Annotated in this window: 54 protein-coding genes and 5 tRNA genes (1 of these 59 only partly in view); 27 read left to right on the top strand and 32 right to left on the bottom strand. The window is 54.3% G+C overall.

Going from position 1 to position 55,923, the window contains the following annotated elements:
- Positions 1 to 199 carry the 5' portion of a YceK/YidQ family lipoprotein gene (locus tag ACETPC_RS11860; RefSeq protein WP_380181588.1) on the bottom strand. 41 nt of this gene lie to the left of the window's left edge, so 199 of the gene's 240 nt are visible here — the first part of the coding sequence; its start codon is at positions 197 to 199; its stop codon lies off the left edge, out of view.
- Positions 200 to 428: 229 nt separating this feature from the next.
- Between ACETPC_RS11860 and ACETPC_RS11855 the strand changes: the two genes are divergently transcribed.
- The 3 genes from ACETPC_RS11855 (at position 429) to ACETPC_RS11845 (ending at position 2,972) form a co-directional block, all read left to right on the top strand.
- On the top strand, positions 429 to 1,622 hold the full coding sequence (locus ACETPC_RS11855) for a zinc-dependent alcohol dehydrogenase (protein ID WP_380181586.1): 1,194 nt from the start codon (positions 429 to 431) through the stop codon (positions 1,620 to 1,622).
- Positions 1,623 to 1,955: 333 nt separating this feature from the next.
- A complete protein-coding gene (locus ACETPC_RS11850) occupies positions 1,956 to 2,429 on the top strand; it encodes a ferritin-like domain-containing protein (protein ID WP_380181584.1) in 474 nt (157 codons plus the stop codon).
- Positions 2,430 to 2,465: 36 nt separating this feature from the next.
- On the top strand, positions 2,466 to 2,972 hold the full coding sequence (locus ACETPC_RS11845; RefSeq protein ID WP_380181582.1) for a ferritin-like domain-containing protein: 507 nt from the start codon (positions 2,466 to 2,468) through the stop codon (positions 2,970 to 2,972).
- Between the two features lie 271 nt (positions 2,973 to 3,243).
- On the opposite strand, the gene mdoH is transcribed toward ACETPC_RS11845, so the two are convergent.
- Together mdoH and ACETPC_RS11835 are read right to left on the bottom strand one after the other, a co-directional pair.
- Entirely contained in the window at positions 3,244 to 5,793 is a 2,550-nt protein-coding gene (gene mdoH / locus ACETPC_RS11840) for a glucans biosynthesis glucosyltransferase MdoH (protein ID WP_380181580.1), read from the bottom strand.
- Complete coding sequence (locus ACETPC_RS11835; RefSeq protein ID WP_380181759.1) at positions 5,786 to 7,342, bottom strand: glucan biosynthesis protein G; 1,557 nt, start codon at positions 7,340 to 7,342, stop codon at positions 5,786 to 5,788. Before ACETPC_RS11835 ends, mdoH begins: the two co-directional genes overlap by 8 nt.
- A 252-nt stretch (positions 7,343 to 7,594) precedes the next feature.
- Here ACETPC_RS11835 and mdoC point away from each other — a divergent pair, with 252 nt between their 5' ends.
- On the top strand, positions 7,595 to 8,719 hold the full coding sequence (gene mdoC / locus ACETPC_RS11830; protein WP_380181579.1) for a glucans biosynthesis protein MdoC: 1,125 nt from the start codon (positions 7,595 to 7,597) through the stop codon (positions 8,717 to 8,719).
- 31 nt (positions 8,720 to 8,750) lie between these two features.
- Here the strand turns inward: mdoC and ACETPC_RS11825 are convergent, their stop codons facing one another.
- The 9 genes from ACETPC_RS11825 to ACETPC_RS11785 form a co-directional block, all read right to left on the bottom strand.
- The gene (locus ACETPC_RS11825) at positions 8,751 to 10,169 is read right to left on the bottom strand and encodes a phospholipase D family protein (protein ID WP_380181757.1); all 1,419 of its coding nucleotides are present in this window, start codon (positions 10,167 to 10,169) and stop codon (positions 8,751 to 8,753) included.
- Between the two features lie 340 nt (positions 10,170 to 10,509).
- The gene (locus ACETPC_RS11820; RefSeq protein WP_380181577.1) at positions 10,510 to 10,701 is read right to left on the bottom strand and encodes a hypothetical protein; all 192 of its coding nucleotides are present in this window, start codon (positions 10,699 to 10,701) and stop codon (positions 10,510 to 10,512) included.
- Positions 10,702 to 10,737: 36 nt separating this feature from the next.
- On the bottom strand, positions 10,738 to 10,956 hold the full coding sequence (locus tag ACETPC_RS11815) for a hypothetical protein (RefSeq protein WP_380181769.1): 219 nt from the start codon (positions 10,954 to 10,956) through the stop codon (positions 10,738 to 10,740).
- Between the two features lie 382 nt (positions 10,957 to 11,338).
- Entirely contained in the window at positions 11,339 to 12,094 is a 756-nt protein-coding gene (locus ACETPC_RS11810) for a YoaK family protein (RefSeq protein WP_380181575.1), read from the bottom strand.
- Positions 12,095 to 12,412: 318 nt separating this feature from the next.
- Positions 12,413 to 14,635, bottom strand: a complete 2,223-nt coding sequence (locus ACETPC_RS11805; protein WP_380181573.1) for a TonB-dependent receptor — start codon at positions 14,633 to 14,635, stop codon at positions 12,413 to 12,415.
- Between the two features lie 292 nt (positions 14,636 to 14,927).
- The gene (locus ACETPC_RS11800; RefSeq protein ID WP_380181755.1) at positions 14,928 to 16,310 is read right to left on the bottom strand and encodes an efflux transporter outer membrane subunit; all 1,383 of its coding nucleotides are present in this window, start codon (positions 16,308 to 16,310) and stop codon (positions 14,928 to 14,930) included.
- Positions 16,310 to 17,398 (bottom strand): HlyD family secretion protein, encoded by a 1,089-nt coding sequence (locus tag ACETPC_RS11795; RefSeq protein WP_380181571.1) that lies wholly within the window; start codon positions 17,396 to 17,398, stop codon positions 16,310 to 16,312. The genes ACETPC_RS11800 and ACETPC_RS11795 overlap by 1 nt, the downstream gene beginning before the upstream one ends.
- Positions 17,395 to 19,029: an MFS transporter gene (locus ACETPC_RS11790; RefSeq protein WP_380181753.1), complete on the bottom strand. Its 1,635-nt coding sequence runs from the start codon at positions 19,027 to 19,029 to the stop codon at positions 17,395 to 17,397. Before ACETPC_RS11790 ends, ACETPC_RS11795 begins: the two co-directional genes overlap by 4 nt.
- A gap of 61 nt (positions 19,030 to 19,090) precedes the next feature.
- Positions 19,091 to 19,522, bottom strand: coding sequence for a MarR family winged helix-turn-helix transcriptional regulator (locus tag ACETPC_RS11785; protein WP_380181569.1), 432 nt, complete (start codon positions 19,520 to 19,522; stop codon positions 19,091 to 19,093).
- A gap of 256 nt (positions 19,523 to 19,778) precedes the next feature.
- Here ACETPC_RS11785 and ACETPC_RS11780 point away from each other — a divergent pair, with 256 nt between their 5' ends.
- Complete coding sequence (locus ACETPC_RS11780) at positions 19,779 to 21,284, top strand: SulP family inorganic anion transporter (RefSeq protein ID WP_380181567.1); 1,506 nt, start codon at positions 19,779 to 19,781, stop codon at positions 21,282 to 21,284.
- 159 nt (positions 21,285 to 21,443) lie between these two features.
- Here the strand turns inward: ACETPC_RS11780 and ACETPC_RS11775 are convergent, their stop codons facing one another.
- The 7 genes from ACETPC_RS11775 to uvrY all read right to left on the bottom strand — a co-directional run bounded on the left by ACETPC_RS11775 (position 21,444) and on the right by uvrY (position 26,012).
- On the bottom strand, positions 21,444 to 21,704 hold the full coding sequence (locus ACETPC_RS11775) for a hypothetical protein (RefSeq protein ID WP_380181565.1): 261 nt from the start codon (positions 21,702 to 21,704) through the stop codon (positions 21,444 to 21,446).
- 761 nt (positions 21,705 to 22,465) lie between these two features.
- Positions 22,466 to 22,551 (bottom strand) — tRNA-Leu (locus tag ACETPC_RS11770).
- Between the two features lie 12 nt (positions 22,552 to 22,563).
- Positions 22,564 to 22,637: transfer RNA gene (locus tag ACETPC_RS11765), tRNA-Cys, on the bottom strand.
- A gap of 41 nt (positions 22,638 to 22,678) precedes the next feature.
- A tRNA-Gly gene (locus ACETPC_RS11760) sits at positions 22,679 to 22,754 on the bottom strand.
- A gap of 153 nt (positions 22,755 to 22,907) precedes the next feature.
- Complete coding sequence (pgsA, locus tag ACETPC_RS11755) at positions 22,908 to 23,456, bottom strand: CDP-diacylglycerol--glycerol-3-phosphate 3-phosphatidyltransferase (protein WP_380181563.1); 549 nt, start codon at positions 23,454 to 23,456, stop codon at positions 22,908 to 22,910.
- A 71-nt stretch (positions 23,457 to 23,527) separates the two neighbouring features.
- Positions 23,528 to 25,360 carry an excinuclease ABC subunit UvrC gene (gene uvrC, locus ACETPC_RS11750; RefSeq protein WP_380181561.1) on the bottom strand — a complete coding sequence of 611 codons (1,833 nt, stop codon included), beginning with the start codon at positions 25,358 to 25,360 and terminating at the stop codon, positions 23,528 to 23,530.
- Positions 25,353 to 26,012, bottom strand: a complete 660-nt coding sequence (gene uvrY, locus ACETPC_RS11745) for a UvrY/SirA/GacA family response regulator transcription factor (protein WP_380181559.1) — start codon at positions 26,010 to 26,012, stop codon at positions 25,353 to 25,355. The genes uvrC and uvrY overlap by 8 nt, the downstream gene beginning before the upstream one ends.
- Positions 26,013 to 26,250: 238 nt before the next feature.
- On the opposite strand from uvrY, the gene ACETPC_RS11740 reads away from it, so the two are divergent.
- Together ACETPC_RS11740 and ACETPC_RS11735 are read left to right on the top strand one after the other, a co-directional pair.
- Positions 26,251 to 26,475 (top strand): DUF2594 family protein, encoded by a 225-nt coding sequence (locus tag ACETPC_RS11740; RefSeq protein WP_380181557.1) that lies wholly within the window; start codon positions 26,251 to 26,253, stop codon positions 26,473 to 26,475.
- Positions 26,476 to 26,554: 79 nt separating this feature from the next.
- A complete protein-coding gene (locus ACETPC_RS11735; RefSeq protein WP_380181555.1) occupies positions 26,555 to 26,887 on the top strand; it encodes a GlpM family protein in 333 nt (110 codons plus the stop codon).
- Here the strand turns inward: ACETPC_RS11735 and ACETPC_RS11730 are convergent.
- The 3 genes from ACETPC_RS11730 to ACETPC_RS11720 form a co-directional block, all read right to left on the bottom strand.
- Positions 26,884 to 27,498, bottom strand: coding sequence for an autoinducer synthase (locus ACETPC_RS11730; RefSeq protein ID WP_380181751.1), 615 nt, complete (start codon positions 27,496 to 27,498; stop codon positions 26,884 to 26,886). The genes ACETPC_RS11735 and ACETPC_RS11730 overlap by 4 nt on opposite strands.
- A gap of 124 nt (positions 27,499 to 27,622) precedes the next feature.
- Complete coding sequence (gene sdiA, locus ACETPC_RS11725; RefSeq protein ID WP_380181553.1) at positions 27,623 to 28,345, bottom strand: transcriptional regulator SdiA; 723 nt, start codon at positions 28,343 to 28,345, stop codon at positions 27,623 to 27,625.
- Positions 28,346 to 28,942: 597 nt separating this feature from the next.
- Entirely contained in the window at positions 28,943 to 29,638 is a 696-nt protein-coding gene (locus ACETPC_RS11720) for an extensin family protein (protein ID WP_380181551.1), read from the bottom strand.
- A gap of 278 nt (positions 29,639 to 29,916) precedes the next feature.
- Here ACETPC_RS11720 and cycA point away from each other — a divergent pair, with 278 nt between their 5' ends.
- A complete protein-coding gene (gene cycA, locus ACETPC_RS11715; RefSeq protein ID WP_380181549.1) occupies positions 29,917 to 31,308 on the top strand; it encodes a D-serine/D-alanine/glycine transporter in 1,392 nt (463 codons plus the stop codon).
- Positions 31,309 to 31,335: 27 nt separating this feature from the next.
- On the opposite strand, the gene rutR is transcribed toward cycA, so the two are convergent.
- Positions 31,336 to 31,974: an HTH-type transcriptional regulator RutR gene (rutR, locus tag ACETPC_RS11710; protein WP_380181547.1), complete on the bottom strand. Its 639-nt coding sequence runs from the start codon at positions 31,972 to 31,974 to the stop codon at positions 31,336 to 31,338.
- 256 nt (positions 31,975 to 32,230) lie between these two features.
- Between rutR and rutA the strand changes: the two genes are divergently transcribed.
- From rutA to rutG, 7 genes are read left to right on the top strand one after another with little or no spacing between them, the layout of a single operon-like run.
- Positions 32,231 to 33,322 (top strand): pyrimidine utilization protein A, encoded by a 1,092-nt coding sequence (gene rutA / locus ACETPC_RS11705; RefSeq protein WP_380181545.1) that lies wholly within the window; start codon positions 32,231 to 32,233, stop codon positions 33,320 to 33,322.
- Complete coding sequence (gene rutB, locus ACETPC_RS11700) at positions 33,322 to 34,068, top strand: pyrimidine utilization protein B (RefSeq protein WP_380181543.1); 747 nt, start codon at positions 33,322 to 33,324, stop codon at positions 34,066 to 34,068. Before rutA ends, rutB begins: the two co-directional genes overlap by 1 nt.
- Before the next feature lie 14 nt (positions 34,069 to 34,082).
- On the top strand, positions 34,083 to 34,469 hold the full coding sequence (gene rutC / locus ACETPC_RS11695) for a pyrimidine utilization protein C (protein WP_380181541.1): 387 nt from the start codon (positions 34,083 to 34,085) through the stop codon (positions 34,467 to 34,469).
- Positions 34,470 to 34,479: 10 nt separating this feature from the next.
- Positions 34,480 to 35,286, top strand: coding sequence for a pyrimidine utilization protein D (gene rutD / locus ACETPC_RS11690; protein WP_380181539.1), 807 nt, complete (start codon positions 34,480 to 34,482; stop codon positions 35,284 to 35,286).
- Positions 35,271 to 35,861: a malonic semialdehyde reductase gene (locus tag ACETPC_RS11685; protein ID WP_380181537.1), complete on the top strand. Its 591-nt coding sequence runs from the start codon at positions 35,271 to 35,273 to the stop codon at positions 35,859 to 35,861. Before rutD ends, ACETPC_RS11685 begins: the two co-directional genes overlap by 16 nt.
- A 10-nt stretch (positions 35,862 to 35,871) precedes the next feature.
- Positions 35,872 to 36,390 carry an NADH-dependent FMN reductase RutF gene (gene rutF / locus ACETPC_RS11680; RefSeq protein ID WP_380181535.1) on the top strand — a complete coding sequence of 173 codons (519 nt, stop codon included), beginning with the start codon at positions 35,872 to 35,874 and terminating at the stop codon, positions 36,388 to 36,390.
- Positions 36,391 to 36,437: 47 nt separating this feature from the next.
- Positions 36,438 to 37,754, top strand: a complete 1,317-nt coding sequence (gene rutG, locus ACETPC_RS11675; RefSeq protein WP_380181533.1) for a pyrimidine utilization transport protein G — start codon at positions 36,438 to 36,440, stop codon at positions 37,752 to 37,754.
- Here rutG and ACETPC_RS11670 read toward each other — a convergent pair.
- Both ACETPC_RS11670 and ACETPC_RS11665 read right to left on the bottom strand, forming a co-directional pair.
- Positions 37,751 to 38,665 carry a DMT family transporter gene (locus ACETPC_RS11670; protein WP_380181531.1) on the bottom strand — a complete coding sequence of 305 codons (915 nt, stop codon included), beginning with the start codon at positions 38,663 to 38,665 and terminating at the stop codon, positions 37,751 to 37,753. The genes rutG and ACETPC_RS11670 overlap by 4 nt on opposite strands.
- Positions 38,666 to 38,786: 121 nt before the next feature.
- Positions 38,787 to 38,963: a general stress protein gene (locus tag ACETPC_RS11665; protein ID WP_246762553.1), complete on the bottom strand. Its 177-nt coding sequence runs from the start codon at positions 38,961 to 38,963 to the stop codon at positions 38,787 to 38,789.
- A 332-nt stretch (positions 38,964 to 39,295) separates the two neighbouring features.
- Here ACETPC_RS11665 and wrbA point away from each other — a divergent pair, with 332 nt between their 5' ends.
- The 3 genes from wrbA to ACETPC_RS11650 all read left to right on the top strand — a co-directional run bounded on the left by wrbA (position 39,296) and on the right by ACETPC_RS11650 (position 41,669).
- Positions 39,296 to 39,895: an NAD(P)H:quinone oxidoreductase gene (gene wrbA / locus ACETPC_RS11660; RefSeq protein ID WP_380181528.1), complete on the top strand. Its 600-nt coding sequence runs from the start codon at positions 39,296 to 39,298 to the stop codon at positions 39,893 to 39,895.
- A gap of 23 nt (positions 39,896 to 39,918) precedes the next feature.
- Positions 39,919 to 40,149, top strand: a complete 231-nt coding sequence (locus ACETPC_RS11655) for a YccJ family protein (protein ID WP_336141004.1) — start codon at positions 39,919 to 39,921, stop codon at positions 40,147 to 40,149.
- A 146-nt stretch (positions 40,150 to 40,295) separates the two neighbouring features.
- The gene (locus tag ACETPC_RS11650) at positions 40,296 to 41,669 is read left to right on the top strand and encodes an NAD-dependent succinate-semialdehyde dehydrogenase (RefSeq protein ID WP_380181526.1); all 1,374 of its coding nucleotides are present in this window, start codon (positions 40,296 to 40,298) and stop codon (positions 41,667 to 41,669) included.
- Between the two features lie 85 nt (positions 41,670 to 41,754).
- On the opposite strand, the gene agp is transcribed toward ACETPC_RS11650, so the two are convergent.
- From agp to ACETPC_RS11635, 3 genes are all read right to left on the bottom strand, one after another.
- Positions 41,755 to 43,389, bottom strand: coding sequence for a bifunctional glucose-1-phosphatase/inositol phosphatase (gene agp, locus ACETPC_RS11645; protein WP_380181524.1), 1,635 nt, complete (start codon positions 43,387 to 43,389; stop codon positions 41,755 to 41,757).
- 286 nt (positions 43,390 to 43,675) lie between these two features.
- Positions 43,676 to 43,763 (bottom strand) — tRNA-Ser (locus tag ACETPC_RS11640).
- A 628-nt stretch (positions 43,764 to 44,391) separates the two neighbouring features.
- Positions 44,392 to 44,479: transfer RNA gene (locus ACETPC_RS11635), tRNA-Ser, on the bottom strand.
- A gap of 216 nt (positions 44,480 to 44,695) precedes the next feature.
- On the opposite strand from ACETPC_RS11635, the gene yccA reads away from it, so the two are divergent.
- Together yccA and tusE are read left to right on the top strand one after the other, a co-directional pair.
- Positions 44,696 to 45,352, top strand: coding sequence for an FtsH protease modulator YccA (yccA, locus tag ACETPC_RS11630; RefSeq protein ID WP_380181523.1), 657 nt, complete (start codon positions 44,696 to 44,698; stop codon positions 45,350 to 45,352).
- Positions 45,353 to 45,459: 107 nt separating this feature from the next.
- Positions 45,460 to 45,786, top strand: coding sequence for a sulfurtransferase TusE (gene tusE, locus ACETPC_RS11625; protein ID WP_380181521.1), 327 nt, complete (start codon positions 45,460 to 45,462; stop codon positions 45,784 to 45,786).
- A gap of 3 nt (positions 45,787 to 45,789) precedes the next feature.
- Here the strand turns inward: tusE and yccX are convergent, their stop codons facing one another.
- Positions 45,790 to 46,068 carry an acylphosphatase gene (yccX, locus tag ACETPC_RS11620; RefSeq protein WP_380181520.1) on the bottom strand — a complete coding sequence of 93 codons (279 nt, stop codon included), beginning with the start codon at positions 46,066 to 46,068 and terminating at the stop codon, positions 45,790 to 45,792.
- An 84-nt stretch (positions 46,069 to 46,152) separates the two neighbouring features.
- Here yccX and rlmI point away from each other — a divergent pair, with 84 nt between their 5' ends.
- A complete protein-coding gene (gene rlmI, locus ACETPC_RS11615) occupies positions 46,153 to 47,343 on the top strand; it encodes a 23S rRNA (cytosine(1962)-C(5))-methyltransferase RlmI (RefSeq protein ID WP_380181518.1) in 1,191 nt (396 codons plus the stop codon).
- A 62-nt stretch (positions 47,344 to 47,405) separates the two neighbouring features.
- Positions 47,406 to 47,720 (top strand): heat shock protein HspQ, encoded by a 315-nt coding sequence (gene hspQ, locus ACETPC_RS11610; protein WP_380181517.1) that lies wholly within the window; start codon positions 47,406 to 47,408, stop codon positions 47,718 to 47,720.
- A gap of 23 nt (positions 47,721 to 47,743) precedes the next feature.
- On the opposite strand, the gene ACETPC_RS11605 is transcribed toward hspQ, so the two are convergent.
- A complete protein-coding gene (locus tag ACETPC_RS11605) occupies positions 47,744 to 48,160 on the bottom strand; it encodes a CoA-binding protein (RefSeq protein WP_380181515.1) in 417 nt (138 codons plus the stop codon).
- Between the two features lie 170 nt (positions 48,161 to 48,330).
- On the opposite strand from ACETPC_RS11605, the gene ACETPC_RS11600 reads away from it, so the two are divergent.
- Together ACETPC_RS11600 and ACETPC_RS11595 are read left to right on the top strand one after the other, a co-directional pair.
- The gene (locus ACETPC_RS11600) at positions 48,331 to 48,969 is read left to right on the top strand and encodes a DUF2057 family protein (RefSeq protein WP_380181514.1); all 639 of its coding nucleotides are present in this window, start codon (positions 48,331 to 48,333) and stop codon (positions 48,967 to 48,969) included.
- Between the two features lie 68 nt (positions 48,970 to 49,037).
- Positions 49,038 to 49,496: a methylglyoxal synthase gene (locus ACETPC_RS11595; protein WP_380181512.1), complete on the top strand. Its 459-nt coding sequence runs from the start codon at positions 49,038 to 49,040 to the stop codon at positions 49,494 to 49,496.
- A gap of 19 nt (positions 49,497 to 49,515) precedes the next feature.
- Here ACETPC_RS11595 and helD read toward each other — a convergent pair whose 3' ends face one another.
- Positions 49,516 to 51,570 carry a DNA helicase IV gene (helD, locus tag ACETPC_RS11590; RefSeq protein WP_380181510.1) on the bottom strand — a complete coding sequence of 685 codons (2,055 nt, stop codon included), beginning with the start codon at positions 51,568 to 51,570 and terminating at the stop codon, positions 49,516 to 49,518.
- A gap of 127 nt (positions 51,571 to 51,697) precedes the next feature.
- Here helD and ACETPC_RS11585 point away from each other — a divergent pair, with 127 nt between their 5' ends.
- Both ACETPC_RS11585 and yccS read left to right on the top strand, forming a co-directional pair.
- Positions 51,698 to 52,144, top strand: a complete 447-nt coding sequence (locus tag ACETPC_RS11585) for a YccF domain-containing protein (protein ID WP_380181508.1) — start codon at positions 51,698 to 51,700, stop codon at positions 52,142 to 52,144.
- Positions 52,145 to 52,146: 2 nt separating this feature from the next.
- Positions 52,147 to 54,276 carry a YccS family putative transporter gene (gene yccS / locus ACETPC_RS11580; RefSeq protein WP_380181506.1) on the top strand — a complete coding sequence of 710 codons (2,130 nt, stop codon included), beginning with the start codon at positions 52,147 to 52,149 and terminating at the stop codon, positions 54,274 to 54,276.
- On the opposite strand, the gene ACETPC_RS11575 is transcribed toward yccS, so the two are convergent.
- A complete protein-coding gene (locus ACETPC_RS11575; RefSeq protein ID WP_380181504.1) occupies positions 54,273 to 54,893 on the bottom strand; it encodes a TfoX/Sxy family DNA transformation protein in 621 nt (206 codons plus the stop codon). The two genes, yccS and ACETPC_RS11575, sit on opposite strands and share 4 nt — an antisense overlap.
- A gap of 206 nt (positions 54,894 to 55,099) precedes the next feature.
- Here ACETPC_RS11575 and sulA point away from each other — a divergent pair, with 206 nt between their 5' ends.
- Positions 55,100 to 55,600, top strand: coding sequence for an SOS-induced cell division inhibitor SulA (gene sulA, locus ACETPC_RS11570; protein ID WP_380181502.1), 501 nt, complete (start codon positions 55,100 to 55,102; stop codon positions 55,598 to 55,600).
- Positions 55,601 to 55,923 lie beyond the last annotated feature (323 nt).

Raw genomic sequence — 55,923 nt, 5'->3', positions numbered from 1 at the left:
GCGTATCGATTACCAGCGACAGCGGCAGATCGATAATGGTCAGGAAACGCCAGGGCGTGTCGCGCACGTCCCACTGTACGCCGGGATAATATTGATTGCCATGCCCCTGTCCGGGCATGGTACGACTAATAATACTGCCGCAACCGGTCAGCATCAGCAGGCAAATGCCCAGCAGCAGTGAACGTACTACTCTCATCATATCGACCGTCATGAATAAAAAACGCGCTATTGTACAGCAGCCTTTGCCTTCGCACAGGCCGTGCAGTGCAAAATATCCGTAAATTTCCCGCTTTTAAGTTTAGCCGCTCTAAGTCAGCTGCGGAGAGATTATTGCCCGCTCGCCAGCTTCCAGTGGTTTTTCATGTTCTATGCTTTGTGGGCACTGGCGCAAATTTCCTGAGAGATGCCTAAACCACTGGAGCAAAATTATGAGAGCCCTTACCTACCACGGCCCGCACCGGGTCAGCGTTGATACCATGCCCGATCCCACAATAGAAGCGCCTGACGATATTATCCTGCGCGTCACCGCTACGGCTATTTGCGGATCTGACCTGCACCTTTATCGCGGCAAAATTCCCGGCACCCACCATGGTGATATTTTCGGCCATGAGTTTATGGGCGAAGTAGTGGAAACCGGCACCGGCGTTACCGCCGTAGCGAAAGGCGATCGTGTGGTAATTCCTTTTGTTATCGCCTGCGGCGACTGCTTTTTTTGCCATATGCACCAGTACGCCGCCTGCGAAACCACTAACAGCGGTCGCGGTGCTATCCTGAACAAAAAAAGCATCACGCCGCCCGCCGCGCTTTTCGGCTACAGCGATCTTTATGGCGGTATTCCAGGCGGCCAGGCGGAATACGTACGGGTGCCAAAAGCCAATACCGGGCCTTTTAAAGTGCCGGATACGCTGCCGGACGAGAAAGTTTTATTTCTCTCTGATATTTTGCCTACGGCCTGGCAGGCAGTGCAAAACGCAGAAATTAAACAGGGATCGAGCGTGGCGATATTTGGCGCTGGTCCGGTTGGCTTGCTGAGCGCCGCCTGCGCCAGACTGGCGGGCGCGGAGCAAATATTTATGATTGACCATCACGCCTATCGCCTGGCGTTTGCCCGCGAGCGTTATGGCGTGATCCCCATTAACTTTGATGAAAATGACGATCCGGCGGCGTGGATTATTGAAAATACCAAAAATCATCGCGGCGTGGATGCCGTTATTGATGCGGTAGGCTTTGAAGCTAAAGGCAGCCTCACCGAAACAGTGTTGAGCAATCTCAAGCTGGAAGGCAGCAGCGGCAAGGCGCTTCGCCAGTGTATCGCCGCCGTGCGGCGCGGCGGTATTGTCAGCGTGCCCGGCGTCTATGCCGGCTTTATTCACGGCTTCCTGTTTGGCGACGCCTTTGATAAAGGGCTGACCTTTAAAATGGGCCAGACGCACGTCCATGCTTTCCTGCCCGATTTGCTGAAGCTGATTGAGCAGGGCCATCTCAAGCCCGAAGAAATTGTTACGCATCATATGCCGCTGGAAGAGGCCGCGCGCGGCTATGAAATTTTTGAAAAAAGGCAGGAGGATTGCCGCAAAATTATCCTGGTGCCGGGTATGGCAAATGCCCAGGCGACGCTGTAAACAGTGAAATCTTAATGCCCGTCATATTAAACAGGCGGCGGGCATATTTACATTACTTTAATTCGATCGGCAAAGTTATTTAATGCCAGTAGCTATTAGCTGATAAAAAATAATTTGCCAGCTTTTTTATTTTTATCGGCAGAAGCGCAGGAAGTTAACTTTCCGTTAAATGAAGAGCCTATTCCGGCGTGATTTCTCTCTCAGATTAGTCCTTGAATGAAAAATTATCGGTTCAGGCGCGCGCTAAATGCCGATATGCGTCTAACCTTATTCCTGTAACGTCAAAGAGAGCCACCGAAAGCTTTTGTCCTTGTTGTTAAAACGGAGCGAAATATGACTATCAAGACGCTGGAAGATTTATTTATTCATGACTTATCAGATGTTTATAGTGCTGAAAAGCAGATTACCCGCGCCCTGCCGAAAATGGCGCGCGCCGCTACTGACGAAAAGCTGGTAGCGGCCTTCAAACAGCATCTTGAAGAGACACAGGGCCAGATTGAACGTCTGGACCAGCTGGTGGAAAGTACCGATGGCGTGCGCATTAAGCGTATGAAGTGCCACGCCCTTGAAGGCCTTGTCGAGGAAGCGCAGGAGATCATCGACTCCGTAGAAGCTGGCCCGGTGCGCGATGCCGGTCTGATCGGCGCCGCACAGAAGGTAGAGCATTATGAAATCGCTACCTACGGCACGCTGCACGCGCTGGCTCTCAAACTGGGCTACAAAGAAGCGGCCCGACTGCTGGCGGAAACGCTGAAAGAAGAAAAAGCCACCGATGAAAAACTTACTGTGATTGCTGAACAGCAATAGTTCTGTATTGCCTGCAATGTTAAAAGAGGTATTTTTATGACTCACGAAGAGAACTACCTGGCCTGGGTAAAAGACGCGCATGCAATGGAAAAACAGGCTGAAAGCATGCTGGAGAAACAGGCCGCGCGCCTGGAGCATTATCCCGATCTGAAAGCCCGTATCGAACAACATATTGAAGAGACCCGCCAACAGCAGGCGCTGGTGCAGTCGGTAATTGACCGCTACGATACTTCGCACTCCGTATTAAAAGATACCATGGGCAAGCTGACCGCTTTTGGCCAGGCCATGGGCGGCATGATGGCCGATGACGAAGTGGTGAAAGGCGCTATCAGCAGCTACGTGTTTGAAAATCTGGAGATCGCAAGCTATACCTCGCTGATTGCGGCGGCAGAAATGGTGGGCGATACCGAAGGCGCCAGGATTTTTGCGCAAATCCGTGAGCAGGAAGTCGCCATGGCCGACTGGGCGCTGAATCACCTGCCGGATGTAACCGAACAGTTCTTAACGCGCTCCGCCGCACCGGGCGTGGAAGCGAAAAAATAGTGATTTTGTAGCTATAAAAAAACCCGGAGCGTCCTCCGGGTTTTCTACAGACTGCTGACAAACGTGAAGCGATGGAGGGCCTGCGGCTGGAGCAAAGCATTACGGGCCATGGACGGCCCGTACTGAGCTGCCACGGAAGGCGCTTTTTGCGTCTTTGCGGAAGACACAGACCCTCCTGAGCCGACACCAGCATACTTTGTCATCAACCTCAAAAAACCCGGAGCGTTCTCCGGGTTTTTTATTGCTTAGCCGGGAATCTTGCGATCCTGCCTTACACTTTGGTTGACTGAATAGCCAGCGGATTCATTTTCAGCGACTGATAGTAGTCAAACCAGTCGTGATACTTATCCGCATTTTGCCACAGGCGATAGTGCATTCTGGACAGCGTTACCGGATCGCTGATAAGCGCCAGGCGGCGATCGCGGTCCAGCTTCGCCGGTGATTCGCTCAGCGCCTGCTCAACGCGGCGATCGCGGGCAAACTCCAGGATCTCACTTTTCAGGTGACGCGAGGTCGCCATTGCACTCGCCAGCGCGTTAAACGACGGGTTGAACAGGGCGTGCATAAAGCCATCTTTCAACGCGCGTTCGCGGTTCAACTCGTTATAGCGCTCGGTATCAATCAGCTCTCTTGGCGGCTCAAACTCTTCCGGGATCAGGAACAGCTTAGCGCGTTTCGATGCCATGCCGGTCGTGGAACGGCTTGAGTAAACCGAGACGAAAGGCGAAAGGATCAGCGAGAAGACGATCGGTGCCAGCCACCACAGGAAGTTAAGATCCAGCCAGCCCATCCCTGCCGCCCAAACGATGCCAAGCGCCATCTGCGAACCGTGACGCTTGAACGCTTCGCTCCACGGCGTCGCATCGTCATCGCGCTGCGGCGAGTTCCAGACCACTTCCCAGCCCAGGAAGGCGCTGACCACGAAGACGGTGTGGAACAGCATGCGTACCGGCGCCAGCAGCACCGAGAACAGCACCTCCAGGAAGAGCGAAACGGTTACGCGCAGCACGCCGCCGTAAGGCTTCGCGCCCTTGAACCAGATCAGAATGATACTGAGCAGCTTCGGCAGGAACAGCAGTACCATGGTGGTGGAGAACAGCGCTATCGCCAGCTCGGGACGCCACTGCGGCCAGACCGGGAAGAGCTGTCTTGGCTGCAGGAAGTACTGCGGCTCCATCAGCGTATGCACCACCTGTAGCGCCGTCGACAACGCCAGGAACATAAACCACAGCGGCGCCGAAAGGTAAGACATCACGCCGGTCAGGAACACGGCACGGTGCACCGGGTGCATACCTTTTACCAGGAACAGGCGGAAGTTCATCAGGTTGCCGTGACACCAGCGACGGTCGCGTTTCAGCTCATCCAGCAGGTTTGGCGGCAGCTCTTCATAAGAGCCTGGCAGATCGTAGGCTATCCAGACGCCCCAGCCTGCACGGCGCATTAGCGCGGCTTCTACAAAGTCATGCGACAAAATGGAACCGGCAAAGGAACCCTCACCCGGCAACGGTGCCAGCGCGCAATGCTCGATAAACGGCTTAACGCGAATAATGGCGTTATGGCCCCAATAATGCGACTCACCCAGCTGCCAGAAGTGCAGACCAGCGGTGAACAGCGGGCCATACACTCGCGTGGCGAACTGCTGGCAGCGCGCATAAAGCGTATCCATGCCCGACGCTTTTGGCGAAGACTGGATGATCCCGGCATTCGGGTTCGCTTCCATCATGCGCACCAGGCCGGTCAGGCAATCGCCGCTCATTACGCTGTCCGCGTCCAGCACTACCATATAGCTGTACTGGCTGCCCCAGCGGCGGCAGAAGTCATCAATGTTGCCGCTTTTGCGCTTCACACGGCGACGGCGGCGGCGGTAAAAGATGCGCCCTTCCCCGCCGACATCCCGTACCAGTTCCATCCATGCCTTTTGCTCGGCCATGGCGATATCCGGGTTGTAGCTGTCGCTGAGAATGTAGACGTCGAAATGCTGCTGTTCACCCGTTCTGACCACGGACTCCCATGTTGCCCGCAAACCGGCAAAAACGCGCTCAACGTCTTCATTACAGATTGGCATAATCAGCGCGGTACGGTGTTCCGGGTTAATCGGATCTTTGTCGTTGCTGTTATAAGAAATACTGTACTTATCTTTGCCAATCAGCAGCTGCAGGAAGCCCATCAGCGCCGTCCAGAAACCGGCCGATACCCAGCAGAACAGCACCGCGAACAGGAAGAGTATGCCCGTTTGCAATACGTACGGCAGGATTTGCAGCAGCGACTGCTGCCAGTTCTGGTTGATCATCTCCACAGGATCGATCAGCGCCCAGCCCTGGTAAGGCAGAATGGTTTTCATATACCAGGTAGCGATGACGGTCTGGGCAATCGTCAGGATCAGCAGGATGTAGCGACGAATCGACCCGACGTGACGCCACTTTTCTTCGGCTCGCTGCTCCTCAGCATTAGCGTAACGCGGTTTGGATTTGCGACCGCGCAGGGAATCCCACGCGCGCGATACCGGGTTGGTGCGCCAGGCTTCCGGATACATGGAAGAGCGCGTATGCGGCGGCATCGCTTTCAGCGTAGTGCGTTCCAGCGCATCTTTATCGAACTGTTCGCCTTTGCCGATGGAATCCGGCCAGGTCATTTCAATTCGCGATTTTACCGAAGAGAGCGGTGCATCGTCTTCGCGCTCTGGCGTCGGTGCTTCGCCCAGCGTCTGGTGCAGCTGGCTGAAAGCCGCGTCAGACTGTTCCGGCAGCGCGTTGAGTAACGCCTCCTTCCCCGTCGGGGAAAGAGGCAGCGCATCAATATAATCAGCTTTAGTCTTATTCATTGGCAGGCAACTGATAGCTCCAGGTTTCGGTCAGCGTCTTGTCGCCGTTAACCAGCGCAGCACGCATCTCTGTAGGCTGTTTGTTGTCCTTAACACGTAGACGGATCACCAGACGCCAGCCTTTGGTGACCGGGTTATAGCGCACGCTGTTTTCCACCAGCTCGCCGTTGTTGCCGATGCTGACCTGCGGCGCCACCGGCGTTTCGGCAGGCAGCTTGCTCATTTCCTGGCCCGCAAAATCCACGATAAAGGCAACGGTGCCGTCCGGCTGGCGCACCAGGTTGGATTGCTTAACGTCACCGGTCGAGCGCAGCGTATCTTTGACAAAGGCCGTTTCTGGCGAATGCAGCTGACTTTCGTCGCGGGTAAAGTGCAGACGATACTTAAAGTTCATCTCTTTGCCCGGATCCGGCAGATTTTCTGGCGTCCAGAAAGCCACGACGTTGTCGTTGGTTTCATCGGCCGTTGGGATCTCTACCAGCTCGACGCGGCCTTTGCCCCAGTCGCCCCGTGGTTCGATCCAGCCGCTCGGGCGCAGATCGTAGCGATCGTCCAGATCCTGATACTGCGAGAAATCACGGCCGCGCTGCAGCAGGCCAAAGCCTTTTGGATTCTCTACGGTAAAGGTGCTGACCGCCAGGTGCTTCGGATTGTTCAGCGGACGCCAGATCCATTCGCCGTTCCCGGCATGAATCGACAGGCCATCGGAATCATGCAGCGATGGACGGTAATTTACCTGCGGCGAAGGCTGGTTAGAGCCAAACAGGAACATACTGGTTAGCGGAGCCACGCCCAGCTTGCCGACTTTGTCGCGCAGATAAACTTTCGACTGCACGTCGACCGTGCTCTCTTTACCTGGCGTGATCAGGAAGCGATAGGCACCGGTCGCGCGCGGGGAGTCAAGCAGCGCGTAAATAACCAGATGTTTATCTGAAGGTTTCGGCCGCTCTACCCAAAATTCTTTAAAGCGCGGGAACTCTTCGCCGGACGGCAGCGCGGTATCTATCGCCAGGCCGCGTGAAGAGAGACCATAGACCTGGCCTGCGCCAATAACGCGGAAATAGCTGGCGCCCAGGAAGCTGGTGATCTCATCGTCTTTTTTGTTTTTGCTGTTCAGCGGATAAAGCACTTTAAACCCGGCAAAGCCGAGGTTTTTTACCGTTTCTGGATCGTGCTTAACGTTGCCGAAATTAAAGAAGTCCGGCGAATATTTAATCTCGTGCACGGTGGAAGCCGTGACTTCATTAATTTGCACCGGCGTGTCGAAGTACATGCCCTGGTGATAGAACTCCAGCTTGAACGGGGTTTTCAGCTTGCTCCACCAGGCTTTATCGCGATTGAACTGGATCTGCTGGTAATCAGCATATTTCATCTCGCGCAGTTGGGAAGGTAAATTGCTTTTAGGCGCTTCGTACCCTTTTCCGGCCAAATCTTTTGCCTGTTTTGCCACATCGTCAATGCTGAAAGCCCAGCCGGAGCTGGCATACATTGACAGCAAAACCGTTGCGCCGATCAGACGCAATTTCACCAGTTTTGGCTTGTTTTTCATTTTAATCAGCACATCCCCCCCTTTCGTGTGCTTAAATCAATCCCATCCATCTTAATGGATAATTCGCAATTCCGACAGCTCAACAACATTTTTGTTCCTCGGGTTTATCGCTTTTAACGCCCTGTTCTCAACTGCTTAGCGGATACGGATTCCCCTGATAGTATACCTGCGTTTTCTCAACTAGAGTAAGCGGTAAGCTTTAGCGTGGCTCAGGGTGAGCTAATGCTGTAACAGATTGAAAATGGGACAAATATGACAAAAAAATCCGGACAGCGAGAATATTTTTTTGATTCAATCAGAGCTTATCTGATGCTTTTAGGCGTACCTTTTCACGTCTCTTTGATTTATTCCAGCCAAAGCTGGTCAGTAAATAGTCTGCATCCTTCCGACTGGCTGACGCTGCTTAACGATTTTATCCACGCTTTTCGCATGCAGGTCTTCTTTGTTATTTCCGGATATTTTTCCTACATGCTGTTTTTGCGTTATCCCAAATCGCAATGGCTGAAAGTCCGGCTGGAACGCGTCGGCATTCCCATGCTGGCAGCCGTGCCGCTGCTGACGCTGCCGCAATTTTTTATGCTTAAAGCCTGGACCACAAAAATCGGCAACTGGAGCCAGCTAACGCCTTATCAAAAATTTAATGCGCTGAGCTGGGATCTTATTTCGCACCTTTGGTTTTTGCTGGTGCTGGTGATGCTGACTGTGGTGTGCGTCTGGCTGTTTAAAAAGCTGCGCGACGGCAGGCCATTAACAGACTATTCCGAGCTTAACTGGACGCGTCTTAGCCTGGCGATCCTGCTATGTAGCCTGGCCTGGGGAGCGATTCGCCGGCTGCTGTTTATTTTCGCGCCGCAAATGTTAAGTAACGGCCTGTTTAATTTTGTGGTAATGCAGACGCTGTTTTTTCTGCCTTTCTTTATTCTCGGTGCCATGGCGTGGAAGCACCAGGCGATCAAAACACTGTTAATCAAACCGGTGCCCTGGACTTTTATCGGCTCCGCGCTGGCTTTTGCCGCTTACGTTGCTAACCAAACCTGGAGTAAAGGCGAAGGCTGGCTTTATGAAATTGACGCCGTGGTGTCGATGATGATGGGGCTTTGGATGGTTAATGTCGTATTCTCGCTGGGGCATCGGCTGTTAAACAGCCATTCGCCGCGCGTAACCTATCTGGTGAATGCCTCACTGTTTATCTATCTGGTGCACCATCCGCTGACTATCCTCTACGGGATTTTTCTGGTGCCGCATATTGGCAGCAATACGCTGGGCTTTTTTGCTGGCCTGGCTTTCGTTTTCGGCATCGCTTTTTTGCTCTACGAAATTCATTTGCGTATTCCGCTGCTGCGCTTTCTTTTTTCCGGCAAGCCGCAGCAAAAATAGTTTTTGCGCAGCCCGGCAAAGCCGGGCTGATCTACAGCAACCACTCGATTGGCAGGCGCCACACCAGCCGCACCAGCAAACGCTGAATAAAACGGGTGCCCGGCTCGCGACGGTGAACAATTTCTTTATCGCCTTCACCCGGGTATTCCACCCAGTTTACCCTGCCCCACTTATCCAGCCGCAGTGTCCAGGCGCGATCGCGTATACGACTGAGAAAGCGCTGATGAATACCGGTCGCCAGCGGCTCGCTCTCAATCACAAACCCCATTTCCGTGTTCAGCATTGCCGAGCGCGGATCGAAGTTAAAAGAGCCGATAAAAACTTTCTCATTGTCCACGCTAAAGGTTTTCGCGTGCAGGCTTGAGCCGGAGTTCCCTGTCAGGCCGCGATCGTGCGGTTTATCACGCGTGCCGCTGTTGGGTTTCAATTCATACAGCGTTACGCCATGCCGCAGCAGTTTTTTACGCCACTTGGCATAGCCTGCATGTACCACCGATACGTCGTTTGCCGCCAGCGAATTGGTCAGAATGGCTATCTTTACGCCATTTCTGACTAAGCCTAATAGCTGAGCTACGCCCGCGCGCGTAGGCACGAAATAGGCTGAGATAATATCGAACTGCTGCTGTGGCTTGCCGATTACCTCCAGCATACGCTGCGGCAACAGCGTCGACTCTCGGGCGCGCCCCAGCCCCTTACGCGGATCGTCACTTAATAACCGGGTTCTGGCCCAGGTCAGCGGCAACTCGCCCGCCGCAAGTTTTGTGGCGAATGAGGAAGCCTTGATACGTTGCAGATAGCGTTTCACCTGTGGATTGTCCAGCCACTCGGCGGGCAACGCAACGGCGGCCTTTTTTGCCTCTTCCGCCACATCCACTATTTTGCTGAACGGCGCTACCGCGCGGCTTTCCCAGTAGCGTTCAAAATCATTAGTTACCTCTTTGACCACCGGCCCGACGGCCAGCACATCAAGATCGGAAAAGAGCGGCTCATCGCCTGCGCCAAAATATTCATCGCCCACATTACGGCCGCCGACGATTGTTACCTCTCGGTCGACGGTAAAACTTTTATTGTGCATGCGTCGGTTCAGGCGAGCAAAGTCGGTGAGATAGCCCAGCGCGCGCAGCGTACGAAATGAAAAAGGATTGAACAGCCGTATCTGGATGTTCTTATGGCGGCACAGTTCGCTTAGCGTACCGTCCAGACCCATAGTGTTATTGTCGTCCAGCAGCAGGCGTACCTGCACGCCACGCTCTGCTGCCTCTAACAAGGCGCTGAACAACAGGCGGCCGGACATATCGTCCTGCCAGATATAGTACTGGATATCCAGCGTGCGCCCGGCCCTGGCGATCAGCTGATAGCGGGCAGCAAAAGCATCCAGCCCCTCTTCCAGCGGATAAATGCCGCTGTGCTCGGGATGTTCCTCTGCCAGCGAGGAGACGGCGTCCGTCAGCGGCGCACGGGCGACCGGCTCATCTTCTGGCACAAAAGCGTCAACCACGGTTTTTCCTTATCTTGATCGTCCGGCTAAGACGGGCGGAGAGAAACGAGACAAACACTCATTATTATTGTTCGGGTTAGCGAAAATTGTCATACGACTGTTCCGATAGCCGCACGGTAGCGGCGTAGTGATAAACATAGTCGCTAACGCCAATTGCTCCAGGCTGAGCGCCCAGGGTCAGAGTTTTACTACGAGGAAAAGCGGCAAGTATAGCGCGCCGGCTTCTGTTGAGGGGCGAGCTACCAGCGGCCGATGGCGGAAACCGGCGCGGAAGTAGAGGCGTGCGGCCTGGCTAAGGAAGCCTGTCCGGAGGCATTTTTAGCGGGATAACAGCTGACTGCGGCGCGCACTCCTGCAGCGGATAAGGCACCGGCGCGCGACGCACGTCAGAAAGCCAGGTCAGCACAAAAATAACCGCCACGGCAATCAGCCCGGCAGCCAGTAGGCCCGTCAGCGCCAGCAGACGATCTTCCCGAGTTTCCATGCTCTTCTCCCTCCATTATGGCAACATACAGTTACATCAGGTTATTAACAATGTAACCATCAGCACAAAGATTATCAGCGTAAAGGAAGCGACTGCAAGCACCACTATGGCGAAATGGGCATCGTCGAGCCGGTGGCGTGGCTCGCTGGTCGGACGGTTCTGAGTTGGGTCGGTCATAGTCATCACTGTCGGCAGGCTTTGCGGCCCAATCGGGGCGATACAGCAAAGCGTTTTCGTGCTGTAAAGGCAGTGCATAAATAAGATTTATGCCTTAGCGTCGCTGGTTCCTTCAGGTTTCGTCGTTCTGCCGCGCATAAAAAAAAAGAATTATAGCATAGCGCCAGAATGAAAACGCGGGCGCAAGCGACCGAACAAAGACATTATTAATGCTACTACCGTCTATTTTTCAACAATATTTTTTACAGTAATAATTAAGCACATCCATAACTTTGAAAAAGATCCGGGTTTGCCGCTTTGTTAAGCCAGTTCGTTCTGAAACAAATCAGTTCGATTCCAGTATTAATCAGGTTTATTTGCAAAGAAAATTAAATAACAAGAGGTAGATAATATATCTTCTTTGGTTGTAAACGAGGTGTCGGCTAACCGGCATCCTTTCCGGTCTGGGGATAAATAAAGACTATGAAAGTCGAATTTTATTTAAGCCATACAGATTTTTTTTAGCCCTGTAGAGCGTGACGACGATGGTTAAAAGCGCTACCACCGCCAGAAAAATGCCCAGTCCCAGCATGGCGATAAAACCTGCGGCTCTGAAAAGCAGCAGTCCGGCGATACAGCCGCTTAAAAACGAGAAGACGGTAGTCAGATGAGTATACAGTTGCTTTTGCTGAAACCGGCGCTCGCTGTAGGGCACATGGCTGATAAAAGAAGAGACAAACGAGCCTAAGGCTATCCCGGCATCCGTTAACGTCCCGGTAATATGCGTCGCTCGCACACGCCCGTTGGAAAGCTGGGTTGAAGTAGAATTATGAATGCCCATCAGGAAACCCAGCAGCACTGAAATTTCCTTGTTATTGCCCGGCGAGTAGAAAGCCAGTTCAAAAATGGAGATCAAACAGAGCGCAATACTTTCTACCAGGATGATCAGGCAAAAGATAGTTCTTAGCTTTTTCTTTAGTCCCGCCAGTACCATAAACCTGGCGCAAACCGAACCCACGACAAAAGCGGCAATCAGTACCGCGAGGAATATCAGTCCCTGCGTATCGGCGCTAAAAACTTCGGATGAAATTTGCGAGGTGTTTCCCGTCATATGAGAGGGGAAGAAGCCGAACGCCCCCAGCGCCATGGCGTTAAGAATTCCTGCGGTAGTGGCTAAGACCAGCGCCAGGCAGCGATCTTCCGTGTGGGACCTGACCTTCTTTTTCTTTATCAGCACAGTAATCACCATTGAGTTGTGTGGAAGGAAAAGAGACGACGTAGGGTCCTGGCAGTAAAATAACGGACGCTGTAATTTTATCCGGTGCTAAAAAGAACCGGTAAGCCTGTTGATGAATCAGCCTGTCTAAAGCTTAACTTACCTTTGTTATACAAATGTAAAGCTTGGGTAATGTTTCTTAATATATCCAGCGAGAACAAGCGATTACAGATTAATCCGGAAAATTGAGACGGAGAGAAATCAAGGGGATAAAGCGGTGGCAGGCGGGATAATCGTCTGTTGCCATGACGATTATCCCGCCAGATTAGCTGGAAAAAATCAGAAATCCCAGGCCATTGAGAGCTTCAGCTGGCGCGGATTTCCCTGGTAGATATAGGTACCGTTGCTTTCCACACCCGACCAGTATTTTTTATTGGTAACGTTTTCCACGCCCAGACGCCAGGTAACATCATCCTGCTGAATCTTCATGCGGTAGCGCATGCCTAAATCCAGCGTAGTGTAGCTGGCCAATTTTTTGCTATTGGCCTCGTCTGCATACTGTGAACCGGAATGCGTTACGCGTGCCAACGCCGTCAGGCCTTCTACCGGCTTGATATCGTACTCCGCGCTCAGCACCGTATAGAAGTTCGCCACGCCGACAGCGTTTTTGCCGTCATAAGTGCCCTCTTCCGTTTTGGTCATTTTTGGATCCAGCCAGGTAGCACTGCCGTTCAGACGCATACCGTATACCGGCTCGCCAAACACATTCAGCTCCACGCCGCGGTTACGCTGTTCACCGTTGAGGCCAAACATCTCCGTCTGCTGATTGACGATCCCGGTCGGCTTTTTGATTTCAAATAGCGCCAGCGAGCCACCAACCCGGCCGCTGTCGAGCTTGATGCCCACTTCGTTCTGTTTGGAAAGCGAAATGCCGCTGACCGTGCCTGCATTTTTTGCATAGCTGGGTGCCGAATCGCCCGGCTGCAGCGCTTCGATATGGTTGGCGTAAAACGAAACTGCTTCCCACGGCTTCACTACCAGCCCGTAACCAGGCGTCCAGCGGGATTTAGTAAAGCGTGAATCTGTGTCTTCTGCCGCTGTACCGTAAGCGTAGTTACGCACCACGACCTTTTGATGACGCACGCCCGCCGTCAGCAACACTTTATCATCCAGGAAGCCAAGCGTATCGGCCAGCAGTACTCCCTGCGTTCTGATCCGGCTGGTCGGACGAGGATCGTCAAGATCGCCGCCAAAATAGTTGTTGGCTGGCTCTTCTACTGCGGAGGTATGGTAAATATTGGTCGCGTTCGGCGTCAGCGCCATTGCGTAGGCAGTTTTCTCGCGTTTGCTTAGCGCGGAATAGCCAACATTTACATTATGGCTAACGGAACCGGTATTAAATTTACCGCGAATGCCGCCCATCCCGCTGAAGGCATCAACATATTTGTTGGTGTCCATGCGGCCAATTGTCGCCGAGCCGTCCTGGCTGGTTAGCTTCGGCGTGCCGTAGGCGCCCATCTCATGCGAGTGCTGACCGCCAATAGCGCCGTAAGCCGTCCAGTTTGAGGTCAGATCATACTCTGCACGCGCCATGCCAAACTCGCTTTCCAGGTTGCTGTAAACCCAGTTCTGACTGTAGTTGCTGGTTGCGCGGGGTACGGCCGGAATAAAATCGACGTTGCTGATATTGACGCCAAGGCGACCGCCGTGAAATTCCTGTTTTTGATAGCCCAGATCCAGCGAGGTGCGCAACCGATCGCCGCGATAGTCCAGCCCCAGCGAAGCCAGCGTGGTACGGCGCTTTTCGTTATCAACTGCCGATTCGCCTTCGCGGTGCAGCACGTTAGCGCGTACGCCCCACTGATTGTTATCGCCAAAGCGGCGTCCTGCATCCAGCGAAGTACCAACCTGCGAAGAGGAGGTATAATCCACGCCCAGGCGAGTCAGCGGCGTATCCTCTGCGTGCTTCGGCTCAAGGTTGATCATGCCGCCGACGCCGCTGGTGGCAGAGCCATTAATCAGGGCGTTCGATCCTTTAAAGACTTCTACACGATCGACCATCTGGGTAGAAACTACCTGGCGCGGCATAACGCCCGGCAAACCACCGAAGGTCATATCGTCGCCGTCCAGATCGAACCCGCGGATGCGGTAGGTTTCAGCGAAGTTGCCGTAGCCCTGGACGTTCTGCACCGAAGCGTCGTTGGCGACTACATCCTTCAGCGTTTGCGCCTGCTGATCCTGAATCATTTTGCTGGTATAGCCGATAACATTAAAAGGCACGCTGTGCGCGTCCTGTTCACCAAGCATCCCCAAACGGCCGCCGTTGGCAACCTGACCATCCAGATAGGCAGGCACCAGCTGGTCGCCGCCCGGTTTGAAATTTTCGTCAGGCGTGGCGACCACCGTCATGGTTTTGTCGTTGTCCTGAGCTGCCGAAGCGCTGGCGGCGGTGGTTTTTGCCGATGAAGTTGAGACTTCTGCCGCCGTCGCAGTAGCGGAAGCGATCAGCGCCGCCAGTACGCTAACACTGAAGCGGCGGGTAAATAAGCAAGCGTGAGCCATTGCAGTTCCCTGATAACAAACTAAGTGATAATCATTATTATTCGGATTGCGATTATCTTTATAGCTGTTGAAAATGCAAGCACTGCGGCTCTTTTTTTACCTTTGTATTAAAAGAAATCATCAAACTGCTGACAAACGTGAAGCGATGGAGGGCCTGTGGCGCACTACGGGCCATGGACGGCCCGTACTGAGCTATCATGGACGATGCTTTTTGCGTCTTTGCGGAAGACACAGGCCCTCCTGAGCCGGCACCGATATACTTTGTCATCAACTTTAGAAATCATCCATTTTTTTACGGTGTATTATCCATCCGCGCCTGCCAGCCGCCGCCTAAAGCGCGATAAAGATCGATTTGCGCCTGCAGAAGATTGTTTTTGACCTGGACCAGATTCAGCTGCGTGCTGAATAAAGTGCGCTGCGCGTCCAGCTCGTCAAGATAAGAGGCGTAGCCGTTCTGGTAGCGGTTACTGGCGATATGCAACGCTTCGCTGACCACCTGTTCCTGCTTTTGCAGCTCTTTAAGCTGTTGCTGGTAACGGGCTATGGCGTCCAGATCATTATTGACTTCGCTAAAGGCGTTGCGCACCACTTTTTCATAGTTAAATAAGGCCTGGTTGCGGGCTGCCATTGAAACATCGACCTGCGCCGTTAGCGCTTCGCGATTAAGGATGGGAGCCAGCACGCTGCCGCCGATGCTCCAGAGCCGGAAAGGATTATCCGCGAGCTGGTGCAGCACGGAGCTTTGCAAGGTGCCGCTTGCCGTCAGGTTAAGTGAAGGCAGCAATCGGGCTTTTGATGAGGCCAGCGTAGCATCCGCAGCCAGCAGCAGGCGCTGCGCCTGGGCGATATCAGGACGCCGCTGCAACAGTTCGGATGGCAGCAGCGAAGGCAATTGCTGCGGCATAACCTTAACAAAGCGGCTCTGCCGGGCGATTTCGCGTGGATTCATACCAACCAGAATACTAAGCGCGTTCTCCTGCTGTGCGATTTGATGGCGTAGCACCGGGATCTGCGCTTTAGCCGTTTGATATTCCGATTCTGACTGCACCCATTCAAGCTTTGAGGTGTAGCCGGTTTCAAACTGCCGTTTCGCCAGCCGCAGCGAATTTTCCCGTGTGGCCAGCGTCGCCTCCGTTACCCGCAGTTGCTCGTCCAACGCCAATAGCGTCATATATCCAGAGGCGACGGAGCTGGCTACTGTCAATTCGGCAGCCGCAGCGGCGGCCTGAATTGCCGCCAGCGAAGATTCTGCCGCCGAGATATTGCTGCTGCGCGCGCCCCATAAATCTACTTCGTAATTAGCCTGTAACAGCCCCTGAAATACCGCGTACTCATAAGGTTGACCGCTGACCGAAGAGAGCGCTCTGGCGTGCGAGGCGCTGCCGCCTGCATTCAGCGTGGGAAAATTATCGCCTTCCGCCGCGCGCAGTTCGGCGCGATACTGATCGACGCGGGAACGGGCGGTCAAAATATCCAGATTATGCTTTAGCGCGCGATCCACCAAAATATTAAGATCGCGGTCGCCAAATGCCTGCCACCATCCTGCCTCTACGGGAGCAGAAGGCCCGGCCTGATTACGCCACTGCGCAGGAACCGGCAGCGAGCCCGGTGCTTTTTCAACTTTCGTGGCGCAGCCGTAAAGCGCCAGAGTCAGCAGGAGGAGCATTCGGCGCATCATTTCGCCTCATCCACGGCGGCAGAGGTATCAATATCCACTTCGACCGACATGCCCGGACGCAGGCGAGCGGCATTTTCGCTGGTGATAGCTATCCGCACCGGAATGCGCTGGGCTATTTTAACGAAGTTGCCGGTGGCGTTGTCGGGCGAAATGGCGCTGAACTCGGAACCGGCGGCCGGGGAAATATACTCTACCCTGCCCTGAAATTTTTCGCCGTCCAGCGCGTCTACGGTAAATGAGACGGGCAGGCCTGGCCGGATATGCGCCATCTGCGTCTCTTTCATATTGGCGACAATCCACATCTGCTGCGGCACCAGCGAAGTGAGACGAGTGCCCGCCGCTACGTAAGCGCCTTGCCTGACCGCGATCTGCCCCAGTTGACCATCGCGTGGCGCAATGATGCGGGTATTTTCCAGATCGATTTGCGCCAGCTCCAGTGCCGCCTGAGTATTAGCTACGTCCGCCTCCAGCGAAGCATGGTTGATAATCACGGTTTGCAGATCCTGGCGGGAAACTTCCAGCGTGGCTTTCGCCTGCTGCACTTCTGCTATCGTCTGGCTATTACTGGCGCGGGAAGCGTCGCGCTCGCGGATTGACAGCGAGCCGTCGGAAACCAGATTTTCCACACGCTTCAGATCCAGCCCGCTTTTCACCGCCTGGGCTTTCGCGTTATCCAGCGCAGCCTGGTTACGGGCGATAACGGCCTGTGCGCTGCGCCGCTGCTGCACGTTATTATCCAGCGCCGCCTTTTTCATCGCCAGCTGCGCCTGCGCCTGGTGTACGCGCTGGCGATAGATGCGATCGTCGATGGTCATCATCACTTCGCCTTTATGTACCGGCTGGTAGTCCAGCACGTTAACAGCCGTGACGTAGCCGCTAACCTGCGGGCTGATAAAAGTAACCTGGCCGCGCACGTAGGCGTTCTCTGTTGACTGGATAGCGCTGGTGAAAGGCGGCAGTTGCCAGGCATAAAGGATCACCAGCACGCCGACTATAGCTATGCCTGCGCCCGTCGCTATCGATAAAATCCGCAGTCTGTTAGTGCGTTCGCGCCCTGCGTTGTGATTCTGTTCCTGCTGACTCATTCATTCCCCGTACTGATTGTATTTGTTTGCAGCATCCGCCGTTCCGCTTCCGCCTCGCGTTTGGCCTGCTGCCAGTTGAGATAGCGCAGACGCGACAGCCGCCACAGCACCCAGATTAAAGTGATGAAGGCCATCCCGGCCGTAAGAAGATAGGTATCATTATAAGCCAGCACGTTAGCCTGGAGCGTGGCCACGGATTGAAGCTGCGTCGTGCTTTGCGCGCTGAGCAGCGTGGGATCGCCAATAAGATTACCAAACAGGCCAGAATACTGCGCCAGCCGTTCGGTCACGTTGGGATCGAGATACGAGAGCTGGTCGCCCAGCAGGCTGGAGTGATATTTCTCGCGCCAAACCTGGAAAGTGCCGAGCAGCGCGGAGCCGATCAAACCGCCCAGATTCTGGCTCATGCCGAACAATACCACCAGGCTGACCAGGTTTTTCGGCTGGGTTACCACGCTGCCGATATTCAATAACAGCGCTGGCGCAATAAAGAACGTGCTGCTAAAACCCAGCAAAAACTGGCTGAAATACATATTGTTGCCGCGCGTTAGCGGGCTGGAATACGCATCCATCAGCGAGGCCACCATAATCAGCAGCAGTGACATCACTATCGGCCAGCTCAGATGTTTAACATTTATAGTTAGCGCACTGGTAGCGATGCCTGCTATAACGCCAAGCAGAATAGCCAGCGCCAGCCCCTGCATTTGATCGTTTTGCAGGCCGATTTGTTGTAAATAGCCGATGGCGCCAGTGTTTTGCTCGGCCAACGTGACGCGCAGCATCACCATCACAATGCCCAGACGGAAAATCGCGCCGGTACGTAGCCAGCGCGTATTGATTAAGGGGTTGCTACGGTTATGTTCAAGCACCACAGCGGCAATAACCAGTACCAGCCCAAGGGCCAGGCTTATGCCCAGCCACGGCGTGCTCGTCCACCATTCGATGCGCCCCAGCGTCAGCACGCCGCAAAACAGCGCCATACCAGGCGCCATTAGCATGAAAGTGAGAAAGTCCTTCTTTTCGAACACCTTCATGCGGTCACCCGGCGGCAGTTTCAGGATCAGCACCGCGCCAAGGCAAATCATCGCCAGTCCCAGCTCGAACAGATAAAGGCCGCGCCATTCGTCCAGCTGTAAAAGTTCGCTGGAAAAAAGCCGCGCCAGCGGAATAGCGAGCTGGGAAGCACCCAGACCGATAGTCATTGCTTTCAACCGGTGTTTTGCCGGCCACGCCTGCACCTGATAGTAAATTCCCAGCGAGCTTAAAGCTGCGCCGACCATGCCGTGTGCGGCCCGCACAATGATTGCGGAGCTAAGATCGTTAACCAACAGGTGAAAAAAAGAGACCAACGCATAAAGCACCAGAAAGGCCTCGGTAAAAACGCGCAGACCGAACTGCTGGCGAAACTTTACCAGCAGCAGGTTGATCGAGATATTGCCCATCACATAAACCGCTGGTAGCCAGGCAATTTCATTGCTGTAGGCGCCGAACACGCCCTGAAGATTGCTCAGGTTGGCCGTCACCAGCGCATTGCTCAGCGCGCCGGTAATAGAAATCAGCAGGCCGATGAGACCAAAAGCGATGCGCTTATGGGTGGGATGCAGCGGTGTGGACGGCGAGCCGGGCAGCATCGGCTTTTCGCCTGGTGCCCATTCGCGTGGCGCGAAAGGATCGGGACGGTTACCGCGCAATTTATTTCGCCTCGATCGCTTTCAGCAATTTTTGCAGTACCCGTTGCGCGACAAAAAGTTCATCGCGGCTGCTGGTTGCCAAAAGCTCGCTGCGCAATTTATCCAGCTCTATCGACAGCCGCTGATAGAGCGCCTGACCTTCAGGCGTAATATGCACCAGCCGCTTACGGCGATCTTCCGCAGTCTGTGTGCGTTCCACCAGCTGCTGCTTAATCAGTTTATCCACCAGTGGCACTATAGTAGCCTCTTCCAGCCCCAGCGCCAGCGCCAGTTCTTTTTGACTAACGGGTGCGGTTTGCGTCGATAGCCGCGCTATCGCCATCCAGCTGCTCATGCCCAGGCCACTGTGTTTAAGCTGACGGTCCACGGCGAGTCGCCAGGCATGGGCGGTTTGGGAGAGTAAATGGGTAAAGGTTTCATGTGGCAATGTCAAAGCGCAGCAACCTGATAGTTAGGGTTTTGTCTAAACAGGGCTTAATTATAGGCAGAGAGAAATAGTAAAGAAAATAAACCTGTTTCCGGTACCAGGCTTCGCCTCAGCCCCGGCCAAAGCCTGCTGCGGGAAAAGGTGGCGCCAGATTTTGTGATCGCTGGCAAATTTGCCTCGCAGCCATTACTCTCTTCAGCTTCTTCTTGCTTTGTTCTGCGCAGTATCGGCACGAACGCAATAATAAAGAGCCTGCATAGTTATGAGTCAACACCCTGATGTTGCCGCGGCAAAGCCTGCGGACAACGATTTAAGCGTGGGTCGCGTTCTGCGTTCCCCCGCTCTGCTTACCCGCGAGTGCCTCGCTGGCGTGATTACCGCGCTGGCGTTAATCCCCGAGATCATCTCTTTTTCCGTTATCGCTGGCGTCGATCCGAAAGTAAGCCTGGTCGCCTCGGTGGTACTCTGCCTCACGCTCTCCATTCTGGGAGGCCGGCCAGCGATGGTGACCGCCGCCGCCGGTTCCGTAGCGCTGGTGATCGGCCCAATGGTACATGCGCATGGCGTCGAATACATTCTGCCAGCCGTAGTATTGGGCGGCGTTATCCAAATCTTTTTCGGCCTCGCCGGGCTGGCGCGTATGATGCGCTATATTCCACGCTCGGTCATGCTCGGCTTCGTTAATGCTTTGGGCGTGCTGATCTTTTTCGCCCAGGTGCCGCACGTCTGGGGGCAAAGTTCGCTGGTCTGGCTGCTGTTCGCGGTGACGCTGGCGATTGTGTTACTGCTGCCTCGCGTCCTGAAAAGCGTACCTTCGCCGCTAGTGGCGATTGTGGTAGTAACCGGCGCGGCACTGTTGATGGGCTGGCGCGTTCCCAACGTTGGCGATGAAGGCCCAATGAGTGCCGGTCTGCCTGGACTAAACGCGCTGCTGGTGCCGCTGGATCTTCAAACGCTGCAAATCGTTTGGCCAACCGCGCTAAGTATCGCCTTCGTCGGCCTGATGGAGTCGCTGCTGACCGCCAAACTGGTAGACGACCTCACCGATACGCTCTCCAGTAAACGACGTGAATCCTGGGGCCTGGGCGTAGCAAATATTTTTGCTGCTTTTTACGGCGGTATAGCTGGCTGTGCAATGATCGGCCAGACCATCGTTAACGTCGAGCTGGGCAAGGCGCGTACGCGTATATCCACCGTTGTCGCCGGTCTGGTACTGCTGTTACTGGTGACAGGCCTGAGCGCGCTGATGGCGCAGATCCCGATGGTGGCGCTGGCGGGCATTATGGTGGTGGTAGCGGCGAAAACCGTTAACTGGCACAGCCTACAACCCGCTACGCTGAAACGCATGCCGTGGTCGGAAACGCTGGTAATGGCGCTGACCATTGTGGTTACCGTCTGGACCGGTAATCTGGCGCTGGGCGTGTTGGCAGGTGTGATTGTCGCCATGATGTTATTTGCACGCCGCATTGCCCATGTGATCCATGCCGAACGCGAGCTTAGCCAGGACGGCGAGTCGGTGCGCTATACCGTGCGTGGCCCGCTGTTTTTCGCCAGCAGCAACGATTTGTTCGAGCACTTCGACTACGGTCACGATCCAAAGCAGGTGACGATTGATTTAACCCACGCGCAGATTTGGGATGCCTCTTCGGTCGCCGCGCTGGACGGTATTGAATATCGCTACCAGCGCCACGGCGCTCAGGTAACTATTATTGGTTTGGACACGCGCAGCAGCGATATTCATCGCCGCCTGAGTGGAAATATGGGCTAAGCCAATTAAAAAAGCCCCGTTCAGGCGGGGCCAGGCGCAGGTTCCGCTAGCCTGTGCCTGCCATAAAACAGTAAAGCGTAGCCGCTGTGTAAAGAGGCCAGCGTAATATTGATATAACAGGTGTCTCTGCCGATAATGGATTAAGTTTGGCTCTTTTAATTAGCTACGGGATACCGCTTCCAGAATAATCTTCATTTCATTAAAATAGTCACTGCCGTTATCGTGGCGGCTCAGGCAGCTTTTTAATTTGCTATGTACAAATCGCTGTTCTTCTTCGCCCAACACAGATTCACAGCTAAAAATCAGAAAGCGTAGCAGATCGTCAATTTCGCTAAAGCCATAATGTTTTAAGCTGCTGTAAAGCAAGTCGCGCGACAGGATGCCGCCTGCTGTCGGCTCAGAACAATACTGGGTGTTCATGTTATTTACCTTTCTGGTGTGGTCAGACATTACCGCTAATCAGGACAGGAAAAGCGGGCCCCCGCAGGCCGCTCAATGCCGACTTTATAGAGTAAATATTTCCTTCTGACAACTGCGTAACCTTTGGGATAATTGTTAATATTAATAGTTACCCCCTATCACCTGACGCCAGGTAAGTTCTACCTTAGATCAAAATAGATCTCTACCATTAAAAGAGATTTGATAAAAAAGAGGTTTTATTCCTGCGTCTCGTCAGCAATGTTAAAAAAAATATTTAAATCAGCATCAAATTATTTACATAGTGAAGGAAACTAATAAAGCGCAAAAAGATAATAATGAAAAATGTTTACTTTTTATTGAGAAAGCCTGTTCTTAGCCTGCCAGGAAACACAGCATCGGTTGACTGAGCCAGGCTGTTTAACAAGTTGAGGCTACTAAACCCAGAGCGGCAAAACAATTAAAGTACGGCATGGGACTTTATAGTCAGCTTAAAAGTTTCTGCTGCGCTGAAAAACATCCAGGCTTTATAACTCAACCGTTGGCAACATCTCGTCACGAGAAATTGTCTGATAGCGGGCTGGGCGGCTCTTTATCACAAAAAGCTCCGCAGAATACCGGTAGCGGGCAGTGAGAAGAAATGAATCAGCCTGTAACAGGCCGCACCGGAAAAGAATTTCGGGCACAAAAAAACCGCCTTGCGGCGGCTCTACGACATTGCACAAAGTGCTTGTTTTTATTCGTTTTTATCGGTAGTTAAAGCGTGGTGCCCGGGGCGGGACTTGAACCCGCACAGCCATAAGCCGAGGGATTTTAAATCCCTTGTGTCTACCGATTTCACCACCCGGGCATGGGTGTAAAGTGGAGGCGCGTCCCGGAGTCGAACCGAGGTGGACGGATTTGCAATCCGCTGCATGGCCACTCTGCCAACGCGCCTTTATTCTGCTTTGCTGCCAGCCTGAGCTGACGGCTAAATCTGGAGCGGGAAACGAGACTCGAACTCGCGACCCCGACCTTGGCAAGGTCGTGCTCTACCAACTGAGCTATTCCCGCATTGTTCAGCGCTCTTAACAGAAGCTGCTGATTTACTTTATCTTCTGGCGACTCAGCTGCCTTTCGATGCGTTGCATTCTACTGACTGAGCGAAATGAGTCAACACAAATATCCGTACTTTTCGCTCGTTTGCTGCTTTTTAAGTCGTATCGATCACCGTTCGAGCAAATCGCCACGCGCCGCGCTCAAATACTGATACATCGACCAGAAAGTCAGCACCGCAGCGATATAGAGCGCCGCCACGCCGATACCCTCAACCAGGCGATCGGGCCGCCACAGCAGCGCAAACAGCGCCAGCATCTGCGCCGTGGTTTTAACTTTACCAATCCAGGAGACGGCGACGCTACTGCGCTTGCCGATTTCCGCCATCCACTCGCGCAGCGCGGAGATAATGATTTCTCGCGCTATCATCGTAGCCGCCGGCAACGTGATCCACCATTCATGAAAATGGCCCGCTACCAGCACCAGCGCAATAGCCACCATCACTTTATCCGCTACCGGATCCAGGAAAGCGCCGAACCTTGTGGTTTGCTTCCAGCGGCGCGCCAGCCAGCCGTCGAACCAGTCGGTGATAGCCGCTACGATAAAGATCAGCGCGCAGGCCAGCGGTGCCCAGGCGAACGGCAGATAAAACGCCAGCACAAAGAAAGGGATCAGCACGACACGCAGCAGCGTCAGTAAGGTCGGAATATTAAAAGGCATAGGTAAGCTAACTGTCTGGGCAGAGTAGAATTTGTCCCTATGTTCCTACAATGCCGTGACCAACGCAATGCTTAGTGTTTCAGCGAATAAAAGATTTTCTCCGCCAGCGCCTGCGAAATTCCCGGCACGCGGGCGATCTCCTCGACAGAGGCGTTCATCAGCGGCTGCAGGCCGCCCATATATTTCAACAGCATCTGCCGACGCTTGGGTCCTATACCCTCAATGCTTTCCAGCGCGCTGGTGTTTTTGACTTTCGCGCGTTTATTGCGATGCCCGGTAATTGCATGATTGTGAGAGTCATCACGAATATGCTGAATAACGTGCAGCGCAGGCGAATCGGGCGGCAGGGAAAATCCCTCCCCTTCCGGCTCGAAAAACAGCGTTTCCAGTCCGGCTTTACGATCGGTTCCCTTAGCTACGCCAAGCAGAATTGGACGATCTTTATCCCACGCCACGTCCAGCTCAGCAAAAACATTTTTCGCCTGCGCCAGCTGCCCTTTGCCACCGTCGATTAATATCACGTCCGGAATTTTGCTTTCTTCCAGCTCTTTACCGTAGCGGCGGCGCAGGACCTGATTCATCGCCGCGTAGTCATCGCCTGGCGTAATGCCCGTAATATTATAACGGCGATACTCGGCACGCAGCGGCCCGTTACTGTCGAAAACCACACAGGAAGCTACTGTTTGCTCGCCCATGGTATGGCTGATATCAAAGCACTCCATACGTTTGATCTCTGGCAGCTCCAACACTTCACTCAATGCCTGCAGGCGTTGATGGATGGTGGATTGCTGCGACAGGCGGCTTACCAACGCGGTGCTGGCGTTGGTTCTTGCCAGCTTAAGGTAACGGGCGCGGTCGCCACGCGGATTGCTCTGGATAGTGACTTTTCTGCCCGCCATTTCCGTCAGCGAAGCAGCCAGAAGATCTTTCTCTGGCAGAGCGAAATCCAGCAGGATATCAGCAGGCAGTGTTCGCGCCTGGCTGCCCTGCAGATAGAACTGGCCGACAAAGGTTTGCACGACTTCCGCCATATCGGTGCCGCCCGGCACTTTTGGGAAGTAGCTGCGGCTACCCAGCACTTTGCCCTGACGGATGAATAAGACGTGCAGGCAGGCCATACCGGCATCGAAAGCCACGCCGATAACGTCCAGATCGTCGCCATTATTGGAAACAAACTGCCGTTCGGTAACACGCCGCACTGCCTGGATCTGATCGCGCAGGCGCGCCGCCTCTTCAAATTTCAGCGACAGGCTGGCCTCTTCCATCCGCTTAACCAGCTGATTCAATACCTGATCATCTTTGCCCGACAGGAACAGCCGCACATAGTCGGTCTGCTGCGCATACTCTTCTTCGCTGACCAGCCCGGCCACGCATGGCCCAAGGCAGCGGCCGATCTGATATTGCAGGCAGGGACGCGAGCGGTTGCGGTAAACGCTGTTTTCGCACTGGCGAATCGGAAAGATTTTTTGCAGCAGTGACAGCGTTTCACGCACCGCGTAGCCGTTTGGGAACGGGCCGAAATATTCGCCTTTGGCATGCTTAGCGCCGCGATGGCTGGCGAGCCGGGGATGCTCATCCGCGCTAAGGAAAATATAGGGATAGGATTTGTCATCCCGCAGCAGCACGTTGTAGCGCGGCTGGTAGAGTTTTATATAGTTGTGCTCAAGCAGCAGCGCCTCGGTTTCGGTATGGGTAACCGTTACGTCTATCTGGCGAATGCTGTCAACAAGCGCTTCGGTTTTACGGCTGCCTAAATTGCCCCGAAAGTAGCTGGACAGGCGCTTTTTTAGGTCTTTGGCTTTACCGACGTAGATAACCGTGCCGCCAGCATCGTACATGCGATAGACGCCGGGCTGGCTGGTGACTGACTTCAGGAAAGATTTGGCATCAAAAACATCATTCACTACTGATCAACGACTCCGCATTGAACAGCCCGTGCCGGATAGCCAGATGCGTTAACTCTACATCGCCGCTGATGTTCAGCTTGTTAAACATGCGGTAGCGGTAGCTGTTAACGGTTTTTGGACTCAGGCTGAGCTGTTCGGAAATATCTGCCACTTTCTGGCCCCTGGTGATCATCAGCATAATCTGTAATTCGCGTTCCGACAAACAATCAAAGGGCGAGTCCGTTTTTTGCGGCTCAATCTGGCTCAGCGCCATCTGCTGCGCGATATCTGAAGCAATATAGCGTTGGCCGGCATTCACCTGGCGAATAGCGTTCACCACCTCCTGTGGCGCGGCACCTTTGCTGAGATAGCCTGCGGCACCAGCCTGCATGACCCTGGCGGGCAGCGGATTTTCTGTATGAATGGTCAGCATAATGATTTTGACATCGGGGCTGTAGCGCACAATTTTGCGGGTTGCCTCAAGACCGCCGATACCAGGCATGTTCATATCCATCAGCACCACCTCAACATCATTGTGGCGGCACCACTTTACGGCATCTTCGCCGCAGGCTGCTTCGCCAACGACCTGAAAGCCTTTGATGTCTTCCAGTATGCGTCGAATGCCAGCTCGCACCAGTTCATGGTCGTCAACAAGAAGAACGCGTATCAAAAGGGCTCTCCAAATGCGTATTAGCGGGGAAATTGATAATAATCAGGCCGCAGATTTTACCTCTTTTTTGTTGGCGTTAGAACATAAATAAATGACCGCATCCGGCCTTGTCATTTTACTGAAGCCGCGCCAGGTGCCTGTATCAATAAGGTAAATATGATATACTCGTTACTCAATTGTATTCACAGTCAAAAGAAATCGGGTAGCCGATCTGCTAATTAAAAATCCAGGAGAAAATATGAGCGATACTGATTTTTCAACCAGTAAAGATACGCAAACTTTATCTGAAGAGATGGCCTGCATGAAGGCACTGGTTACATTTATGTTGAAAAGTATGGGCCAGGCCGATGCCGGTAAAGTGATTATTAACATGGAAAAATATATCGCCCAGCTTACCGATCGCCAGCAGGCAGATGTCTTCAGTAGCACGATTAGTCAAATTAAGCAGGCGTACCGTCAATAATCTGCGCGATAAACCAGCTCATTGTCCGCCGTCCCGGTCGACAGGGGCACACTTAACCTAACCCCGGACGAAGGGAACAATGGGCTTAATTTTTAAGGCAGTATTGGGCGCGCTGGTGGTGGTGCTGATCGGCATTTTATCCAAAACGCGCAGCTATTACCTGGCTGGTTTGATTCCGCTTTTTCCTACTTTCGCGCTAATCGCTCACTATATTGTGGCCAGCGAACGAGGTATTGAGGCGCTGCGCGCCACCATCATTTTTGGCATGTGGGCCATTATCCCCTATTTTATCTATTTGCTGGCGCTCTGGTATCTGGTGGGCATGACGCGGCTTCCTCTGGCGCTGGGTGGCGCCGTAGGATGCTGGTGTCTGGCCGCCTGGCTGTTAGTCACGCTTTGGGCGCGACGCTAGCCCTGGCGCCCTCTGCCGCTCCAGCTGACGGACACGCCCAGCGTCGGCAGCACCTCTTCCGGACTAAAGCGTCGCGCGCCGCGGAATTTTTCCGCCAGATTAGGCTGATGTACGGGAATGCGAACAGCGAACAGATTATCTTCGGATTGGATAGCGCCTGCGGTCAAGGGTTCATAAGCAACCAGATGCTGCTCAAACATTTGTTCCAGCATTGGCGTGGCGGCGCTGTAGAGATAATCAATGCCGGACTGCTCGGCCAACTGTACGCTGTGCCAGAGAATGCTCAGCGGCAGCTCGGGATCGACATCAAGTCGAGCGGAAAAGCGCGACATTTCCCATACGTTTAGCGGTGCTTTAGCGGCTTCAGCGACAGCATCAGGATCCCGCCACTGCATCAAACGGGCGCAGCCGCAGATGCCCTGCTGAGCCGTCCATGCCAGCAGCCAAATGACATCTGAGCGGTCAAAACGATCGTACTCCTGACCCGGGGTGCTCAGACGGGACGGGATTGACCAGCCTTCGCCGCGCGCGAACACGCTGTAGCGATAACTTCCTAATTCTGCCAGCAAAGAGGAGGGCATATCCCTTAGCTTGGTCTGGATAATCTTCATCATTAATCCTCTTTTGCATTCACCGCCGAATGCCTTTCCATATGGCTCGGGAGCAACGTCCCTGGCGCAGGTTAGACAACCGATCGGCGATACGAAACTACCAAAACTGGTAGTTGTGGCTCACTTAAAGCAGTCCAATCGCGGCGGCGTAAGAAGCAACCTGCGTTTTATTAGGCGCATTGAACTTTTTTTGCATATTTTTTTGGTGAAAATTAACGGTATGCTCCGAAATTGACAGAATCAGGGAAATTTCAGCGGCGGTTTTCCCCTCTGCCGTCCATTTAAGGATCTCTTTTTCTCGCTGGCTTAAAGGCATCAGCATCACTAACAGCGAGCGATCGCTAATACGCTGCAGCGCTTCGAGGATCCGATCCGCTAAAAACTGGAGCTTAAGCTGTTTTTCTGGCGTTAACGCGGCTTTTACGAAAGATTTACTCGAAGCCATCGACAAAATAGCCACCACGCGATTTCTGGCCAGTCGCGAACAGGAAAAGCCTGAGCGGATACCAAACTCCCTGGCCGCTTCAAACACTTTTTTTCCCTCTTTGACAATAGGATCATTCCACAATAGTAAGGTTCCTGGCGTCTGGCAATAGCGAATAACCGGATCGATTTCAGCAAAATTCTCCTGCTGCCACCTGTGCGCCCACCGCTCCGGATAGTTAGTGTAAATGAATACTTTGGGTCGGGTAAAAGGCACAGGATGACGAATATAAAGGGCGTAGAAATTCAGGCCCATTTCGAGCGTATGCCGCGCAAGCAGCTGCATTATTTCAGCTGTCTCCTTCGCCTGCAGAAAAGCAGCGTCTGTTTCCTCACACCAGCTGAAATAGTTTTCAGTCGCCATTAAAGCCTCGAGTGGATGAGGTAAAAGCCGCATCCGGGCAAATTTTTATTGTTAGTTATAAGAAATAATTGGCATTGTTTGAAATAAATGCCAGCTATTCATCTTTCTGCCTCTGAATACTAACAAGAAAAGCCGCAACTCATGTTCCGAAAAATTGGTTTCACTGCGTAACTGGTTAAACTTTCTTGAAATTGCTGGTTAATTATCCATAAGATCCAGTCAGGACAAATGCCGGACAGCCCAGGATTACAGGCGCTACCTTCAATTGATATTCTCTTAGAATAAGATTTTTCCTGGAAATATTCAATAATGATGCTTTGACAACTGGCTTTAATTTTTCCTGAAATTTTACTGTAATGCCCTGCCGCTCAGCATTAAAAACGATAAAATTGCGCCCCGACATTCGCTTAAGCATTTGATAAAACATGAGTTACAGGGAAACAATCTAACCATTTGACTTTAATGGCATTGTTTAGCAAGCCGCTGCGGTTTTACCCTAACACAAATGTCTGGTGCAATCGGCAAGCAACGGATGCTTAATGAGTCATGACTTTAAGTGAGCGACGTAACCAGCAGGATATTGTTCTTAGTAGCTGTTTAACGACATACGCCAAAACCCCGCATACCCAAATGAAAATGCGTGGCGTGCGCTCGGTTGTAATCCGGCCCCAGCGAATTACCGTACCAGGCGCAGCTACGCTGGAAAACCTGACGCAGCCAGTGCGATTCCGGTCGCTGCTGCCACGCTTTCTGTACGGTAATTTGTCTACCGTCTTTTAGCCGGAAGCCGGTCACGTCCAGCGCGTCCGCGGTAGCATGTTCGCTTAAGCGCCCTTTAGCGCGATGGTAGATGTTTCTGCAGGCGTAGCTGCCAACATGATCAACCCTGACCAGTGGCGAACCCAGCTCTGCGGCTGCCAGCGGCTTTGCATCCTGGGCGATAAACAAAGTGGTAGAGAGCGCCAGCGGGCAGCTGGCCAAAAAAGAGGAGCTGAGGCTTACCTCGCCAAACCCCTGAACGCGAACCGGGCCGGCTAGCGGGCAGTTACCTTCAACAGAACCGACACGGCTGAAACGAATATAACCGCCCTCTCTTGCCCGCTGTAACGCCGCCATGCAAGCATCAGGATCGGCCTGCAGCCGCTTTAACTTGTAGCGAGTAATCCAGCCTGGCGCGTCGGTGACATTCAGCGGTGCGAAAGGATTCCAGGCTGACGGCAGTGTTTTTTGCAGCCATGGCGCAATCAGCAGCGCCAGCAGCAGCATACCGCCCAGGCCAATCAGTACTTTCATCCGTCACCTTTCCGCTGTTTTAACGCCGATATCTGCTTGTTCGGGACGCTATGGGCATGAGAAACAAAAAGTGTAGCGGCGTTTTTGTGCGATCGAGCCGACTGTTAACAACTTTACCTGCCAGCCACGTACTTTTACGTTAAGATTTGCGCCCTTAAAAGAAAAAATGCGGGCTGTGTGCCCCGCTTTTCTGGAGCGCGCCGTGGAACAAACCTCCGCTACCGCGTTTATTGACTAACAGCCCTCAGAGCTGACACAACATCAACAGGATAACTATTTTGGCTGAACAATCAGAAAAGCCTCTTCAGGAGGAGGCGCCGGGCGAGCTCCGGCGCAATTTACATAACCGGCATATCCAGCTAATCGCTATCGGCGGCGCTATCGGCACCGGCCTGTTTATGGGCTCAGGTAAAACTATCAGCCTCGCTGGCCCGTCGATTATTTTCGTTTATATGATCATCGGCTTTATGCTGTTTTTCGTGATGCGGGCAATGGGCGAACTGCTGCTGTCCAACCTCGACTACAAATCCTTTGGCGATTTCGCCGCCGATTTGCTGGGCCCATGGGCAGGCTATTTTACCGGCTGGACCTACTGGTTTTGCTGGGTTGTCACCGGCATTGCCGACGTGGTCGCCATCAGCTCCTATTTCCAGCTCTGGTTCCCCAACTTTTCGGTAGGCATGAGCGCCCTGCTCTGCATCGCGGTTTTCCTGACGCTGAATATCGCGACGGTAAAACTGTTTGGCGAGCTGGAGTTCTGGTTCGCAATTATAAAGATCGTGGCTATCGTGGCGCTGATCGTGACCGGTATTGTGCTGGTCGCCATGCACTATCCTTCACCGGGCGGCGGTCAGGCGGCATTGAGTAATATCTGGGATCACGGCGGTCTTTTCCCGAAAGGACTGAGCGGCTTTTTCGCCGGTTTCCAAATCGCGGTCTTCGCCTTTGTCGGCATCGAGCTGGTGGGTACGGCCGCTGCGGAAACGCACGACCCGAAACGAGTGCTGCCGCGAGCAATTAATGCTATTCCGCTGCGCATCATTATGTTTTACGTGTTTGCGCTGCTGGTGATTATGGCGGTAACGCCGTGGAGCCAGGTAGTAGCCGACCGTAGCCCCTTTGTTGAGATGTTCATGCTGATTGGCCTGCCAGCGGCAGCCAGCATCGTTAACTTCGTGGTGCTGACTTCCGCCGCCTCTTCCGCTAACAGCGGCATTTTCTCTACCAGCCGCATGCTCTATGGCCTGGCACAACAGGGCGTGGCGCATCCGCGCTTCGGCAAGCTGTCGCGTCGCGCGGTGCCAACCACCGGCCTCTTTTTCTCTTGTTTCTGTCTGCTGGGCGGCGTGGCGCTGATTTACCTAATCCCGAACGTCATGAAGGTGTTCACGCTGGTGACTACCGTCTCCGCCATTCTCTTTATGTTCGTCTGGTCGATTATTCTTTGCTCTTACCTGGCGTACCGCAAGCAACGCCCGCAGCAGCATGCCGAATCTGTCTATAAAATGCCTTTCGGCAAGGTGATGTGCTGGGTTTGCCTGGCCTTTTTCGCCTTTGTGCTGGTGCTGCTGTCGCTACAGGAAGATACCCGCCAGGCGCTGCTGGTAACGCCGCTCTGGTTTGTGATGCTGGGCATCGGCTGGTGGCTGCGCCAGAGAAAACAGCGTTAGTGTTGAGAACGGGCCTTTGGCCCGTTTTTATCGTACGCGGATCCCTTCAATCACCATACGCTGTACGTTTTCCACCGTTTCCTGGAAAAACGCCTCGTCGCTCAGCGTTTTTCCCGTCACCGCCTCTACCTGGCTGGCGAAATCCGCATAGTGCTGCGTGGTTGCCCACAGCATAAATATAAGGTGATGCGGCTCTACCGCCGCCAACCTGCCCTCTTCAACCCAGCCTTTAATAACCTGCGATTTATCGTCCACCAGCGCTTTCAGATCGCCTTCCAGCTCGCCTTTTAGCAGCGGCGCGCCCTGTAGCATCTCCAGACAAAAGAGCCGCGAGGCCTGTGGGTGATCCCGCGAGACTTCCAGCTTCAGGCGAATATAGTCCCTGATAGCGGCCAGCGGCTGCTGATCGCGACGCAAGGCGCGTAGCGGCGCCAGCCAGACGTCCAGAATATCTTTTAATACGGCGATATAGAGCGCTTCCTTGGAGGGAAAATAGTAAAGCAAGTTGGTTTTTGAGACGTCCGCGCCTTCCGCCACCTTATCCAGGCTGGTGCCGTGCAGGCCATACAGCGAAAACAGTTCAAGCGCCGCAGTCAGAATAGCCGTACGCTTGGCGGCCACGGCTTTTGAGCGCCGCGTCGGCGCTTTAGTTTTTGCAGAATTCACCTTAACTCCTTGTTAACCAGCCGCCGTGCACTTTTATTGCCCGCGTCTGCCTGCTTTTTGTGCATTTGTTTTTACCAAACGGTCTGTTTCAGACCATTTGCTCTACATCATCGTAACACATTATTTTCAACTCATTGATTACCAGCTTTTTTTACAAGGTGGCACGGCGCTTGCAGATTTATTCATGCGCCGCTCGACAGGATGAACAGGGAAGCAACGCAGCGCGGACTCATCTCCTTAACTACGAGGTATTCCCATGAAAATTGGCGTTTTCGTTCCTATCGGCAACAACGGTTGGTTAATCTCCACCACGGCACCGCAGTACAAGCCGACCTTTGAGCTAAACAAGGCCATTGTGCTGAAGGCCGAGCATTATCACTTCGATTTCGCGCTATCGATGATCAAGCTGCGCGGCTTCGGCGGCAAAACGGAGTTCTGGGATCATAACCTGGAGTCCTTCACTCTGATGGCGGGCCTGGCCGCCGTGACTTCCCGCATTGAGATTTATGCCACCGCCGCCACGCTGACGCTGCCGCCAGCCATAGTAGCAAGAATGGCCGCCACCGTGGATTCCATTTCCGGCGGCCGCTTCGGCGTCAACCTGGTCACTGGCTGGCAGAAGCCAGAATACGAGCAAATGGGCATCTGGCCGGGCGATGACTATTTTGCGCGGCGCTACGACTATCTGACCGAATATGTCACCGTCCTGCGCGACCTGTGGAGAACCGGCAAATCCGATCTCAAAGGCGAATTTTTCACTATGAACGATTGCCGCGTCAGTCCGCAGCCTCAAAAACCGATGAAGGTGATTTGCGCAGGTCAGAGCGATGCTGGTATGGCCTTTTCCGCTAAATACGCTGACTACAACTTCTGCTTCGGTAAAGGTGTTAATACCCCGAGCGCCTTCGCACCGACCGCTGCCCTTATGAAAAGCGCCGCTGAGGAAGCTGGCCGCGATGTTGGTTCCTACGTGCTGTTTATGGTGATCGCCGATGAAACCGACGAGGCCGCGCGGGCTAAATGGGAGCGTTATAAAGAAGGCGCGGACGAGGAAGCGCTGGCCTGGCTGACCACGCAGAGCCAACAGGACAAACGTTCCGGCAGCGACACCAATGTGCGGCAGATGGCCGATCCCACCTCAGCGGTAAATATCAACATGGGCACGCTGGTCGGCTCTTATGCCAATGTAGCGCGCATGTTGGATGAGGTCGCGACAGTGCCAGGCACCCAGGGCGTGCTGCTGACTTTTGATGATTTTCTGCTGGGCATTGAGAACTTCGGCGAGCGTATCCAGCCGCTGATGACCTGCCGTAGCCACATTACCCAAGCCGCAAAAGAGGTAGCCTGATGAGTATGCAAGAAACCGTAGTCTGCACTACTGCCGCCACTAAAAATAGCGTTGTCCTGCCCGCACGCCCGGAGGCCATTGTTTTTCCGCCGGAGCAAACTGCGCTGATCGTGGTGGATATGCAAAACGCCTATGCCACAGCCGGCGGCTATCTTGACCTGGCCGGGTTCGATGTTTCCGCTACCGCGCCGGTTATTGCAAAGATTGCCACCGCTGTAGAGGCTGCAAGAGAAGCCGGTATCCAGATTATCTGGTTCCAGAACGGCTGGGACGAGCAGTATGTGGAAGCGGGCGGCCCCGGTTCGCCAAACTGGCATAAGTCCAACGCGTTGAAAACCATGCGCAACCGGCCAGAGCTGGCGGGCAAGCTACTGGCGAAAGGCGGCTGGGACTATGAGCTTGTTGAGCAGCTTCGCCCGCAGCCCGGCGATATCGTGCTGCCGAAACCGCGTTACAGCGGCTTTTTTAACACGCCGCTGGACAGCATGCTGCGCAGCCGTGGTATTCGCCATCTGGTTTTTACCGGCATCGCTACCAACGTCTGTGTGGAATCAACGCTGCGCGACGGCTTTTTTCTGGAATATTTCGGCGTAGTGCTGGAGGACGCCACCTATCAGGCAGGGCCGCTTTTCGCCCAGCAGGCTGCGATTTTCAACATTGAAACTTTCTTCGGTTGGGTCGCCGACGTGGCGACTTTCTGTTCCGCGCTGCAAACCGCCAGCGTGCCACAAAAACAAACGGCCTGAGCCAGGAGCTAACGATGCCAAAAACAACTATTACCCCGCCTGGCACCGGCGTCCCTATAGCGCCTTTTGTCCCCGGCACGCTGGCGGACGGCGTAGTTTATGTCTCCGGCACCTTGCCTTTCGATCAGGAGAATAACGTAGTGCACGTCGGCGATGCCGCGGCGCAAACCCGTCACGTGCTGGAAACCATTAAAAGCGTGATTGAGGCGGCTGGCGGCACTCTGGAAGACGTAACCTTTAACTCTATTTTTCTGACCGACTGGAGTAACTATGCCGGGATCAATCGGATTTACGCCGAGTATTTTCCTGGCGAAAAACCTGCGCGCTTCTGTATCCAGTGCGGTTTGGTGAAACCAGACGCGCTGGTAGAAATCGCCTCAATCGCGCATATCGGCCGTTAACGGAGGCGTTATGCATCTTGAAATTTCGGGGCAGGACTCGCCTTCTGCGCCCACGCTGGTGCTCTCCGCCGGGCTGGGCGGGCTGGGAAGCTTCTGGCAACCTCAGCTTGCTGAGCTGCGCAAAGCTTATCGCGTGGTGATTTACGATCAACGCGGCACCGGACGCAGTCCGGATGCCCTGCCCGCAGATTACAGCATGCGCGATATGGCTGCGGAACTGGCGGCGGCGCTGGCAGAGCGGGAAATTACCCGCTTTGGCGTTATCGGCCACGCGCTGGGCGGCATGGTGGCAATGCAGCTTGCGCTCGACTATCCCGACCGCGTCACTCTGATAGCGATCGTTAACGGCTGGCTGCGGCTTAATGCCCATACCCGCCGCTGCTTTCAGGTTCGCCAGGATTTGCTGCTGAACGTCGGCGTGGAAGCCTATGTCCGGGCGCAGCCGCTGTTTCTCTATCCCGCCGACTGGCTCTCAGAGAATCAGGCGCGCATTGAGGCGGAAGACGCGCTGCACTGCGCGCATTTTCAGGGCATGGAGAATCTTTTGCGTCGCCTGCACGCTTTGATGAACTGTGATTTTACGCACCAGGCCAGCCATATCACTCAGCCTGTATTAGTAATTTGCTCTCAGGACGATCTGTTGGTGCCATCGGTTTGTACGCAACAGCTCTACGAAGCGTTGCCAAACGCCATGCTGAAAAGAATGCCACGCGGCGGCCATGCCATGAGCGTAACGGAAAGCGCCGCCTTTAATGAAATTTTACTTACCTGGCTGGATGCCTCTCACCAACGGGAGCCGTTATGGCAGAAGCTTTAAACTCCACCGCGCTGGCGACGCTCTTTACCGCCGCGCGAACCTACAATGGCTGGCAGGACCGCGCCGTCAGCGACCAGCAGCTGGCGGAAATTTACGATCTGGTCAAAATGGGGCCGACTTCGGCCAACTGTAGCCCCGCTCGATTCTGCTTTGTGCGCAGCGCCGAAGGCAAAGCCAGGCTTAAGCCAACGCTTTCCAGCGGCAACGTTGAAAAAACCATGACCGCGCCGGTTACAGCTATCGTTGCCTGGGATCCAACCTTTTACGATCGGCTGCCGGAGCTTTTCCCGCACGCCGACGCCAAAGCCTGGTTTACCAGCAGCCCGGATCTGGCGGAAGAAACCGCTTTTCGCAACAGTTCGCTGCAGGCGGCCTATCTGATTGGCGCCTGCCGGGTACTCGGACTGGATACCGGCCCGATGTCCGGCTTCGATCGCGCCGCTGTCGATGCTGCCTTTTTTGCCGACAGCGGCTGGAAAAGCAATTTATTAATCAACATAGGCTACGGCGACGTGGATAAAGTTTATGCGCGTCTGCCAAGACTGGCTTTTGCCGACGCCTGCACGCTTGCATAAGGAGTTAACAATGTCTCTCGATACGCTGCTGCCCGAAATCGCAACGGGCGTGGATAAACAAGAGTTCCGCAATGCAATGGCATGTCTGGGCGCTGCGGTAAACATAGTCACTACCGACGGCCCGGCGGGCCAGGCAGGCTTTACCGCTTCCGCCGTCTGCAGCGTCACCGATTCACCGCCGACGCTGCTGGTTTGCCTGAATCGATCCGCTTCCGTCTATGACGTTTTTAGCGCTAACCGCCAGCTTTGCGTCAACACGCTGGCCGCCGGACAGGAATCTCTTTCTACCCTGTTTGGCGGTAAAACACCGATGGCGGCGCGTTTTCAGGCCGCCAGCTGGTCAACGCTGACAACGGGCTCGCCCGTGCTGGCTGGCGCGATGGTCTCGTTCGACTGCCGCGTTAAGCAGATCGCCAGCGCAGGCACCCATGACGTAATGATTTGCGAAATCGAAGCGCTGGCCTGCAACGATCAAACTCACGGCCTGATCTGGTTCGATCGCGGCTACCACCACCTCAGGCGCCTGTAGCCCGATACCCGCTCCGGCGGCTACTATTTACTTCTCTGGAGAAGACGATGGCTGATTCCTGGTTTCCCCAATGGCGTAAGGTGTCCGCTACGGATATGGTTGCGCCCGATGAAACGTTGTCGCCGGGTCAAACAATAATTATGGGTCTCCAGCACGCGGTCGCCATGTTCGGCGCAACAGTGCTGATGCCGCTGTTAATGGGCCTGGATCCTAATCTGTCCGTACTGATGTCCGGCATCGGTACGCTGCTGTTTTTTGTTATCACCGGCGGGCGCGTGCCCAGCTATCTTGGCTCCAGCGCGGCTTTCGTTGGCGTAGTAATTGCAGTCACCGGCTTTAACGGCCAGGGCGTCAATCTCAATCTTGGCGTCGCGCTTGGCGGAATTATTGCCTGTGGCTTGCTTTATACGCTGATCGGCATAGTGGTAATGAAGGCGGGAACGCGCTGGATCGAGAAGCTGATGCCGCCAGCGGTCACGGGTGCCGTGGTAATGGCGATCGGACTCAATCTGGCACCTATCGCAGTACGCAGCGTTTCCTCTTCCATGTTTGACAGTTGGATAGCGGTAATGACGGTAGTCTGCATTGGTCTGGCTGCCGTTTTTACGCGCGGTATGGTGCAGCGGTTGCTGATCCTGGTCGGGCTGATTGCAGCCTGGGCCATCTATGCGCTACTGACCAACGGTTTTGGCCTGGGTAAACCCGTAGACTTCAGCCTTATCGCCAGCGCATCCTGGTTTGGCTTACCTGGTCTCACCGCTCCGGTTTTTAACAGCCAGGCGATGTTTTTGATCGCGCCGGTGGCGATTATTCTGGTAGCGGAAAATCTGGGTCACCTGAAAGCGGTAGCGGGAATGACCGGAAAAAACCTCGATCCCTGGATGGGCAGAGCTTTTGTCGGCGATGGGCTGGCGACCATGCTTTCAGGTTCTCTGGGCGGTAGCGGCGTCACTACCTATGCGGAAAACATCGGCGTAATGGCGGTAACCAAAGTCTATTCGACGCTGGTCTTTGTGGCGGCTGCGGTTATCGCTGTGTTACTGGGTTTTTCACCTAAATTCGGCGCGCTGATCTATACCATTCCCGCGCCGGTTATCGGCGGCGCATCTATCGTAGTATTTGGCCTGATAGCGGTAGCGGGCGCGCGTATCTGGGTACAGAATAACGTCGATTTAGGGCAAAACGGCAATCTGATTATGGTCGCCGTCACCCTGGTGCTGGGCGCAGGCGATTTTGCGCTAAAGCTCGGCAGCTTTACTCTGGGCGGCATCGGCACGGCAACCTTCGGCGCTATTATCCTTAACGCCATTCTTGGTCGCCGTCGGGCTGCCGCGCTGAAGGACGTTGTACGCCAGCAAAGCTAATCGGCTTTTACCTTTGCGGGCGAAGCACGCTTCGCCCGCTTTTTCAATTTGAGTTCGCTAATCAGCACGCCTGCAACAATCAGCGCGCCGCCGATCAGCGCCACGCCTGGTAGCCTTTCGCCAGCTATTCGCCCGACGATCCCAGCCCAGACAGGTTCACCCGCGTAGATAACCGTTGCCCGGGTTGGCGAAACGCTGCGCTGCGCCCAGTTCATAGTGACCTGTATTACCGCGCTCGCCGCGCCCAGCCCCAGTGCGCTAAACAACAAATAAGGCGAATATGCCGGTACGGTTTCGCCGTTAGGTGCCATTAGCGCGAAGGAGAAAAGCGAGGCAGCGGCCAGTTGAATGACGGTAACTCTTTTTACATCTACTTTGCCCGCGCTGGCGCCGATAAGAATGATCTCGCCCGCAATGGCCAGCGTGCTGAGCAGCGTCGCCGTTTCCCCGATGCTAAACGCCAGCGAGCCGCTTTTCGGCCCGGCCAACAGCATCAGCCCGGCAAAAGCCAGCACAATACCGATCCAGGACATCAGCCCCGGTAAACGCTTTAAAAAAAGCCATTGCAGCAGCGGCACCAGCGGCACATACATAGCGGTGATAAAGGCCGACTGGCTGCTTTCGATGGTCTGCATGCCCCAGGTTTGCAGGCCGTAACCGCCGCTGATGGCGGCGCCGATAGCCGCACCAGCTTTGCATTCCGCCAGCGTCAGGCCGCGCAGCGATTTTCTGGCCACGAGTGCCAGCAGCAGCGCCGCAGTAGCAAAGCGTAGCCCGACGAAAAAGAACGGGCCGCTGACGGTCATAGCATGGTGCACGGCCAGAAAAGTGCCGCCCCAGACCATAGTGATTAGCATCAGCACCAGTTCTTGCGGGCTAAAAGAGAATTTATAACGGGAAAGTAAAGACATAGCGCGCTCGTAAAATTTTTGGCGCAGTGTGGCAAGGGTTGGGGCCGGAAGCAACCAGAAAACCGCTGTTGACGCTTACGCCGCCGGATTTACCCCGACGGCGTAAGATTTCATCCCCGGATCAGGTTTTGTCGCGACTGCCCCGGCTGTTACGTCCCCCTTTTTCACCGGCCTGTGAGGCGCGCTGCGGGTCGTTTTTAAAATTGCCGCCGCTGGCTTTACCGCCTTTGCGGCCCGCTTCTGATGCTCGCTTACGGTCTTCAGCGAAATTTCCAGATCCACCACGATGTTCTGCCATTTCTTACCTCCGAATAGTTAAGCCATCATTCTGCATTTTGACGATGGAACAGGCGAACCAACGTCGCGGCGCTGCCGAAAAACCGGCGCCCCCACCGCGTTATTAAGCATAGATTATCGGTGAAAATAGCGATTATTTTTATCATTGACGACGGTAATGCTGCCTGTCTCCTGGAGGAAAATAGCGGCAAATCATATTATTAAAATTAATATCTTTTTTCAGGCGCTTGCTGGAGCGGCTATTTTCCAGGCACCTGAATTACCCGTTCCGCCAGCCTCATCTATACTTTTCTACCGAAAGCTGTTTACAACCACCCAGTCAGGGAGCGAACGATGGCAAAAATTTTAGTGCTGTACTATTCGATGTATGGTCATGTGGAAACCATGGCAAATGCAGTAGCAGAAGGCGCCCGTCGGGTTAGCGGAGCGGAAGTCACGATCAAACGCGTGCCTGAAACTATGGATGCCAGCCGCTTTGCGCAGGTTGGCGGAAAAACTGACCAGACGGCGGCAGAAGCCACGCCGGACGAGCTGCCGCAATATGATGCCATTCTGTTTGGTACGCCAACTCGCTTCGGCAATATGTCCGGCCAGATGCGTACCTTCCTCGATCGTACCGGCGGCCTTTGGGCATCCGGCGCGCTGTACGGCAAAATTGCCAGCGTTTTCTCATCAACCGGCACCGGCGGCGGCCAGGAACAGACGATCACCTCAACCTGGACTACACTTGCCCATCACGGCATGGTGATTGTGCCAATTGGCTACGGCGCAAAAGAGCTGTTTGATATTTCACAGGTTCGCGGCGGTACGCCTTACGGCGCTACTACGCTCGCGGGCGGAGATGGCTCGCGTCAGCCCAGCGAAGATGAACTGAATATCGCCCGCTATCAGGGCGAATACGTCGCCGGACTGGCGGTAAAACTGAACGGATAACCTCAACTCACAGGAGACACAGTATGGCTACGCAACAATCTAAAGAGCACCGCGTGGGAGAATGGGCAAGTATTCGTTCCACTTCGCCTGAAATTGCCGAAGCCATTTTCGAGGTGGCAAATTACGACGAAAAACTTGCCGAAGGGATATGGGAGCAACAGGGCAACGATGAGGTACTGCTGCGCGCTTTTGAGAAAACCGATCAGGATGTGCTGACCTGGGATAACGTTCCGGTGGAACGCAAAAACGTCTAGTCTTCAGCGCGGCGGAGTAGCAGTATATTCTGCTGCTTCGCCACCTTCACAGCACAAAGAGACACCTTCCTGCCTTGTTAAAACAGTAAATCCTCTACTACGCTTATTCTCACCATTTAGCCAGACGGCCTTGAGAAGGAGCCATTATGTCTTATAAAACAATCAACCCTGCCAATAACGAGCTGATTAAATCCTGGCCCGATCATAGCGAACAGCAGGTGGAAGCAGCGCTGAAAACCGCCGACGAGCTTTATCACTCGTCGTGGTCTAAAGGGCCAATGCAGCCGCGTCTGCAGGTACTGACTAAACTGGCCGATCTGATTGACAACCGCGTGGAAGAACTGGCGAAAGCGGCCAGTGTTGAAATGGGTAAGCTGATTGAGCAGAGCCGCGGCGAAGTTAAGCTTTGCGCGCAGATCGCTCGCTATTATGCAGAAAATGCAGAACGTTTCCTTGCTCCAACCTCTTATCCTACCGATCTGGGCGAAGCCTGGGTAGAAAACCATCCGATTGGCGTACTGGTAGCAGTAGAGCCATGGAATTTCCCTTACTATCAGCTGATGCGTGTACTTGCGCCTAACCTGGCCGTAGGTAACCCGGTGTTGGCTAAACATGCCGCTAATGTTCCTCACTGCGCCACACTGTTTGAAGAGCTGGTAAGCCAGGCTGGCGCACCAAAAGGCGCATGGACTAATCTTTTTGTCAGCAACGACCAAATTGCCTCGCTGATCGCCGACGATCGCGTACAGGGTGCAGCTCTGACCGGTTCCGAACGCGCGGGTAGCGCAGTGGCACAGCAGGCCGGTAAATATCTGAAAAAAACCACGCTTGAACTGGGCGGCAACGATGTGTTCGTGGTGCTGGACGACTGCGATTTGGATAAAGCCGTGAAGGCTGGCGTCGGCGCGCGCCTGAGTAACTGCGGCCAGGTTTGTACCGCAGCCAAACGTTTTATCGTGCACGAAAAAGTAGCCGATACTTTTCTGGAAAAATTTACCCAGGCTTTCCGTGAAGTGAAGATCGGCGATCCGCTGGATGAAAGCACTACGCTTGGCCCGCTCTCTTCCGCCAGCGCACGCGATACTCTGGTTAAACAGGTCGAAAACGCGGTAGCCAAAGGCGCGAAGCTGCATCTGGGCGGCAAGCCTGTAGAAGGTGAAGGCTGTTTCTATCAGCCAACCATACTTTCCGGCATCACCCGTGAAAATCCGGCTTATTTTGAAGAGTTTTTCGGCCCGGTGGCGCAGATTTACGTAGTGAAGGATGACGAAGAAGTAGTCAAACTGGCTAACGATTCTCACTACGGCCTGGGCGGTTCGGTTTTCACTAAAGATATTGAGCGCGGCAAAACCCTGGCCTCCAGGATCGAAACCGGGATGGTTTATATCAATTCCGCTACTGATACCGCGGCTGAACTGCCGTTTGGCGGCGTTAAGCGCTCCGGATATGGCCGCGAGCTTTCCGATCTGGGGATCAAGGAGTTTGTGAACCAGAAGCTGGTAGTGGTCAGTAAAGGTTGATTATCAGAGAGAAAGGCCGACGTAACGTCGGCCTGAGGTTCAGCAGTCTGAGACCGGCGAAACGCCGGTCTTTTTTTATGCGCTATCAGGATGATTTATTTTCAGCTGGCGCAGTTTTCTCGTCCGCTGGCTTGCTGGTAGCCTCGCCTGCCGCCGCGCTTTTATCTGCTGCGGCTTTCTGCTGGGCAGCTTTATCGGCTGCAGCTTTATCTTCAGCCGCTTTCTCAGCCGCGGCTTTGTCCGCTGCGGCTTTTTCTTTGGCTGCCTTATCCGCCGCGGCTTTTTCTTTGGCAGCTTTTTCTTTAGCCGCCTTATCATCGGCTGCGGCTTTATCCGCTGCTGCTTTATCCGCTGCTGCTTTATCGGCTGCTGCTTTATCCGCCTCAGCTTTTTCTGCCGCTGCTTTTTCTGCCGCTGCCTTGTCAGCCGCCGCTTTGTCGGCAGAAGCTTTATCATTAGCCGCCGCCGCTATCGGCGTACCGGCGATAGCTTTATTCAGCACCTGAGTAAACTGATCCCATGGGCAAAAGCCGTTAGCGTCAGTTTTACAGCCGTTCATCTCCAGCGTGACGCGTTTTGGCGGCGTATCCAGCGAAAGCGGCGTGGCGTCGCGCAGCTGATCGCTGCTCTGGTAAACGTATTCAACCTTCACCAGCTCCTGATTGTTTTTCTTGTCGTGCCAGCGCTGGAACTGGATCATGCCGCCGATTGGCGTACGTTCGAACTGGTCGGGCAGCGTGTAGGCTTTGAAATCCAACGCGCTGAGCAGCGAAGCGATATTGGAATCGTGCCCGACCATCAGCGTTACCTTAGGCGCGCTGGCTTTATCTTCATCCACCAGCAGGCTACGGATATAGTCCACCAGCGGCGCCGCTACGTCGCGCGCCACTTCCGGCGAGGTAAATAGCGTATCCTGATAGCCGTTTTTTATCGCCGACAGCTCTTGCCACTGCTCTGGCGTTTTGATCTGTCCCCAGGCGACCTGGTCGGCCGGCATCCCTGCATAATATTGCAGGGTAAAGGCGTCGACCAGCGAGTTGCCCACTTTCAGCGGGCCGCTGACGGTTGGCTCTTTGCCGTTTTCCGCCAGGAACTTATTCTGGTTAGTGCTGCTGAGATCGCACTGTTTTTTACCCACGCAGGCCGGGGAATTTTTATAATCAATAATTTTTTCCAGCCGCTGGAATGCCGGTTTCAGCGTCAGCTTTTCCGCCGCGCTGTTCATGGCGGTCAGCGCCTGTTTATTAAATGCCTCGCTACCATCGGTAATAATTGGGTTGAAGATGGGATCCATTGTGCCCATCTCATCCTGATGGGACACCGGCACGTCACAGCCGGGGAAAGCACCGGTAATAAAATACTGCGCGGTGGCGACGGTACGCTGCAGACTGTTAGCGTAGGCATAAACATCCTCACTGGCAGGGCACTCTCCCTCTTTAATCAATCCCTGCTGCGCCAGCCATTCCCGGGTGTAATGCCCCATATAGACTTCCAGCACGCCTCCCCTGGTGGTGAGCTGGCCGCCCGGTACATCCCATTCCGGCCATTTTTTCTTCGTAGACTGCGCCAGCACGCTGCCGTTATCGGCCAGCGGCGCCCGAAGATTGTGGCGGCTCATCATTAACACCTGTTCAAGCTGATAGTTGTCGTCAGCGGCGTAAGCGGTGCCGGAAAGAGCCGAGCAAACCGCCAGTGCACAAAGACTATACTTTTTCATCATGTGTTTTTTCCATTGATTCAAGGATGGATCGCCCGGCCAGTAAAGCGCTATGGCTGGCAAAAAGCGAGCGTCAAAGACAAGGCGCCGCCGCGCAGCGAAAAATAAGGCCGGGTACGGGCATTATTCGTGTTGAGAATATAGCAGACTATCGCTTTTGCCGTTATGGCGCATCAGGAGATTGAAAAGACAAAAGGTGTTTTTTGTAAGCGGGCCAATCCCTGACTGACAGAGCCAACGATAAGCAGAAAGCAAAACGGGCCAGCTTGCGCTGACCCGTCGAATTTGATGGCGGAGGAGGAGAGATTCGAACTCTCGAACGGTTTCCCGTCGCCGGTTTTCAAGACCGGTGCCTTCAGCCACTCGGCCACCCCTCCGCACTTGTATCATCCGCACCTGCAGTGCATCTGATGGCGCGCAGTATAGGGGAAAGCGCGATGGCTGCCAAGCACTATTTTCGCTATTTTGTTGAATTTATGCGCTTTTGAACACGGCAGTGATGCTTCCGGTCAGTAAAAAAACAGCGGCTATCTGTTTTTACACCGAACTCGTTGCCTGCTTTAACTGGCAGGAGGTTGCTGCGCAATACGCATGCGCCGTTCCCAGGCAATATTTATCCTAAAGATACAGCGATTAATTCCATCCGGCTCGTACATTGATAAACAATTTACCTTCAGGCTGCGGCTCATCAATTCGGTAATAATATGTACGGCCTGGTTGCGGGTACTGGTAGCTAATGCGCCTGACATTGTCGGCACCTGGCTACAGCTCTTCTTTATCCGCTAAGTAATCAGACCCGGTTAAACCAGCATGTATACATTTTCGCTCGTTACCGTTTTATAAAAAGGAGACAGAATATTTCTTATTAAGCGTGCATCGTTTCAGGAGCAATTAAGCTAAAGATTCTGAAGGAAAGCGGAGAGTTTACAAAACCTGCTGCGGTTGCAGGCTCGTTGCAGCGTACATAGCAAAACGGGCCAGCTTGCGCTGACCCGTTGAATTTGATGGCGGAGGAGGAGAGATTCGAACTCTCGAACGGTTTCCCGTCGCCGGTTTTCAAGACCGGTGCCTTCAGCCACTCGGCCACCCCTCCGCAATGACCCGAACTATAAACATCCTCTGCGCCGATGTAAAGCGGGCCGCGTTTCAACTGCCTTAAAAAACGCCAATTAACGCTCTTTTGCCGATAAATACGTCAGGGTGATTGTTTATCAGCCGCATTGACGAGTAAAGATGGGTAAAACGTCTTTCCCCATAGCGGCCCGCTCCTTATTCTCACTGCTATCTGATGACCTTAAGAGGCATTTATATGGATCGCATTATCTCCGGTTCCCGCGAAAGCTCGCTGCTTTCCACCCACAAAGTTTTGCGTAATACCTATTTCCTGCTGGGGCTGACGCTGGCTTTCTCTGCTGTCACCGCCACGCTGAGCACCGTCTTCGCTCTGCCCGCGCCGGGTCTGATTATTATGCTGGCCGGCTTTTACGGCCTGATGTTTTTGACTTATCGCCTGGCCGATAGCCCGGCGGGTATCCTGGCCGCTTTCGCCTTTACCGGTTTCCTTGGCTACTGCCTCGGCCCCATTCTGAATACGCTGTTATCAGCAGGCATGGGTGATGTGATCGGCCTGGCGCTTGGCGGCACCGCGCTGGTGTTCTTCTGCTGTTCGGCCTATGTGCTGACCACGCGTAAGGATATGTCGTTCCTTGGCGGCATGATGATGGCGGGTTTTGTGGTACTGCTGGTTGCCGTACTGGCCAACCTCTTTTTGCAGATCCCGGCGCTGCATCTGGCGATTAGCGTGATGTTCGTGCTTTTCTCTTCCGGCGCTATTCTGTGGGAGACCAGCAACATTATTCACGGCGGCGAGACCAACTATATTCGTGCCACCGTCAGCCTCTATGTCTCCATTTATAATATTTTCGTCAGCTTGCTGAGCATCCTGGGCATGTCCCGCAGCAATTAACCGCATCCTGAATGAACATGCCCCGCGCTGCGGGGCTTTTTTTTGCGCGATCGCCAGGGGTTATTTTTGCTAAACTGCCCTTCGGTTACTGATACAGAGGCAATACGGTGTTTTTTGACGGTAAAGAAATCGCGCGCGACGCGCAGGGATATTTGACCAAAACCACGGACTGGAGTGAAGGTCTGGCGCCGCTGCTGGCGGAAGAAGAAGGTATTGAGTTGAGCGAAGCACATTGGGAAGTGGTGCGTTTTGTGCGGGACTTTTACCTGGAGTTTAATACCTCGCCTGCCGTGCGCATGCTGGTCAAGGCGATGGCAAAAAAATATGGCGAGGAGAAAGGCAACAGCCGCTACCTGTTCCGCCTTTTCCCCAAAGGACCAGCCAAACAGGCAACAAAAATCGCCGGTTTGCCCAAGCCCGCTAAGTGCCTTTAAGCCTTATCCCGTCGTAAAGCCATCCGGGCAATCTTCGCCGTGGTAAGGCTCCTCCAGGACTTTATCCACCCTGGCTGAACGCGGCCCGCCCGCTTTTAGCCAGGCGATTAACGCCTCGACTTCTTTTTCTTCGCCGCAGGCCAGTACTTCTACGCTGCCGTCGTCAAGATTGCGGGCATAGCCTTGCAGTCCTCGCGCCTTCGCTTCGTGCTGAGTGGTATAGCGAAATCCCACCCCTTGCACGCTACCCTGAACCCAGGCCCTTTTACAGATTGTCGCCATTTTTCCTCCTGAACAGAGAGTTTGCTTTTTAAAGCCAGCCACCGGACAATGGCGCCTGTTTTTCTGACTGTAAGCATAGCAAATATGACCGTTCGTTTGATTCTTGCCAAAGGGCGTGAAAAGTCCTTACTTCGCCGTCATCCCTGGGTTTTCTCCGGGGCCGTAGCCCGCATGGAAGGCAAAGCCCAGCCGGGTGAAACCATTGACGTTTGCGACAGCCAGGGGAAATGGCTGGCCCGCGCCGCCTGGTCGCCCGCTTCACAAATCCGCGCCCGCGTCTGGAGCTGGGAACAGGACGAGGCGATCGATATCGCCTTCTTTACCCGCCGCCTGCAGGCTGCCCAGCAGCTACGCGACTGGTTGGCAGAAAGGGACGATCTGGATAGCTATCGCCTGATCGCTGGCGAGTCCGACGGCCTGCCGGGCATCACTATCGATCGCTTCGGTAACTTTCTGGTGCTACAGCTGCTTTCCGCCGGTGCGGAATACCAGCGTGCTGCCCTGATTACCGCACTGCAGGATTGTTATCCGGAGTGCGCTATCTACGATCGTTCAGATGTATCGGTGCGTAAAAAAGAGGGCCTGGAGCTGGCGCAAGGCGTAGTGCTGGGCGAAAAACCGCCTGAACTGCTGCCAATTACCGAGCACGGCATGAAGCTGCTGGTGGATATCCAGACCGGCCATAAAACTGGCTACTATCTGGATCAGCGCGACAGCCGTTTGGCTACGCGCCGCTATGCGAAAGATCGCCGCGTGCTGAACTGCTTCTCTTATACCGGCGGTTTTGCCGTTTCGGCGCTGATGGGCGGCTGCCAGCAAGTTATTAGCGTGGATACCTCTCAGGCGGCGCTGGATGTAGCCCGCCAAAACGTAGAGCTGAACGGGCTGGATCTGTCTAAAGCAGAGTTCCTGCGCGATGACGTTTTTAAACTGCTGCGCCGCTATCGCGACAGCGGAGAAAAGTTCGATCTGATCGTCATGGATCCGCCAAAGTTCGTCGAAAATAAAAACCAGCTGGCTGGCGCCTGCCGCGGCTATAAAGATATTAATATGCTGGCTATGCAGCTGCTCAATCCCGGCGGGATGCTGCTGACTTTCTCCTGTTCCGGCCTGATGCCTACGGAGCTTTTCCAGAAAATTATCGCCGATGCCGCGCTGGATGCTCAGCGTGAGGTACAATTTATAGAACAGTTCCGTCAGGCGGCCGATCATCCGGTGATCGCCAGCTATCCGGAAGGCCTCTATCTGAAAGGGTTTGCCTGCCGCGTACTGTGACTTGAAAACGCTGGCCCTGCCCCCATATAGGATGGCAGGGCTATGTTTCTCAGGAGGTCACAATGATTGCCAGCAAATTTGGACTTGGCCAGCAGGTGCGACACAAGCTGCTGGGTTTCTTAGGGGTTGTGGTTGATGTGGATCCGGAGTACTCGTTGGAAGATCCTAAAATCGATGATATCGCTGAGGGAGCGCTACGTAACGCACCCTGGTATCACGTAGTGATGGAAGACGATAACGGCGAAACGGTGCATACCTATCTGGCAGAAGCCCAGCTGGGGTGGGAAATACCGGGCGAGCATCCCGAGCATCCTTCTATGGATGAACTCGCCGCCTCAATCCGCGAGCAGCTTCAGGCGCCGCGCCTCAGAAACTGATAAAAGCCCCCTCGCGGGGTTTTTTATCGCCTTTCCAGCCCCAGTCGGGGGATTTCAATTTTCGGGCAGCGATCCATTACCACCTGCAGACCCGCGTCTGCTGCTAATACCGCAGCCTGCTCGTTGATCACGCCAAGCTGTAACCAAAGCGATTTAGCGCCGATGGCTATTGCCTCCTGCGCTACTCCCCAGGCCGCTTCCGAATTACGGAACACATCGACCATATCCACTGGTTCGGGGATCTCTTCCAGTTTCGCGTAGACTTTTTGCCCCAGCAGCGTTTGTCCGGCCAGTTTGGGACTGACCGGCGTGACTTTGTAACCCCGATCCAGCAAATAGGCCATCACCTGATGGCTGGCTCTGTCGGGCCTGTCGCTGGCGCCTACCAGCGCGATATGGTGGGTTGCTGTCAGCACCCCGGCGATAGTTTTATCGTCCATCCGTTTCTCCTGCTAAGAAAGCCGCTTCTGAAGTGAAGATCTTTTGCGCTTATAATCATAGCCGCAAAAGATTTAGCATGATTAAATATGTGAAAATGTTAATATGCTGCCATAATGAAAGACTTTGATACATTCGCTCTTTTTTAAATTCCTGTGCATCTGGAGAAACAATGAAGCTGGGTCTGCTCCTGACAGGGTTGATGACACTATGGGTTGCGGCTGCGGCTCAGGCAACCACTTTAAAACTCGCCTCTGATATCGATCTGCTGGTGCTGGACGGTCATAAAATTTCCGGTTCTTTACTGAAAGGCGCAGACGGGCTTGAACTGGATCGAGGCCAGCACCAGTTACTGTTTCGCGTGGAAAAAAACCTCGAACACGGCCGTGCCTCTACGCCCTGGATCTCGCCGCCGCTTATAGTGACTTTTACCGCCCGGGCAAAATCAATCGCCATCACCTTACCTGCCATTCATACTTCCGCGCAGGCGCGAAGTTTTGCCCAGCACCCCAATTTTCAGCTAAGGGACGATCAGAATAATATTGTCGAAAGTCAGCAGGATCGTCTGACTGTGTCCACCGGCGAAAATTTTGAGCGGGAAATGGCAGCCTATAATATGCAGGGCCGCACGGCTTCGGTTCCCCGCTTTGCCCAGCCGCATACCACCAGCACCCCAGCCGATAACGACTCGCTGAACTTCGCCAGCGGCGATTTTCCGGGCGGTCGTGTGCTGCAACTCTGGTATCAACAGGTCGATTCCGCTACCCGCCAGCGTTTAACCCTGCTGATGAGGGCGTTGCGCACAGGTTGAGCGCCGCGCGCTGGCGTCCGGCGAGCCTAAACCGTATAGTTTGCTTTTCACCAAGACAGGATATCGCCATGGAGCAGACTACCCGCACTATCGGGGAAAAAAAACATATCGCGCTGGTCGCGCACGATCACTGTAAGACTTCAATGATGGAGTGGGTCGCAAGCCACAAGGCGTTGCTACAGCAGCATACGCTGTACGCCACGGGCACTACCGGCAATTTGATCCAGCGTGCTACCGGCCTGCCGGTAACGGCGATGTTGAGTGGGCCGATGGGCGGCGATCAGCAGGTAGGCGCACTGATTTCAGAGGGTAAAATCGACGTGTTGATTTTCTTCTGGGATCCGCTGAACGCGGTGCCGCACGATCCCGATGTTAAGGCGCTGCTGCGACTGGCGACGGTCTGGAACATTCCCGTTGCAACCAATCGCGCCACCGCCGATTTTATTATTCACTCTCCGCTTTTTGCGCAACCGCTCGCTATCGCTATTCCCGACTACCAGCGCTATTTGCAGCAACGCCTGCAGTAAACGCAACGGGCGTGCCGGACTATGGCTTGCGCAACAGCGGCACGCCCATGCGTTTAAATTCCGTCACGAAGCTGGAGGGGTTGTCGCTATCAAACAGCAGCCAGACCTGCTTTTTCGCACGCGTTATCGCCACGTAGGCCAGACGACGCTCTTCCGCATCGGGGAAATCCTCCGGCGGCGGCAGCAGCGCCTGTTCGATCACCGACTCTCTTGCCGGTGCCGGAAACCCCTCTTCGCCGCTCTTCAGGCCCGTCAGCAGAACATAGTCCGCCTGCTGCCCTTTACTGGCGTGCACTGTCGAAAAGGCAATATTCAGCTCTGGCCAGCGTGTTTTTGCTTTGTTCAGCAGTGTTGGCTGCTGATAGCGGTAGCGGCCCAGAATCAGGATCCTTTCTTCCCGGGTCACATAGCCGCTTAGCTTGTTCAATAACGCCTCCAGCTGCGACTCTGGCAGCAGCGAGATCGACTTTTTATTGCCTTTGCTTTGGCTATTTAGTGCTTTCTTTAGCTGAGAAGGATTTTGCTGGATAAAGGCGTTAGCGATTTCGCCGATGCGATCGTTAAAACGCCAGCTGGTGTCAAGCACACAGCTATCGCCTTCGCCAAAATAGTGATGAAAAGCGGTGGTCAGCGCCATCTCCGCGCCGCTGAAGCGATAAATTGCCTGCCAGTCATCGCCTACCGCAAACAGCGAGGTGCGACTGTTTTGTTTACGCAACGCCGCTAATAAAGCGGCACGCTGCGGCGAGATATCCTGAAACTCATCAACCAGAATATGTTTCCAGGGGCTGATAAAACGCCCTTTTTCCAGCACGGCTATCGCCTGATGAATCAGCCCTGAAAAATCTATAGCCTCTTCTTCTTTCAGCGCGCTTTTCCAGGCTTTCAGCATGGGCGCCATCAGTTTGACCCGCTTGCTGAACAGCTCGCGTACCTCTTCCGGCGCGGATTCAATCATGGCAGCCTGCGCGCCGCCGTGCATCCGCATCAGCTCCAGCCAGCGCTCCAGACGCCCGCCCAGTTTTTTAACCAGCGCCGCATCCTGCCAGTAAGCGCCTTCGTTCAGCTTCCAGCCCAGCTCGTCCTGCAGCCATTGCCGCCAGCCGCTGGCCTGCGCCTTTTTCTCGCTGCACTGCCGCTGCCAGGTTTCGATCAGCAGCTTTTGCCGCTTTTCGCTGTCGCTTTCCAGCTCGCTGATAACGGGGGATTTATTGCTGCCCTGCTGAATAATGTGCAGCGCCAGCGCATGAAATGTTCGTGCCTGTAGGCCACTTGTGTTCAGCCGCGCCTGAATGCGCTCGTTCATCTCTTCCGCCGCCTGGCGGCCAAAAGCCAGCAGCAGGATTTGTTCAGCCGCGGCTTCTTTTCGCGCCAGCAGCCAGCCAGCGCGTGCCACCAGCACCGAAGTTTTACCGCTGCCGGCGCCTGCCAGCACCAGCAGCGCGTCCTCGCCGTTGACTACCGCTTCCGCCTGGGATGCGCTAAGCGGCGAAGTTTCCACGCTGGCGAAAAATTCCGCATGCTGCGCCAGCATTTTTTCTGTCCACTGCGCATTACGCTGGCGACGCTGCGCCTCGCTGTTTTCCAGCCAGCGCTGGCAAAAAAGGTATGCCTCCCGGCAGCAGTCAAATTCCTCCAGACGGGCAACGGGCAAGGGCAGTGCGGAAAATGTCTCCAGGATCGCCTCCCGCCATTGTGCTGCCTCGTGGCGTTTCAGCCATTTGTCCTGCTGCCCGAATTCGTGGAGGCTGGCTGCCTGCTGTTGTAAAACGTCGGCGGCGACCAGGCTCATCTGCTGGCTCCAGGCCTGCCAGGCCTGGTTAAGGTAATGATAGAACCGCTGCGTCTCCTGCCACTCCGTGCCGTGCAGGCGTACCACTTTGTTTTCGGGCAGCGAAAACTCCAGTTCGCCCCATACCAGTCCGCGTTTACAGCGGATCGCCAGCAGCTGGTTAAAAGGGATCAGATATTCATGCTTCTGACCGCTGACTTCGACGCCGGCAGAGAGCAGACGCACCCGGTTGTAGGGATGCTGCGCCAGATGCTTACCCAGCGATGTTGCTTTCAGTTCCATTAACGGCCTCGGGCTGCGGTTATTCTGGCCGATAGTTTACCCGGCAAGACTGTACCGCTCCAGCGCTAAAACACGGTATAATCAACGCATTGACCTTTCTCTTTTCACGCAGCCCAAGGAGTACCTGATGCGTACCATTTTAAATATTCTTAACTTCGTGCTGGGCGGCTTTATTACCACGCTGGGCTGGCTTTTCGCCACCGTCCTCAGCGTCGTCTTTATTATTACGCTGCCGCTGACGCGTTCCTGCTGGGAAATCACCAAGCTTTCGCTGCTGCCCTTCGGCAATGAAGCGGTACATGTGGATGAGCTGAACCCCGGTAAAAAGAATGTCTTACTGAACTCTGGCGGTACCTTACTGAATATCGTCTGGTTTATTTTTTGCGGCTGGTGGCTTTGCATTACTCATATCCTGGTAGGGATCACGCAGTGCATTACCATTATTGGTATTCCTACCGGCATCGCGCACTTCAAAATCGCCGCTATTTCGCTTTGGCCTGTGGGGCGCCGCGTGGTCAGCGTCGAAGTCGCTAAAGCCGCGCGTGAAGCTAACGCCCGCAGCCGGTTTAACTAATTATGCGCCTGTCGCTGACGCCGCATCTGCGCCGCTACGCCTATAACAGCGCCCTGCTTTATAACCTGCGCATTTTCTTTGCGCTGGCTGGTACGACGGGCGTGCCGCTTTGGCTGGGCCAGATTACCTGGACCATTCCGCTGACGCTGGGCGTGGTGGCGGCGGCGCTGGCCGATCTCGACGATCGCCTCAGCGGCAGGCTGCGCAACCTGGTGATCACGTTAATTTGCTTCTGCGTGGCGTCGGTTTCCGTCGAGTTGCTGTCACCTTTCCCCTTGCTGTTTCTTGTCGGGCTGGCGCTCTCCAGCTGGGGATTTATCCTGTTAGGCGCGCTGGGACAGCGTTATGCAACGATTGCTTTCGGCGCGCTGTTGATTGCTGTCTATACGCTGCTTGGGCTTGGCCTTTTCCCGGACTGGTACAGGCAGCCTGCCCTGCTGCTGCTTGGCGCCGTCTGGTATAACCTGCTGACGCTGACAGGGCATTTGATTTTCCCTGTAAGGCCACTGCAGGAAAACATAGCGCGCTGTTTTGCCGGTCTGGCGCGCTACCTGGAAGCTAAAGCAGGCCTGTTCGATCCCGATATAGAAGAAAACGACGACGCCTCGCTGATTGAAGCGGCAATGACCAACAGCCAGCTGGTCGCCACGCTGAATCAGGCGAAAATATCTATTCAGTCTCGTTTGCGCGGCGATCGTGGACAGCGCAGCACCCGAAGAACGCTGCACTACTATTTTGTCGCCCAGGATATTCACGAGCGCGCCAGCTCTTCTCATGCGCAATATCATGCGCTGCGCAGAGAGTACCGTTACAGCGATATTTTGTTCCGCTTTCAGCGACTACTGACCATGCAGGCCAAAGCTTGCCAACAGTTGTCCAACGCCATTTTGCTGCGCGAGCCCTGGCAGCACAATCCGCGCTTTGAGCGCGCCTTTACGCACCTCCAGGCAGCGCTGGATCGTCTGACAGCCGCTCAGCCTGCCAGCAGCGATATCAAGGCGATGCACTATTTACTGCATAATCTTAAGGCGATTGATGCCCAGCTGGCGACTATCGAATCAGAACAGGTGCTGCAGGATAACAGCGACGGCCGCCTGTCCAGCGAAGGCCTGACCGGCTGGGCGGATATCCGCCTGCGGCTCAGCCGCCATCTTTCGCCGCAGTCGCCGCTTTTTCGCCATGCCGTGCGCATGTCGCTGCTGCTCTGCACCGGTTACGCTTTTATTCAGCTAACCGGGCTTGAGCACGGCTACTGGATCCTGCTCACCAGCCTGTTTGTTTGCCAGCCTAACTATAACGCTACCAAAAGACGGCTGGCCTTGCGCATTGTCGGAACCCTGGCCGGCATAGCTATCGGCCTGCCGCTGCTGTGGCTGGTGCCGTCCGTCGAGGGACAGCTCCTGCTGATTGTGCTTAGCGGCGTGCTCTTTTTCGCTTTCCGGCAGTCCCAATATGCTAACGCTACGCTATTTATTACCCTGCTGGTGTTATGCTGTTTTAATTTGCTCGGCGAGGGGTTTGAAATAGCGTTGCCGCGCATTATAGATACGCTGCTGGGCTGCGGCCTGGCCTGGCTCGCCGTGGCTTTTATCTGGCCCGACTGGCGGTTTCGTCGGCTTTCCGCCGTAGCGGAGCGCACGCTTAATGCCAACTGCCGTTATCTGGATGCCATCCTGGTGCAGTATCACCAGGGAAAAGACAACCGGCTGGATTATCGTATCGCCCGGCGCGACGCGCACAATTGTGACGCGGAGCTGGCTTCCGTGGTTTCTAATATTTCTGCCGAAAAAAATGCGGGCAACGGCCTGCGGGAGGACGCATTCCGCCTGCTGTGCCTGAACCACTCTTTTCTTAGTTATATTTCCGCGCTCGGTGCCCATCGGGAGAAGATTGCCAGTCCGTCGATGCTGCAACTGATGGATGATGCCGTCTGTTATGTCGATGACGTACTGCACGTCGATATCGTCGATGACAATAAGGCGGCAAGACTTCTGAGTAACCTTTCTGCCCGTCTGGCGGCCGCCGAAGCGGCACCGGAAACCAAAGAACCCCTGGTGTTGCAGCAGGTTGGCCTGCTGGTCGCGCTGCTGCCGGAAATTGTCCGGTTGAAAAAAAAGATGCTGCAAATTTAAGCCTGCTGCCTGGCCTCACGCAGAAGCGTTTTTTGATACCACTCGCGCAGTTCGGTTTTGACGCTCTCCGGCAGGGTTTCGTGGTGACGGCCCGCTATAGCGCCTTCCAGCGCAAACAACACGTTGATGCCCAGTTTTTTATTGCTGGCATACAGCTTTAGCCAGCAGCGCCGCGCGCCCTGCTCTTTCAACATGGCGATAGTGCTGATGCCAGCCTGCCGCAGCAGCATCTCCAGGCGTACGGTGAGATTGGGCAGATCTTTCAGACGCTGTTTTTGCTGTTTGTTCGCCCGCTGCTGCCGCGCGCCCTGAAGGCACAGGCGCGATAGCGCCAACAGTTGCTCCTGCTCTTTCCACAGCGGATCGTCAACCCGATAGTAGTCCAGCGCGACCGGCATGCCTCTTTTGGTAAAGCACAATGGTTCCATTTTGCGCTCCACGATATAAGGTTTCACCTGCTCGCAGGCGCGCAGGTAAAGTTCGCCTTCCGCCACCAGCGCGAAAACGACATTTTCTACCGACAGGCTGTAGCCGCCGAACTGGCTGCGATAGTCTATTTCACCCAGCTCGGCGAGCTGGTCCCTGACTTTTTCAATTTGTTTTTTTGAATCACTCATCATGTTCTCCCTGTAGACAGAATGATTAACTGCTATCTCCTTACAGAGAGAGAAAAGTATGTAATCCCGGTAACCGGTTCAATTAATAATTGCGCTTGCAGCAGGTTACATTGTGATTTTGCGAGGCGTTTTCAAAAAATAAGGTTGATCTTTAGCTATCGCCCTTATACTGTATATCCATACAGTGACCTGCGAGCGAAGCCGATATGCATACTCATTCCATGAAATCTCATTCTGTTAACAGCCGTTTTCGTCAGTCCTGCGCCGCTACCTCCACCAGCGAAGCGACCGGGCTGATCGGCGAACTGATCTACAGCGAGAATCAACCGGGCATGACGCAAATGCTGCTACTGCCGCTGCTCCAGCAGCTGGGCACCCAGTCGCGCTGGCAGCTGTGGCTGACCCCGCAGCAAAAACTGAGCCGTAGCTGGCTGGCGCAGTCAGGGCTGCCGCTGGATAAGGTCATGCAGGTGCAGGGGCCGGCTATCAACACACTGGAGGCGATGATTAAAGCATTGCAGACGGGTAATTACAGCGTGGTGCTGGGCTGGCTACCAGATGAGCTTACGGTGCAGGATCGCCGCCGCCTGGATGACGCCGCGCTAAGCGGCCAGGCTTTAGGCCTGATTATGCGGCCGGATCCGGTCGAAATGGCTGCGTCCAGACCCTATAACGGGTTAAAAATTCACTCGAGTTTGTATCATTAAGTAAAAATAAGATTTTTCTCATCACAAAATTCTCCGCCGGGCGCGTTAAGCGTCTGATAATGCTCTGACCCGGCGGGACAATGGTTTAGCCTCAATTTCCCCTTGCCTTTGCCGCTCTTCACTTAAGCCCAAATGTGTAAATTTGTGTACAAAACCACGTTTTTTTTCAGGCCTGCTTCACATCTTACTTGTAAGTTTGCTGGTACGTTGTAGACTTTACGTCGCCAGGGTGCTCAATAATCTCCCTTTTTTGGACGAGTCATAATCGAGCGTCATAACCCGGCGAAGGATTAATCAAAGAGCTAATGAAAGCTCATTGCCTA

The organism is Pantoea sp. sgz302252, from assembly GCF_042610525.1.
Classification (GTDB): Bacteria; Pseudomonadota; Gammaproteobacteria; order Enterobacterales; family Enterobacteriaceae; genus Erwinia.
This window is presented reverse-complemented; position numbering and strand designations above follow the sequence as displayed.

Excerpts from the sequence above, each read along its gene's own strand:
- ACETPC_RS11855 (WP_380181586.1), top strand. The coding sequence starts at position 429 with ATGAGAGCCCTTACCTACCACGGCCCGCACCGGGTCAGCGTTGATACC.
- ACETPC_RS11850 (WP_380181584.1), top strand. The coding sequence starts at position 1,956 with ATGACTATCAAGACGCTGGAAGATTTATTTATTCATGACTTATCAGAT.
- ACETPC_RS11845 (WP_380181582.1), top strand. The coding sequence starts at position 2,466 with ATGACTCACGAAGAGAACTACCTGGCCTGGGTAAAAGACGCGCATGCA.
- mdoH (WP_380181580.1), bottom strand. The coding sequence starts at position 5,793 with ATGAATAAGACTAAAGCTGATTATATTGATGCGCTGCCTCTTTCCCCG.
- ACETPC_RS11835 (WP_380181759.1), bottom strand. The coding sequence starts at position 7,342 with ATGAAAAACAAGCCAAAACTGGTGAAATTGCGTCTGATCGGCGCAACG.
- mdoC (WP_380181579.1), top strand. The coding sequence starts at position 7,595 with ATGACAAAAAAATCCGGACAGCGAGAATATTTTTTTGATTCAATCAGA.
- ACETPC_RS11820 (WP_380181577.1), bottom strand. The coding sequence starts at position 10,701 with ATGGAAACTCGGGAAGATCGTCTGCTGGCGCTGACGGGCCTACTGGCT.
- ACETPC_RS11815 (WP_380181769.1), bottom strand. The coding sequence starts at position 10,956 with ATGCACTGCCTTTACAGCACGAAAACGCTTTGCTGTATCGCCCCGATT.
- ACETPC_RS11805 (WP_380181573.1), bottom strand. The coding sequence starts at position 14,635 with ATGGCTCACGCTTGCTTATTTACCCGCCGCTTCAGTGTTAGCGTACTG.
- ACETPC_RS11800 (WP_380181755.1), bottom strand. The coding sequence starts at position 16,310 with ATGCGCCGAATGCTCCTCCTGCTGACTCTGGCGCTTTACGGCTGCGCC.
- ACETPC_RS11795 (WP_380181571.1), bottom strand. The coding sequence starts at position 17,398 with ATGAGTCAGCAGGAACAGAATCACAACGCAGGGCGCGAACGCACTAAC.
- ACETPC_RS11790 (WP_380181753.1), bottom strand. The coding sequence starts at position 19,029 with ATGCTGCCCGGCTCGCCGTCCACACCGCTGCATCCCACCCATAAGCGC.
- ACETPC_RS11780 (WP_380181567.1), top strand. The coding sequence starts at position 19,779 with ATGAGTCAACACCCTGATGTTGCCGCGGCAAAGCCTGCGGACAACGAT.
- ACETPC_RS11775 (WP_380181565.1), bottom strand. The coding sequence starts at position 21,704 with ATGAACACCCAGTATTGTTCTGAGCCGACAGCAGGCGGCATCCTGTCG.
- pgsA (WP_380181563.1), bottom strand. The coding sequence starts at position 23,456 with ATGCCTTTTAATATTCCGACCTTACTGACGCTGCTGCGTGTCGTGCTG.
- ACETPC_RS11740 (WP_380181557.1), top strand. The coding sequence starts at position 26,251 with ATGAGCGATACTGATTTTTCAACCAGTAAAGATACGCAAACTTTATCT.
- ACETPC_RS11735 (WP_380181555.1), top strand. The coding sequence starts at position 26,555 with ATGGGCTTAATTTTTAAGGCAGTATTGGGCGCGCTGGTGGTGGTGCTG.
- ACETPC_RS11730 (WP_380181751.1), bottom strand. The coding sequence starts at position 27,498 with ATGAAGATTATCCAGACCAAGCTAAGGGATATGCCCTCCTCTTTGCTG.
- sdiA (WP_380181553.1), bottom strand. The coding sequence starts at position 28,345 with ATGGCGACTGAAAACTATTTCAGCTGGTGTGAGGAAACAGACGCTGCT.
- ACETPC_RS11720 (WP_380181551.1), bottom strand. The coding sequence starts at position 29,638 with ATGAAAGTACTGATTGGCCTGGGCGGTATGCTGCTGCTGGCGCTGCTG.
- rutA (WP_380181545.1), top strand. The coding sequence starts at position 32,231 with ATGAAAATTGGCGTTTTCGTTCCTATCGGCAACAACGGTTGGTTAATC.
- rutB (WP_380181543.1), top strand. The coding sequence starts at position 33,322 with ATGAGTATGCAAGAAACCGTAGTCTGCACTACTGCCGCCACTAAAAAT.
- rutC (WP_380181541.1), top strand. The coding sequence starts at position 34,083 with ATGCCAAAAACAACTATTACCCCGCCTGGCACCGGCGTCCCTATAGCG.
- rutD (WP_380181539.1), top strand. The coding sequence starts at position 34,480 with ATGCATCTTGAAATTTCGGGGCAGGACTCGCCTTCTGCGCCCACGCTG.
- ACETPC_RS11685 (WP_380181537.1), top strand. The coding sequence starts at position 35,271 with ATGGCAGAAGCTTTAAACTCCACCGCGCTGGCGACGCTCTTTACCGCC.
- rutF (WP_380181535.1), top strand. The coding sequence starts at position 35,872 with ATGTCTCTCGATACGCTGCTGCCCGAAATCGCAACGGGCGTGGATAAA.
- rutG (WP_380181533.1), top strand. The coding sequence starts at position 36,438 with ATGGCTGATTCCTGGTTTCCCCAATGGCGTAAGGTGTCCGCTACGGAT.
- ACETPC_RS11670 (WP_380181531.1), bottom strand. The coding sequence starts at position 38,665 with ATGTCTTTACTTTCCCGTTATAAATTCTCTTTTAGCCCGCAAGAACTG.
- ACETPC_RS11665 (WP_246762553.1), bottom strand. The coding sequence starts at position 38,963 with ATGGCAGAACATCGTGGTGGATCTGGAAATTTCGCTGAAGACCGTAAG.
- wrbA (WP_380181528.1), top strand. The coding sequence starts at position 39,296 with ATGGCAAAAATTTTAGTGCTGTACTATTCGATGTATGGTCATGTGGAA.
- ACETPC_RS11655 (WP_336141004.1), top strand. The coding sequence starts at position 39,919 with ATGGCTACGCAACAATCTAAAGAGCACCGCGTGGGAGAATGGGCAAGT.
- ACETPC_RS11650 (WP_380181526.1), top strand. The coding sequence starts at position 40,296 with ATGTCTTATAAAACAATCAACCCTGCCAATAACGAGCTGATTAAATCC.
- agp (WP_380181524.1), bottom strand. The coding sequence starts at position 43,389 with ATGATGAAAAAGTATAGTCTTTGTGCACTGGCGGTTTGCTCGGCTCTT.
- yccA (WP_380181523.1), top strand. The coding sequence starts at position 44,696 with ATGGATCGCATTATCTCCGGTTCCCGCGAAAGCTCGCTGCTTTCCACC.
- yccX (WP_380181520.1), bottom strand. The coding sequence starts at position 46,068 with ATGGCGACAATCTGTAAAAGGGCCTGGGTTCAGGGTAGCGTGCAAGGG.
- rlmI (WP_380181518.1), top strand. The coding sequence starts at position 46,153 with ATGACCGTTCGTTTGATTCTTGCCAAAGGGCGTGAAAAGTCCTTACTT.
- hspQ (WP_380181517.1), top strand. The coding sequence starts at position 47,406 with ATGATTGCCAGCAAATTTGGACTTGGCCAGCAGGTGCGACACAAGCTG.
- ACETPC_RS11605 (WP_380181515.1), bottom strand. The coding sequence starts at position 48,160 with ATGGACGATAAAACTATCGCCGGGGTGCTGACAGCAACCCACCATATC.
- ACETPC_RS11600 (WP_380181514.1), top strand. The coding sequence starts at position 48,331 with ATGAAGCTGGGTCTGCTCCTGACAGGGTTGATGACACTATGGGTTGCG.
- ACETPC_RS11595 (WP_380181512.1), top strand. The coding sequence starts at position 49,038 with ATGGAGCAGACTACCCGCACTATCGGGGAAAAAAAACATATCGCGCTG.
- helD (WP_380181510.1), bottom strand. The coding sequence starts at position 51,570 with ATGGAACTGAAAGCAACATCGCTGGGTAAGCATCTGGCGCAGCATCCC.
- ACETPC_RS11585 (WP_380181508.1), top strand. The coding sequence starts at position 51,698 with ATGCGTACCATTTTAAATATTCTTAACTTCGTGCTGGGCGGCTTTATT.
- yccS (WP_380181506.1), top strand. The coding sequence starts at position 52,147 with ATGCGCCTGTCGCTGACGCCGCATCTGCGCCGCTACGCCTATAACAGC.
- ACETPC_RS11575 (WP_380181504.1), bottom strand. The coding sequence starts at position 54,893 with ATGAGTGATTCAAAAAAACAAATTGAAAAAGTCAGGGACCAGCTCGCC.
- sulA (WP_380181502.1), top strand. The coding sequence starts at position 55,100 with ATGCATACTCATTCCATGAAATCTCATTCTGTTAACAGCCGTTTTCGT.